The organism is Cohnella cellulosilytica (assembly GCF_042431195.1).
Lineage (GTDB): Bacteria > Bacillota > Bacilli > Paenibacillales > Paenibacillaceae > Cohnella > Cohnella cellulosilytica.
Genome location: NZ_JBHMDN010000022.1, coordinates 1 through 57,671, shown reverse-complemented (window position 1 = coordinate 57,671; position 57,671 = coordinate 1). Strand labels below are relative to the sequence as shown.

Sequence of the window (57,671 nt, the reverse complement as noted above, 5' to 3'; positions counted from 1 at the left end):
AGCAGGCGGTCGACCTTGCCCTTGATCGCGGCATCGGTCAGAACGCGGGTCGTCTCCTGGAAGGACGCCGCCGACAGGAACGAATCCGTCTCGAGAGACGCTTTCGTAATCCCGAGCAGCACCGGACGGGCAACCGCAGGCTCCTTGTCGGACAGGATCGCTTCGCGGTTAGCCGCTTCGTACTCGTGCAGGTCGACGAACGCGCCCGGAAGCAGCGTCGTGTCGCCCGGATCCACGATGCGGATCTTGCGAAGCATCTGCTTGATCATGACCTCGATGTGCTTGTCGTTGATCTCAACGCCCTGGTTCCGATAGACGCGCTGCACCTCTTGCAGAATATAATTCTGCACCCCGCGGATGCCCTTGATGCGCAGCATCTCTTTCGGGTCGATGGAGCCGTCGGTCAGTTCGTCGCCGGCTTCGACCTGCTGGCCCTGGACGACGCGAATGCGCGAGCCGTAGCTGACCGGATAGATCTTCGATTCCGCTCCGCCCTGCAGTTCGATCTCGCGGCGATCCTTCGTCTCGCGGATCTCTTTGATGACGCCGTCGAGCTCGGAGATGATCGCTTGACCTTTCGGATTGCGCGCCTCGAACAGCTCCTGGATACGCGGCAAGCCTTGGGTGATATCGTCTCCGGCAACGCCGCCGGTGTGGAACGTACGCATCGTGAGCTGCGTTCCCGGCTCGCCGATCGATTGCGCGGCGATGATGCCGACGGATTCGCCGATCTCGACTTGCTTGCCTGTCGCCAGGTTCCGTCCGTAGCAGAGCTTGCAGACGCCGTGACGGGCACGGCAGCTCAGTACCGAACGAATCTGGATGCTCTTGATGCCCGCGCGAATGATCTCTTCCGCTTTCGGCGTATCGATCAGATCGTTGCGATGCGCGATAACTTCTTTCGTCTCCGGATGGCGGATCGTCTCGAACACGTAGCGGCCTTCGATCCGGTCGAACAGATCCTCGATGACCTCTTTGCCGTCCTCGATCCGGGAGACGGTAATGCCTTTATCCGTGCCGCAATCGTCCTCGCGAACGATGACGTCCTGCGCGACGTCGACGAGACGACGGGTCAGATAACCCGAGTCGGCGGTACGAAGCGCCGTATCGGCCAGACCTTTCCGCGCGCCGTGCGTGGAGATGAAGTACTCCAAGACCGTCAGACCTTCGCGGAAGTTCGATTTGATCGGCAACTCGATGATCCGTCCGGACGGGTTGGCCATCAGGCCGCGCATGCCGCCCAATTGGGTGATCTGCGACTTGTTGCCCCGCGCCTTGGAATCGACCATCAGCATAATGCTGTTGTAGCGATCCATGGACTTCATCAGAATGTCCGTAATCTCGTCCTTCGTCTTGCTCCAGATTTCGATGACGCGGTCGCGGCGCTCTTCGTTCGTGATCAGACCGCGGCGATACTGCGTGGTCACGACCTTGACGCGCTCTTCCGATTTCCGCAAAATTTCCTGCTTCTCCTCGGGCACGATAACGTCGGATACACCGATCGTAATCCCCGCGCGAGTCGAGTAAGTGAAGCCGAGCTGCTTGATCTTATCCAGGATTACCGACGTCTGCGTCGTATGGTAAATACGGAAGCATTCGCCGATGATGTTGCCCAGATACTCTTTGCCTACGGCTCCCGGGATCGCCGGATCCTCGATAAACTTCGAGATGTCGGCGCCCTTTTCGTAAATGAAATATTTGTCCGGCGTTCCCTTCACGAGGTTTTCTTTCGTCGCCTCGTTGATGTACGGGAACGTGTCCGGGAAAATTTCGTTGAAAATGATTTTGCCGATCGTCGTCACGATCAGAGCTTCCTGCTGCTCCGGAGTGAAGGTTTTCTTCTTCAGCTCCTTAACCGGGATAACGACGCGCGCGTGCAGCGAGACGCCTTCCGTACCGCGCTGGTAAGCGGAGACCGCTTCGTTCACGTTGGCGAACTTGAAGCCGGAGCCGTACGATTTGTTGTTGTCCATCGTCAGATAGAAGCAACCGAGCACCATATCCTGCGACGGAGTTACGACCGGCTTGCCGTCTTTCGGGTTCAGAATGTTGCCGGCAGCCAGCATCAGCAGGCGGGCTTCCGCTTGCGCTTCGGCCGACAGCGGCACGTGAACCGCCATTTGGTCGCCGTCGAAGTCGGCATTGTACGCCGTACAGACGAGCGGGTGAAGCTTGATCGCGCGGCCTTCGACCAGAATCGGTTCGAAAGCTTGAATGCCGAGTCTGTGCAGCGTCGGCGCGCGGTTCAGCAGCACCGGATGCTCCTTGATGACTTCCTCCAGCACATCCCACACTTCGGGGCTGACGCGTTCGACTTTGCGCTTCGCGCTCTTGATGTTGTGGGCCAGGCCTTTCAGCACAAGCTCCTTCATCACGAACGGCTTGAACAGCTCGAGCGCCATCTCCTTCGGAAGACCGCACTGGTACATTCTCAGACTTGGGCCTACGACGATAACGGAACGTCCGGAATAGTCGACCCGTTTGCCGAGCAGGTTCTGACGGAAGCGTCCTTGTTTCCCTTTCAGCATATGGCTGAGGGACTTCAAAGGACGGTTGCCCGGACCGGTAACCGGACGGCCGCGGCGGCCGTTGTCGATCAGGGCGTCGACGGCTTCCTGGAGCATCCGCTTCTCGTTCTGCACGATAATGTCCGGAGCTCCGAGGTCGAGCAGTCTTTTCAACCGGTTGTTCCGGTTGATGACGCGGCGATACAGGTCGTTCAAGTCGCTTGTCGCGAAACGTCCGCCGTCCAGCTGCACCATCGGGCGCAGCTCCGGAGGAATGACCGGAAGCACGTCGAGAATCATCCAGTCCGGCAGGTTGCCGGAGTTGCGGAACGATTCGATGACTTCCAGACGCTTGATCGCGCGGTTGCGGCGCTGGCCTTGGGCCGTGCGCAGCTCTTCCTTGAGCGTCTCCAGCTCGCGGTCGAGATCGATGTCCTGCAGCAGCTTCTTGACCGCTTCCGCTCCCATGCCTGCATGGAACGCGTAGCCGTACTTGTCGCGGTAGCTGCGGTATTCTTTCTCGGAGAGCAGCTGCTTCTTCTCAAGCGGCGTATCTCCCGGGTCCGTTACGACATAGGAAGCGAAGTAGATGATCTCCTCGAGCGAACGGGGAGACATATCCAGCGCCAGGCCCATGCGGCTCGGGATGCCTTTGAAATACCAGATGTGCGATACCGGAGCGGCCAGCTCGATGTGGCCCATCCGCTCGCGGCGCACCTTCGCCCGCGTTACTTCGACGCCGCAGCGATCGCAGACGACGCCTTTATAGCGAACTCTCTTGTACTTGCCGCAATGACATTCCCAGTCCTTGGTCGGTCCGAAAATCTTCTCGCAGAACAAGCCTTCTTTTTCCGGTTTCAGCGTCCGGTAGTTTATCGTCTCCGGTTTCTTGACTTCGCCTCTGGACCACGATCTGATCTTGTCGGGCGAAGCCAAACCGATCTTCATAAACTCAAAGTTATTGACGTCTAACAAGGAGCAAGCCCTCCTTCATCGTTGCTAAGATTTCGGATCCTAAAGTTATTCGACGCCGACCTCGGAACCTTCGAGATTCAGATTCAGCTTATCTCCCGCGGAATCGTCATCGTCGTCGATTTCCTTCATCTCGATCTCCTGCTCGTCTCCGGACAGAATCTTCACGTCCATGCCCAAGCTCTGGAGCTCTTTGATCAATACTTTGAACGATTCGGGAACGCCCGGCTCCGGCACGTTCTCGCCCTTGACGATCGATTCGTACGTCTTCACGCGGCCGACGACGTCATCGGACTTGACGGTCAGAATCTCTTGGAGCGTATAGGCCGCGCCGTACGCTTCGAGCGCCCATACTTCCATCTCCCCGAAGCGCTGGCCGCCGAACTGGGCTTTACCGCCGAGAGGCTGCTGCGTAACGAGCGAGTACGGACCTGTGGAACGGGCGTGGATCTTGTCGTCGACCATGTGCGCCAGCTTGATCATATACATGACGCCGACGGTAACTTCGCGTTCGAACAATTCTCCCGAACGTCCGTCGCGCAGACGCCATTTGCCGTTGCGGGCCATGCCGGCTTCTTCCATCGTGTCGAAGACGTCGTGCTCGGACGCTCCGTCGAATACCGGGGTGGCGGCGTGAATGCCGAGCAGCTTGCACGCCATGCCGAGGTGAACCTCAAGCACCTGCCCGATGTTCATCCGGGAAGGAACCCCCAGCGGGTTCAGAACGACCTGTACGGGCGTTCCGTCCGGCAGGAACGGCATATCCTCTTCCGGCAGAATGCGGGCGATAACCCCCTTGTTGCCGTGACGTCCGGCCATCTTGTCGCCCTCGGAAATCTTCCGCTTCTGGGCGATGTAGGCGCGGACGAGCTGGTTGACGCCCGGCGGCAGCTCATCGCCGTTCTCGCGGGTGAACACCTTCACGTCGACGACGATGCCGTCCGTACCGTGCGGCACGCGCAGCGACGTATCGCGCACTTCGCGCGCCTTCTCGCCGAAGATCGCGTGCAGCAGGCGCTCTTCCGCCGTCAGCTCCGTTACGCCCTTCGGCGTCACTTTGCCGACGAGAATGTCGCCCGCGCTGATCTCCGCGCCGACGCGGATAATGCCGCGCTCGTCAAGATTGCGAAGCGCGTCTTCGCCGACGTTCGGGATGTCGCGCGTAATCTCTTCCGGCCCGAGCTTCGTATCGCGCGCTTCGGACTCGTACTCCTCGATGTGGATCGAAGTGTAGACGTCCTCGCGAACGAGCTTCTCGGACAGCAGGATCGCATCCTCGTAGTTGTAGCCTTCCCACGTCATGAAGGCAACGACGACGTTGCGGCCGAGCGCGAGCTCGCCGGTGTCCGTGGAAGGACCGTCCGCCATGATGTCGCCTTTCTTGATCACGTCGCCGCGGCGAACGAGAGGGCGTTGGTTAATGCACGTCCCTTGGTTGGAGCGCATGAATTTCTGAAGCTTGTATTTGACGATGTCGCCTTTGACTTCCTTGCCGTCGATCATCTCGACCCGACGCAGCTGGATTTCATTGGCAGACACGCGTTCGATATATCCGTCGTATTTGGACACAATACATACCCCGGAGTCCTTCGCCGACTTGTGCTCCATGCCCGTGCCGACAAACGGCGCTTCCGGAACGAGCAGCGGAACGGCTTGACGCTGCATGTTCGAACCCATCAGCGCGCGGTTCGAGTCGTCGTTCTCGAGGAACGGGATCATCGCCGTCGCGACCGATACGACCTGCTTCGGAGAAACGTCCATGTAGTCGACCCGATCGCTCGGCATCGTCAGGATGTTATCCGTCTGCTTGTTGTAACGGACGATGATGTTTTCTTCTTCGAACGAGCCGTCGTCGTTCAGCCTGGCATTCGCTTGCGCGATGATATAGTTGTCCTCTTCGTCCGCCGTCATGTAGACGATCTCGTCCGTGACGCGGTTCGTGTTCGGATCGACTTTGCGGTACGGCGCTTCGATAAAACCGTACTCGTTGATTCTCGCGAACGAGGACAACGAGTTGATCAGACCGATGTTCGGTCCTTCCGGCGTCTCGATCGGGCACATGCGGCCGTAGTGGGAATTGTGAACGTCCCGGACTTCGAAGCCCGCGCGTTCCCGCGTGAGACCGCCCGGTCCGAGCGCGGACAGACGGCGCTTGTGCGTCAGCTCGGCCAACGGGTTCGTCTGATCCATAAACTGCGACAGCTGGGAGGATCCGAAGAACTCCTTGATCGCCGCAATGACCGGGCGAATGTTGATCAGCGCTTGCGGCGTGATCGCGTTCTGGTCCTGGATCGACATCCGTTCGCGAACGACCCGTTCCATCCGGGACAGACCGATGCGGAACTGATTTTGCAGCAATTCGCCGACGGAACGCAGACGACGATTGCCCAGATGGTCGATGTCGTCGGTGTTGCCGATGCCTTGCAGCAGGTTCATGAAATAGTTGATCGACGAGATAATATCCGCCGGAGTGATGTTCTTCACCACTTTGTCGATAATGCCGTTGGAAATGACCTTCACGACTCTACCGTCTTCGAGCGGGGAGAACACGTTGACCGTCTGCAGCGGAATGTCTTCCGCTTCCTGGACGCCGCCGGCTACGCGATAGTTCTTGAAGCCGACGTTCTTCTCCAGCATCGGAAGAATCTGATCAAGCAGTCTGCGATCGATCATCTGGCCGGCTTCGGCGATAATTTCGCCCGTCGAAGGATCGACCAGCGTCTCCGCGAGACGTTGGTTGAACAAGCGGTTCTTGATGTGCAGCTTCTTGTTGACCTTGTAGCGGCCGACGTTGGCCAGATCGTAGCGCTTCGGATCGAAGAAGCGGGCGATCAGCAGGCTGCGCGCGTTCTCGAGCGTAGGCGGCTCGCCCGGACGAAGGCGTTCGTAAATCTCGATGAGCGCTTTCTCGGTCGAATCCGTATTGTCCTTCTCGAGCGTGTTGCGAATAAATTCGTCCTGTCCGAGCAGATCGAGTATCTCCGCGTCGGTTCCGAAACCGAGCGCGCGAAGAAGCACCGTGACGGGAATTTTCCGCGTCCGATCGATCCGCACGTATATAATATCCTTAGCATCCGTCTCAAGCTCAAGCCAGGCTCCGCGATTCGGAATGATGGTGGCGGTATAATTCTTCTTGCCGTTCTTATCTACTTTCGTACTGAAATAGACACTCGGGGAGCGCACCAATTGACTGACGATAACGCGTTCCGCACCGTTGATAATGAACGTGCCCGTCTCCGTCATGAGCGGAAAATCGCCCATGAACACTTCCTGCTCCTTCACTTCGCCGGTTTCCTTGTTAAGCAACCGGACTTTTACGCGAAGCGGAGCCGCGAAGGTGACGTCGCGTTCCTTGGATTCGTCTACCGAATATTTCGGCTCGCCAAGGCTGTAGTCGATAAACTCCAGCACCAGGTTGCCCGTAAAATCGGAGATCGGCGAAATGTCCTGAAAAATCTCCCGCAAACCCTCGTCCAAAAATTTCTGGTACGATTGCTGCTGGATTTCGATCAGGTTCGGAACGTCCAACACTTCATGAATGCGGGCGTAGCTGCGCCGCGTACGGCGGCCATACTGAACAAGATGTCCTGCCAACTTAACCTCACCCCTTAAGTCTGCTTCAACACATAAATAAAGAAAAGCCACTTATGCGCCGAATGGCGGCACAATGGCAACTCATCCTGCCTTTACCCCAAAACAAACCCATTATACGCCAATCGCGGCGAATTTATTCCCGGGTAAAGAGCCGGAGATCGAGGGCTCCTGTGTTGAAGACAATTAGCCCATCCTAATACTGACATTTTTTAATAATACCACAGCGAAAATGTCAAGTCAAATTTTTTATTCGTTTTTTGACCGTTTGGCCCTGTAAACCCGAAATCCCTTATCCTTGGCGATTTCCGCGACTTCGTCCTCGCCAAAAATTTCTTCCAGCTTTGCCCTCGCCGAAGGGGCTCCCTGCTTGTTCTGGATGACGACCCAGAGCTCTCCTCCGGGGTTCAGCCTTCCGAACGCTTCCGAGAATACCCGATGCACGACCGCTTTGCCCGCGCGAATCGGCGGATTGGACAGAATCGCGTCGAAGCTTTCGCCCTCGACCGCTTCGTACAAATCGCTCTGCGCGAAGGAAACGTTGCCGATTCCGTTCGCTTTCGCGTTTAAACGGGCCAGCTCGACCGCTCTCTCGTTAATGTCGATCAGCTTGACATGTCCTTGCGGCGCAAGGCGGGCAGCGACAAGACCGATCGGTCCGTATCCGCAGCCGATGTCGAGAATCCGCGCATCCGCGGGAAATTCCATATGCTCGATAAGAGCCCGGCTGCCGTAGTCCACCCCGTCCCGCGAAAACACGCCCGCGTCCGAATTCAGCTTCAGACGAACGCCGCGAAGCGTCGTTTCGAAGGCGCGCCGGTCGCTCTGCGATCGAGGTTTCGCCGAATAGTAATGATCGTTCATCCCATGCACCTCCGCGCATCGGTCAGGATGCTTTCTCCAAGCGGTTTTGGAACCGCGCAATTGAAGCGGTTTGGAACACGTATTTTAAGCATGATCAACTTTGCGCATGAACAAACCCCTCGAAGAAAATCTTCAAGGGGTTCGCAAAGTCCCGTTTCTTATTTAACTTCGACTTTAGCGCCTGCTTCTTCAAGCTTGGCTTTGACAGCGTCGGCTTCTTCTTTGGAAGCTTTTTCTTTAACCGGCTTCGGAGCGTTGTCTACGAGATCCTTCGCTTCTTTCAAGCCGAGGCCCGTAATTTCGCGAACCGCTTTGATAACGTTGATTTTGGAAGCGCCGGCTTCCGTCAGAACAACGTCGAATTCCGTTTGCTCTGCAGCCGCTTCCGCAGCGCCGCCGCCTGCAACTACAGCTACAGGAGCCGCAGCCGTTACGCCGAATTCTTCTTCGATTGCTTTAACCAGATCGTTCAGTTCAAGAACGGTCATCGTTTTGATGGCTTCCAAGATTTGCTCTTTGCTCATTTGAGTATCCTCCAAGTATTGAGATCGCTGGGATCTTCTTATTTTGATATTCGTCTGGAATGACTTGCCTTACGCGCTCGCTTCGTTCTTCTCCGACACCGCTTTGACGGCGAGGGCGAAGTTGCGAACCGGAGCTTGAAGAACGCTAAGCAGCATGGACAGCAAGCCTTCGCGGGAAGGAAGATCCGCCAGCGCCTTCACTTGAGCCGCGTCGTAGAATACGCCGTCCACGATGCCGCCTTTGATTTTGAGCGCGTCGTTCTTCTTCGCAAAATCGCTGAGAATCTTGGCCGGAGCAACGGCGTCGGCGCCGAACGCAACGGCGGTCGGACCGGTCAGCACAGCCTCCAGATCGTTCAGCTCGGCGCTTGCGGCGGCGCGGCTAACCAAAGAGTTCTTCAGAACTTGGAATTCGACGCCGGCTTCGCGCAGCTGCTTGCGAAGCAGAGTGACTTGAGCTACGTTCAAGCCGCGGTAGTCGGCAACGACCGTGCTGCTGCTCTCGCGGAGCTTGGCCGCGATCGCATCGACTTCCTGCTGCTTCGCCGCGATGATTTTCGCATTTGCCATTGTGTGCACCTCCTGTGATTGTTTGGATAGTTCCGTATTTCGTCTCGCTTGATCCCGGGGCATAAGAAATGCCTCCGCAGACGTTGCGGAGGCATGGTACGATCTCGCTTCTACGCGCGGACGCATCACGCGTCCGGCATACAAGAAAAGCTCTATTCACACACCTCGGCAGGAAATTAAGCATGGCGACGGTCGGATCGCCGGCAATTGCCGTTCAATCGCGTTCGCGCCCTGCACCTACGGTCTACGGTATCCATATTCGTTTGTCAACTTCATCAGATTACCATTAAGGCAGCCCGATGTCAAAAACCGTTTGTTGCCAGCTTTCCGGAAGGATTAGCGATATGCCGCCGCTTCAACGCGAGCGCCCGGTCCCATCGTCGAGGAAATCGAGATGTTCTTCAGGTAAATTCCTTTGGAAGACGCCGGCTTGGCGCGGTTCAACGCGTCGATCAGAGCTTTCAGGTTTTCGTTCAGCTTCTCGGAGTCGAACGATACCTTGCCGATCGGAGCGTGAATTTGCCCGGCCTTGTCCAGACGATATTCGATTTTACCGGCTTTGATCTCCTGGATGGCTCTCGTAACGTCGTTCGTTACAGTGCCGGCCTTAGGGTTCGGCATCAAGCCTTTGCCCCCGAGAATACGGCCGAGTTTACCGACTTCGCCCATCATGTCCGGCGTTGCGACGCAGACGTCGAACTCGAACCATCCTTGCTGGATTTTGTTGATGAGCTCGGCATCTCCTACGTAATCCGCTCCGGCAGCTTCCGCTTCCTTCAGCTTGTCGCCTTTCGCGAATACGAGAACGCGCTGCGTTTTGCCGGTGCCGTGAGGCAGTACGACTACGCCGCGGACCGCTTGGTCTTGCTTTCTCGGATCGACGCCGAGACGGACGGCGGCTTCGACGGTTTCGTCGAATTTGGCCGTTGCCGCTTTCTTGACAAGCTCGATCGCTTCGAGCGACTCGTAAGTCGCGTCGCGGTCGATCAGCTTGGCGGCTTCTCTGAATTTCTTGCCGTGTTTAGCCAAGTTGTTCTCCTCCTTGTGTGGTAGTAACGGTGTGTTTCAATCCGCGCGACTCGGCGCAGATTGTCCCTCCCACTCGCGCGTCCGTGCGGACACGCGGAATCGCCGCGGGGGCGATATTAGTCTTCGATCGCGACGCCCATGCTGCGGGCCGTACCTTCGACCATACGCATTGCAGCTTCTACGGAAGCCGCGTTCAAGTCTTGCATCTTCTGCTCGGCGATCTCGCGAACTTTCGCGCGCTTGACCGTAGCGACTTTCTTCTTGTTCGGCTCGCCGGAACCTTTTTGGATTCCCGCCGCTACGCGAAGCAGTACCGCTGCCGGAGGAGTTTTCGTCTCGAACGTGAAGGAACGATCCTCGAATACGGAAATGACGACCGGAATAACCAGGCCGGCTTGATCCGCCGTGCGAGCGTTGAACTCTTTACAGAATTGCATGATGTTAACGCCGGCTTGACCGAGCGCAGGACCGATCGGCGGCGCAGGGTTAGCTTTACCCGCGTTAACTTGCAACTTTACCAGCTTGATCACTTTCTTTGCCATGTTGCACACCTCCCTGACCCATAATGCGGTTTAACGGAACTCTCGTTCCTCCCGCTCTTTCCAAGAAACCCGAACTGCAAAGATACTTATATCTTCTCCACTTGAGTGAAATCCAACTCAACCGGGGTTTCCCTGCCGAACATGTTGACGTGCACCTTCAGCTTGCTCTTGTCGGCGAGAATTTCTTCCACGGACCCGACAAAATTGGCGAAAGGCCCGACTTTGACGCGGACGTTCTCTTTCAGCTCGAAATCGACGGCCGGCTTCGGCTCGTCCATGCCCATGTGACGCAGAATTCCTTCCACCTCGTCAGGCAGGAGCGCCGTCGGCTTCGATCCCGATCCGGTGGAGCCGACAAAGCCGGTAACGCCCGGCGTATTGCGGACCACGTACCAAGAATCGTCCGTCTGGATCATCTCCACGAGGACGTAGCCCGGATACACTTTGCGCATAACCGTCTTTTTCTTGCCGTCCTTGTTGACGATCTCCTCTTCCATCGGCACGAGGACGCGGAAGATTTTGTCTTGCATACCCATAGATTCCACGCGCTTCTCCAGGTTCGCCTTAACCTTGTTCTCGTACCCGGAGTACGTGTGCACTACGTACCATCTTTTCTCCATGGAAAAGCCACCTTTGGTTCCTGCGTCAGATGATCAGATCGACGAGGGATGAAATACCGATGTCCAGCACCCAGAAGTAGAGCGTTACCAGCACCACGGTCACAATAACGATGAGCGTGTAGCTTACGAGCTCTTTCCGGTTGGGCCAACGGACCTTCTTTAGTTCGTTCCAGCTGTCGGCAAAAAACGAAAAAAAGGACCCAAAGTTTTGCTTCATTTTAGCCAGGAAAGTCACATTCCTACCTCCTAGAGTTACCGCGTCTCGCGATGAGGAGTATGTTCATTGCAAAATTTGCAGAACTTCTTCAACTCGATGCGATCGGCGTGAGTCCGTTTATTCTTGCTCGACGTGTAGTTCCGTTGCTTGCAGCTTGTGCAAGCCAGCGTGATGATCACCCGCATCCCTTCCACCTCCCGGGATCATGACTTCATAAAAATACAACCATTCGGCGGAAACTCCAGCTTGGCGAACCAAGGCTGAGTTTGGAACCGCGATCCGATGGCAGGCCATCAAGACAACAATTCCTGGTGTTTCGCCGATGATTCAGAGCCAGCGCATAAGAAACCACGTTAAGGTTACTAAAATAATTTATCACAGGGGGGTATCGATGTCAACGAAAACCGTCTGGGCGTATCCGACACCGGTTTAGTACCATTCTTCCTGTTTTCGTTCTATTTAATCGCCGGCTCCCGAAAAAAGATATTTGTAGAAATTGTGAGAACCGGATTTTTGTATACGCGCTTATAGTATAGGAACGTCCCCGGACTAGCCGAGCCGCTTGTTGATGACGACCAGCTTCGTTTCCGTCATCTCCTCGACCGCGTATTTGACGCCCTCCCGGCCGATCCCGCTTTCCTTGACGCCGCCGTACGGCATATGGTCGACGCGGAAGGTCGGGATGTCGTTGATCATGACGCCGCCTACCTTCAGCCGTTCCGCAGCCCGAAGCGCCGTGAACAGATTGGACGTGTACACGCCCGCCTGCAAGCCGTAGTCCGAATCGTTCACCGCGTCGATCGCCTCGTCCATCGACTTCACGCTGTCGATGACGACAATCGGCGCGAACGCCTCGCGGCACGACACCTTCATCTCCCGCCCCGCCTCCGTAATGACGGTCGGCTCCAGCACGCCGCCGCTGACGCCGCCGCCGGCCGCAAGCTTCGCCCCGCCGTCGACCGCTTCCCGAATCCAGCTCAGCGCCCGCTCCGTCTCCCGCGCGGAGATCATCGCCGACAGATCGGTCTGCGGATCGAGCGGGTCTCCCCGCTTAAGCTTCCGGGCGGCCTCGGCGAACTTGCGAACGAAGCTCCCGTAAAGCTCCTCATGAACGTAAATCCGCTGAAGAGAGATGCATATCTGCCCCTGGTTGGAAAATGCTCCGGTCGCGCAGCGCGGCACGATCGCGTCCAGGTCGACATCCTTGTCGACGATCAGCGCCGAGTTGGAGCCAAGCTCGAGCGTGACGCGCTTGAGCCCCGCGCCGGCGCGAATGCTCTTGCCCACCTCGGGACTGCCGGTGAACGTGATCATCGCGACCCGCTCGTCCGCGACGAGCGCGGCTCCGGCGATCTCGCCGGGGCCCGGCACGACGTTCAGCGCGCCGGGAGGCAGTCCGGCTTCGGCAAACAGCTCCGCGATGTACAGCGCCGACAGCGGCGTCTGCTCCGCCGGCTTCAGCACGACCGTATTGCCGGCGGCGATCGCCGGGCCGACCTTGTGCGCGACCAGGTTAAACGGGAAGTTGAACGGCGTGATCGCCCCGATGACGCCGAGCGGCTCGCGCACCGTATAGGCCAATCTGTCTTCTCCGCCCGGAGCGGCGTCGAGCGGAATCGTCTCCCCGCCGATTCGTTTCGCCTCCTCCGCGGCGAATTTGTAGGTCTGCACCGTGCGCCCGATCTCCGCTCTCGCCGCCTTGATCGGCTTGGCCGCCTCCAGCGCGACCAGCCGCGCCGCCTCTTCGGAACGGCCGTCAAGCAGCGCGGCGACCCGCTCGAGTACGGCCGCGCGCTCATGCGCCGGCAGCGCGGCCATCGCTGCCTTCGCCTCGGTTGCGGCGCCAACGGCTTTGCCCGTCTCCTCCTTGTCGGCCGCGGGAACCTTGGCGATTACCTCTCCCGTATACGGCGAGCGCAATTCCTCGTATCGCCGGGCCTCCTCCCGACGCCCGCCTATCAACAGCTTTTTCTCCTCCACGTCCTCCCGCTCCTTTCTCCCTCCGCCTGTCGGCTCCGAAAGCCGTAAAAAAAGCAGCTTCATATGGGCTGCTTGTTCTATACCGCATTATGGATGAATCGAATCAGTGCTGACTGCTTATGTCGCGAACTTCCAGGTACCGTTCGAGCTTGCGCTTGACGCGCTGCAGAGCGTTGTCGATCGACTTCACGTGTCTGTCCAGATCGACCGCGATTTCCTGGTAAGAGCGGCCGTCCAGGTAAAGCATGAGCACCTTGCGTTCCAGATCGCTCAGAATTTCGGTCATCTTGTCTTCAAGCCCGTAAAATTCCTCTTGGTTGATGATCATTTCCTCCGGGTCGCACACCCGGGAGCCGCAGATGACGTCGAGCAGCGTTCGGTCCGAATCCTCGTCGTAGATGGGCTTATCCAAGGAAACGTAGGAATTGAGGGGGATATGCTTCTGACGGGTGGCCGTCTTGATCGCGGTAATGATCTGCCGGGTAATGCACAGCTCCGCGAAAGCCTTGAAGGAAGCCAGCTTGTCGCCCTTGAAGTCGCGAATCGCCTTGTAGAGGCCGATCATGCCTTCCTGAACGATATCCTCCCGCTCCGCTCCGATCAGGAAGTAGGACCGCGCCTTGGCGCGCACAAAATTGCGATATTTATGAATGAGGTACTCTAACGCTCCGCTATCTCCCAAGCGAACGAATTCAACGATGTCCTCGTCGGCCCTGAAGTCGTACTCAAGCGTTGCCAGTCTCTCCAAGTCGACGCTCACGAACATCCCTCCGGTCTGCATTGGCGTACTGGAACCTCTTACTCTACCAAACTATTATCAATATACTTGATCTGACGCATAGCGTCAATGGATTTGCCGTTATTCGCCTTCGAGCCGCAGTGGTAAAACTGTAAATTAAAGCCACAATTCGACACAATCTCTCCCCATTCGTCACGAATCTTTAAGCCCTCTTCTCATCCGCTCCAGCCGCGCCTGCACCTCTTCCGGCAAAATGCTTTCCACCGGATTTTTTTTCAGCTGCTTGTCGCTCGCGATCGTCGTCCGGATATCGACGCTGCTCTGCCGGACCGCGTGCCGCAGCTCGCGCGCCGACACCCGCAGCGCTCCGCGCCCGAAGACGACGTGCTGTTCGACAAGATCGGAGGTGGCGACGTACACGTTGCGCTTGACCGACAGCCACTCTCCGACGAGCCTCTCGATGCATTCGTCGGCCGTCTCCCGCTCGCGCGTGTAGACGACGCTGAATTTTTTTCGCGGACGGTATTCCTTGCCGGTGCCGGGAACGCGGAACGCGTCGAAAACGACGATCAGGACAAGCCCCGCGAAGCCTTGATACTCGGACAGCATCTCCAGCAGACGGTCGCGGGCGTCCTCCAGCCGCTCTTCCTTGAGCGGAACCAGCTCCGGCCACGAGCCGATCATATTATAGCCGTCGACGAGCAGAACGTCCTCTCTCTGGAACGTCCTGCCTTCACGCATGACCGGAAGGGGCCGCCGGCGACGGGGAGCTTCCGCTGTTCGCTTGTCCGCGCTGGCGGACGACTTCGTACAGAATGACGCCCGCGGCTACGGACGCGTTCAACGAATTGATCCGGCCGGCCATCGGCAGCGACAAAATAAAGTCGCACCGCTCCTTCACGAGCCGGGACAGGCCCTGCCCCTCGTTGCCGATTACGATGGCGAGCGGCCCGGTCAGGTTCGTGTCGTAGAAGCCCTCCCGCGCCCCGACGTCCGCTCCGGCGATCCACAGCCCCGCCTCCTTGAGCTTCTCCATCGTCTGCACGAGATTCGCCACGCGGGCGACCGGGACGTATTCGACGGCGCCGGCCGACGTCTTGGCGACGACCGCGGTCAGGCCGGCGCTGCGCCGTTTCGGCACGATGACGCCGTGCACGCCGGTACAGTCGGCCGTCCGCAAAATCGAACCCAAATTGTGCGGGTCCTCGACCTCGTCCAGCAGCACGATGAGCGGCGCCTCGCCCCGCTCCGCGGCGCGGGCCAGCAGCTCGTCCACATCGGCATAGGCGACGGCCGCCGCTTGCGCGACGACGCCCTGGTGCGGCATGTCCGGCACGAGCCGGTCCAGCTTGCTCTTGTCCACCTGCTGCACGACGATGCCCCGCGCTTTCGCTTCCTCCGCAATCGGCTGCAAGAGCGAACGCTGCGCCTGCGCGGAGATGAATATTTTGTTGATCGAGCGTCCCGCCCTGAGCGCCTCCAGCACGGGATGCTTGCCGGCGACGTACTCCTCTTCGCTATTTAACGCAGCTTCCTCGAAGTCGCGGTCGTCATGCGGCCGCGGTCTGCGCGGCTGCGCGGCTTCCGCTCCGGCCTGCTGCGGTCTGCGCGGCTGCGCGGCATCCTCTCTCGCTTGCTGCGATCTGCGCGGCGTCGCGGCTTCCGCTCCGGCCTGGTGCGGTCTGCGCGGCTGCGCGCCTTCCTCTTTCGCCGGCTTGCGGTCGCCGCGCCAGGACGGCTGGCCTCCCGGACTGCGTCCGCCCTTGCCTCCGGAGGCCGGCTTCCCCCCCTGGGAGGAACGGCCTCCGGGCGATCTCGAATCGTGGTTGCCCATTCGTTCATCTTCCTTTATCGTTTAATGCGCCCGGGCGGTCTCGGCGAAAGCCAAATCCATCAATTGCTCCAGACGCTCTCCGTTTCCTTGGTAATACAGATAGCCGACGAGACACTCCAATGCGGTCGCCTGGCGGTAGTCCGCGGGATCGGCGTTGCGCGGCGGCTGGCCGGACTTCGTATTGCGGCCCCGGCGCACGATATCGGCCTCCTCCTCCGTCAGCAGGGACGACCAGCGCTGCAGCAGCTTCGCTTGGGCGGCGGCGGAGACGTACTTCGTCGCCGCGCGGTGAAGCTCGTGAGGCTTGCGGCTGCCGACGGCAATCAGCCGCTGGCGGATGTACACCTCGAACACGGCGTCTCCTACGTACGCGAGCACGATCGGGGACAGCAAGCCGACCGGAACGTCCGAGGGAACGACCGGCGCGATTACGGGCGGCAGGACGGACGGCTGCGGGCGCTCCGTCATTTGCGGCGCCAACGGATGCCCTGCGGCGTATCCTCGAGCAGGATGCCCCGGTCCGCCAGCAGATCGCGGATTTCGTCGGCCCGGGCGAAGTTGCGGTTCGCGCGGGCGGCCGTCCGCTCGGCGATCAGCGCGTCTATTTCCTCGTCCAGCAGCTCGGCCTCCGCTTCTTCGGGCAGCAAACCGAAGATCGCGTTGAATTGACCGATCAGCTCTCCGATGAACAGCAGATCGCTCTCGCCGACGATTTCGCGCTGCAAATACGCGTTCGCTTCGGAGACGACGCCAAACCAGGCGGTAATCGCGTCCGGCGTGCTGAAGTCGTCCTGCATCCGGGAGTGGAATTCGGCGCGCAGTCCTTCCAGACGGGCTCTCAGCTCTTCGTCGGCCGCCAGGGACAGCTCTCCCTTGGCCACCGTGGACAGCCGATGCTTCACGTTGTCGCGGCAGTTCGTCAACCGTTCCACGCTGTTGGCCGCCTGACGAATCGTCTCCTCGCTGAAGTTCAGCGGGCTGCGATAGTGGGTCGCCAGCATCAGATAGCGGATCGCGTATTTGCTCGCGCCCTGCAGCAGCTGGCGGACGGTTACGCCGTTGCCCAGCGACTTGGACATCTTCTCGTTGTTGATGTTCACGAAGCCGTTGTGCATCCAGTAACGCGCCAGCGGCTCGCCGGTCAGGGATTCCGACTGCGCGATCTCGCATTCGTGATGCGGGAACTGCAGGTCGTGGCCGCCTCCGTGAATGTCCAGCGTATCGCCGGCGAACTTGCGCACCATCGCCGAGCATTCGATATGCCAGCCCGGACGTCCTTCGCCCCACGGGCTGGACCAGTGGATTTCGCCCGGCTTGGCGGCTTTCCACAGCACGAAATCCTGCGGATTTTCCTTGCGCTCGTCCACGTCGATGCGGATGCCGTACTGCAACTCGTCGAGATTTTTATGGGACAGCTTCCCGTAATCGGGGAACGTCGACGTGCGGAAATAGACGTCTCCCGCGTTCTCGTACGCCTTGCCCCGCTCGACCAGCTCCCGGATGAAATCGACGATCTCCTCGATCGTCTCCGTTACCCGCGGCGCCACGGTCGGCGCATGGGCGCCCAGCGCTTCGCGGTCTTCCTTGAACGCGGCGATGAACTTCTCGGCCACTTCGGGCACCGTAACGTTCATTTCGGCCGCCTTGCGGATCATTTTATCGTCCACGTCCGTATAGTTCACGATGTAGTTGACCTCGAAGCCGATCGCTTCCAGATAGCGTCTCACCACGTCGAAGAAGATAACCGGCCTCGCGTTGCCGATATGAATGTAATCGTATACGGTCGGGCCGCATACGTACATATTCACTTTCCCCGGCTCGCGCGGGACGAAAGGCTGCAGGTCTCTGGTCATGCTGTCGTATATTTTCAAGTTCACGATGGATTAGCTCCTTTTCTGATCGGCTCCCGATAAGCCTACAAGATCGTACGAACGTTCGGCTCCGTCGCGCCCGTCTCCGGGCTCCGCTTCCTCCGGTTCCTCCCGCGACCCGGCAGGTCCGCCCTCCGAACCCCCTCCGCCCTGCGGGCGTTCGCCTTTGAGGCGCGCCACCTCGGACTTCAGGTCGTTAATTTCCTTCTGCATCAAACGAAACATCTCTATGAGCGGGTCAGGCAGATTCGTATGATCCAGCCGATCGCCGATTTTCTTGCCGTTGCGCTTGACGACGCGGCCCGGAATGCCTACGACGGTGCTGTTGGGCGGCACCTCGCGGAGCACGACGGAATTGGCTCCGATATTCGTATTATCTCCGACCGTGAACGATCCGAGCACCTTCGCTCCGGAAGCGATGACGACGCGATTGCCGATCGTCGGGTGGCGTTTGCCCTTCTCCTTCCCCGTCCCTCCGAGCGTCACGCCCTGGTAGATGACAACCTCTTCCCCGATCTCGCAGGTTTCGCCGATGACGACGCCCATGCCGTGGTCGATGAACAGCTTTCGCCCCAGCGTCGCTCCGGGATGGATCTCGATCCCCGTGAAAAACCGGCTGATCTGGGAGATGATGCGGGCAATCGTATACAGCCGCCGGCGATAGAAAAAACGCGCGACGCGGTGCGCCCATATCGCGTGCAGTCCCGCATACGTAAAGACGACTTCAAACCAGCTCCGGGCCGCGGGGTCGTTCTCGAATACCGCCTCGATGTCCGATTTGACCATTCGCCATATCCCCATGTCCCAATCCCCCCTGCCTCTCTCTATATCAAGCACATACGCCTTCGGCATTTCCTGGAAGCCAACGGCGGCTTTCCCGGAAACGCTGCAGCCAATGACGAGCATGAAACTTGTCGATCCGTATCGCAAATAAAAAAAGCCCCTGCAGCGACTATCGCTGCAGAGACGTCGTGACGCGGTCCCACTCTGCTTAAGCAAGCGCCGGTTGTCGGCCTGCTCGCTCCTCTACGGATCGGTAACGGGAATCCCCCCGGCACCGCTTAACGAAGCCACGGCAAACGCGCCTATCGTCGCGTTCCTGCCGGTTGTCCGCTCGGCGGCGCAGCTCCCAGGCGCATTTCGGTCTTGCTCGAACGAGGCGGCTCTCAGCCAAGGCCGCCCTCTCTGGGCATTCAGCAGCAAAACTTACTTTCCTGTTCGTCGCACATTTTTCGATATAGCACAAGTATATCCCAACCCCGCACCCGTGACAAGACGCGGACCGCTAACCGGGCTGGCGCCGTCTCCGACTTAACAGTCCCTCAGAACCTTACTCCGCCGCATTCCCCCATTTCCGCCGATTTAACGGTCCCTCGGAACGCTATCCCGCGCATTCCCGCATTTCCGTCGATTTAGCGGTCCCTCAGAACCTTACTCCGCCACATTCCCGCATTTCCGTCGACTTAACGGTCCCTCAGAACGCTATCCGGCGCATTCCCGCATTTCCGTCGACTTAACAGTCCCGCAGAACCTTACTCCGCCGCATTCATGCGTTTCCGCCGATTTAACGGTCCCTCGGAACGCTATCCCGCGCATTTCCGCATTTCCGTCGATTTAGCGGTCCCTCAGAACCTTACTCCGCCGCATTCCCGCATTTCCGCCGATTTAACGGTCCCGCGGAACGCTATCTAACCGAACCTCCACCGGCACGCTCAGCAATGTCAGGCAGACTGCCGGAGTTCCGCCAAAGCTCCGTTGACCGCCGGCCCCAGCCGAACCTGCCGTTTCCTTAAAGCCGCTCCGCCAGACGCTTAAGCACCTTGTCCCGGCCAAGCAGCCAGATCGTGCCGTTCAAATCCGGCCCGTGCATCTGCCCGGTCAGGGCGACGCGAATCGGCATGAACAGCCCTTTGCCTTTTACCCCGGTGGCGGTCTGTACGGCCTTGATCAAAGCCTTCATATTGTCGATTGTAAAGCCCGCTTCGCCCGCGTCCTCGATTTGTCCCCGGAACGCTTGCAGCACGGTCGGCACGGTCTCTTCCGCAAGTATCGCGCTCGCCTCGTCGTCGAAAACCAGTTGCTCCTGGAAAAACAAATCCGACAGCGGAACGATTTCCGCCCCGAACCTCAGATGATCGCGGAACAACGCGACCAGCGCGGAAGCCCACTCCAGCTCCCGCCCGTCGGGCGTCTCCGGCAGCCGGCCGGCCGACTTCAAATGCGGGAGGCACAGCTCCAGCACCCGCTCCGGCTCCGCCTGCTTCAGGTAGTGCTGGTTCAGCCAGTTCAGCTTGGCCGTATCGAATACCGCCGGGCTCTTCGACAGACGGTTGGCATTGAAAATTTCGATCAGCCGCTCTCTGCCGAAAATCTCCTCTTCTCCTTCGGGAGACCAGCCGAGCAGCGTAATGAAGTTAAACAGCGCCTCCGGCAAATAGCCGAGCTCTTCGTACTGCTGGATAAATTGGATGATGGATTCGTCGCGCTTGGACAGCTTTTTGCGCTGTTCGTTAACGATCAGCGTCATATGCCCGAATTCCGGAGGCGTCCAGCCGAACGCTTCGTAGACCATCAGCTGGCGGGGCGTGTTCGTAATATGGTCTTCCCCGCGCAGCACGTGCGTAATCGCCATCAAATGATCGTCCACGGCGACCGCGTAGTTGTAAGTCGGAATTCCGTCCTTCTTGACGATAACAAAATCGCCGAAGTCATCCGACTTAAACGAGATTTCCCCTTTGACGAGGTCCTGGAACGTATAAGTTCGATCGGCCGGCACCGTAAAACGAATGCTCGCCACGCGTCCCTCGGCGGCCAACTTCTCCCTGTCCCCTTCGCTCAGATGACGGCATTTCCCCGAGTATTTCGGCGTCTCGCCGCGCGCCGATTGCTCCTCGCGTTCCCGCTCCAGCTCCTCCTCGGTGCAATAGCACGGGTAGGCAAGCTTGCGGTCGAGCAGTTGCTGCGTGTGAACGCCGTAAATATCGAGACGTTCGGTTTGACGGTACGGCCCGTACTCTCCGGGCCGATCGGTGCTCTCGTCCCAATCGACGCCCAGCCACTTCAAATATTTCAGCTGGCTCTCTTCGCCGCCCGCAACGTTGCGCTTAACGTCCGTATCCTCGATTCGGATAACGAACTCTCCCCCGTGATGGCGGGCGAACAAGTAGTTGAAAATGGCGGTTCTCGCATTGCCGATATGCAGATGCCCCGTCGGGCTTGGCGCATAACGCACCCGAACTTTATTGGACATGATCCGTTCCTCCTCGTAACAATCGTATTTATCGTACCTTTCTTGCGCTGCCCCCTGCACTCCAGGCACGGACGCAGCTGCTCCGACACCTTGAGGCACTTTTTTGGCCTTGGTATGCACACCGTCATCGCCCCGAGGCACTTTTTTGGCCTTGGCATGCTCACCGCCATCGCCTCGAGGCACTTTTTTGGCCTTGGCATGCTCACCGTCATCGCCCCGAGGCACTTTTTTGGCCTTGGCATGCTCACCGTCATCGCCTCGAGGCACTTTTTTGGCCTTGGCATGCTCACCCTCGTCGCCTCGAGGCACTTTTTTGGCCTTGGGGCCCCCTCCGGCCTACGCCTTCACCAGCAGCACAACCGCCTGCGAGGCGATGCCTTCGCCGCGGCCCGGGAACCCGAGCCGCTCGGTCGTCGTCGCCTTGACGTTAACCTGCGATTCGTCGCACTCGAGAGCGCCGGCGATCACGGAGACCATCGCCGGTATGTATGGCGCCATCTTCGGCGCTTGAGCGATGATCGTCGCGTCGGCGTTGCCCAGCCTATAGCCCCGCTCCTTCGCCAGACGCCAGACGTGCTCCAGCAGCTTTAAGCTGTCGGCATCCTTGAACGCCGGGTCCGTATCGGGAAAATGCCTGCCGATGTCCCCCAGCCCGAGCGCTCCCAATATCGCGTCGCTGATCGTATGTAAAAGGACGTCCGCGTCGGAATGGCCGAGCAGGCCTTTCTCGTACGGAATAGTGACGCCGCCGATAATGCACGGGCGGCCTTCTACCAGTTGATGAACGTCGAACCCTTGTCCCACTCTAAACATGTTGAAGCTCCTTCCCCTGACGTCTGCTTTCTATCCTCGTTCTCCGCTGCACTCGTCTCTTGCCGCCACTCTCCTCGCATCGACGAGACACAGCGCCGTACCGCCTTGCTATCTAGAGCGCCAGTCTCCCCGAACCCGTCGTTCGGCTCCCGGCTGCCTACTCCTGCCGCCGTATCCGCTCCAGAAGAAGCTCGGCAATCGGCAAATCCTCCGGTGTCGTGATTTTCAGGTTCGCATAGTTCCCCTGAACGATGGCTACCTTGCGTCCCAGCCGCTCCACCAGCATCGCGTCGTCCGTCGCCGCGGCGCCGTCCTCCTTCGCCTGCCGGTGCGCCTGCATCAGCTCGAGCCGCCCGAACGCCTGCGGCGTCTGCACGCTCCACAGCGTGCTGCGCTCCGGCGTCGCCACGATAAAGCCCTGCCCGTCGGACACCTTGATCGTGTCCTTCACGGGCACGGCCAGCGCCGACGCTCCATGCTCCTCCGCCGCCGCGCAGCAGGCCGCGATCTGCTCCGGAGCGACGAGCGGCCGCGCCGCGTCGTGGACAAGCGCGCCGTCCGTCCGCAGAACGGCCAGTCCGGCGTACACGCTGTCCTGGCGCTCCGCGCCGCCGACGATGACGTCGGCCACCTTGCCGTAGCCTCCCGCCGCCGCGATCGCCGAAGCCCGTTCCGTCTCGCCCTCTCCGACGACCAGAACGACGGAGGAGACGGAAGCGCAGCGCTCGAACGCGTCCAGCGCGTAGTCCAGCACCGTTTTTCCGGCCAGCTCCAAATAGACTTTGTTCTCCGCGGCGCCCATGCGGGTTCCCCGACCCGCCGCGACCACCACGGCTCCCCAGCTCCAAGACATTCGCCTAAACTCCCCGCGCACGATCCCAGAATAACAAACGAAAGACGGGACACTAGAGCGTGTCCCGCCCGTAATTCTATTATCATACCGCGTCAGAGCGCTTTTTCCAATAGCTTCGGCTTCGCGAAGATCATTCGGCCCGCCGAAGTCTGGAGCACGCTCGTCACGAGCACCTCCATCGTCGTTCCGATAAAGTCTCTTCCGCCTTCCACGACGATCATCGTTCCGTCGTCCAGATAAGCGACCCCTTGCCCGTGTTCCTTGCCGTCCTTGATGACCTGCACGATGATTTCCTCTCCGGGCAACACGACCGGCTTGACCGCATTGGCCAAATCGTTGATGTTCAGGACGGAGACGCCCTGCAGCTCGCACACTTTGTTCAAATTAAAATCGTTGGTGACCACCTTGCCCTGCATCGCCTTGGCCAGCTTCACGAGCTTGCTGTCGACTTCACCGGGCTCCTCGTTCGCATCCTCGTAAATCAATACCTTGACGTCCAGCTCCTTCTGAATCTTGTTCAGAATGTCCAGGCCTCTGCGCCCTCTGTTCCGCTTGAGCAGATCGGAGGAATCGGCGATATGCTGCAGCTCCTCCAGCACGAACTCCGGAATGACAAGCGTGCCTTCAATAAATCCGGTTTTGCAGATGTCCGCGATCCGACCGTCAATAATGACGCTCGTATCCAGAATCTTGTGCTCCTCGTAACGAGGCCCCGTCTTCTCCGCAGGCTCGACCCTTCTGCGCTCGAGCAGCAGCACGCCGAGCTCGTCCTTTTTCCGCAGGCCCACGATCAGCCCCGCGTATCCGAGCGCCAGTGCGGCGCCCGCCGCCAGCACCCGACCCACATACGGAATATCCGTGATATAGGGATACAGGAAGGATGAGAGCGCAAGCCCTAAAATCAAACCGATCATGCCGGTCAGCAATTCCGACATCGGATAACCGGACAGCCGGTCGATCGTGCGGTGCAGCGCGCGCGACAGCGGCGCCGACAGCGAAGTCGCCAGCAGGAAGCCCGCTCCCGCTCCGACGATCAGGCTCAGCATCCCGCCCGACCCCGTCGAAGTCCCCAGCAGAGTCCCCATCAGGGGCGACTCCGACGCGAGCTGCGAAGCCGACATCTGCTGACCCAGCAGCGCTCCGATCAACAACCCGAACGTCTGAATCACTCTTCTCATAATCATAGAAATCACTCCCTCTCTTGTCTCCATCGAAAAAATTCTCGTTACTAGTATGTTCCAATTTTCCGCTCGCTAATCTTCCCTCCGTTCGCATCTTAAAGTTTCTTTAGAAATCGTAACTTTCTTTGAATTCTCTTCCGCCTTGCACTATAATGGAGGAGAAAAAGTAAATAAAAGGTAACCGAGGTGGAACGGATGGGCGCGCCTACGCTTCAGGAATTTCAAAGTCAGGTGTCGGAATTGTTGCTCCGCCATCGCAGTCTGCTCGATGTCGTCACGAAGTTCAGTCAATCCAATGCCTCCGTGAACCGGGCCGTATCCAAGTCGATCACGGAATGCGGATGCATCGCTCTTAACGCCAGAAACCAAGGCTTTTCCGCCGAGATGCCTCTCGATCAGGCCAACCGCCAATCGAAATCGCATATGGAAGGCGAACTGTGCGAGCAATGCCGTGAAATCATTCGCAACGAAATGGGCAAAAATTTATTCTACATGTCGGCCATGTGCAATCTGCTGGACATCAGCCTCGAGGACGTTGTCGCGCGCGAAGCGGACAAATGCTCGACGCTCGGCTGGTTTAATCTCACCTGAGACCGGCGGCGACCGGCCCGACAACGCCTAACAGCCTCCCGTCGCCGGGAGGCTGTTTCTATGCAAAAGGCGCGCCGAGTCTTCCCTCGCGGGAAAACCCGGCGCGCCGGCCTAATCTTCGTTATGCGCTATGCTTCGAGCTTTCCTCGTCCTCGGGAGTTCCTCTGCGTCCGCCTCTTCTTCTGGAAGGGAGCAAGCTTTCAACGTTTTTTTTTAGTCCCCACAGCGCGTAGAGCAGCAGCAAGGCCAGAATGACCTTCGGGATCGCCCGCTGGAACATGAAGGCGAGAACCGCGGCCCCGAGCACGACTACGGGAATTGCCCAGATCGCTTTCTTCGGCAGTCCCAGCTTTTTGAAGTTGGGATATTTCATATTGCTGACCATCAGGAAGGACAACGCCAGCGTGCTGAGCAGCAGCAAGGAGTAGTGCAGCTCGGAATGGAACAGGGCAAGCGTGGCCAGCACCCCGCCGGCGGCCGGAATGGGAAGCCCGATGAAATAACCGGGAATGCCGTCTATGACGTTGAATCTAGCAAGCCTGAGCGCGCCGCAAATGGGGAAAATCGCCGTCACGATCCAGGCCATCGCCGGGCTGACGCCCTGGAACGCCGCCTGGTACATGATGAAAGCCGGAGCCACCCCGAAGGAAATGACGTCCGACAGCGAGTCCAGCTCCTTGCCGAATTCGCTCTGCGCGTTAAGCGCGCGCGCCACGCGGCCGTCCAACCCGTCCAGAAGCATCGCGATAATGACCAGCAGCGCAGCTGTATTTGAACTGTTCGTATCGTTATTGAAGGCTAAGATGATGGCGATTACGCCCAAACCCAGGTTACCTATGGTAAATAAATTCGGTATTGACTTCGTAATCATGTTTGCCACCTCGACTTTACTATACCCTTATGGTCCTTAAGTTAAGCGTTGCCGGCTTCTCTCTCGATCGGATAAGGCTAACGAACCTTATACTTTCTGAATCGTCTAGAAAAGGGACGATCTGGAAACCCGGACCGCTAAGGCCCTCCCAATTGTAGTCCCCTTATATCTGTCTGTCAATAAACACCTGGTCCTGGATCCGTTTTAACCCTTCCTTGATCGCCCGCGCCCGAACCTCCCCGATGCCGTCGACTTCGTCCAGCTCCTCGATCGAGGCGGTGACGATATGCGGCAGGGCGCCGAACCGGTCCACCAAATTGTGAATGATGACGGCGGGCAGCCGCGATATTTTGCTCAGGATGCGATAGCCTCGCGGCAGCAGCCCCTCCTCCACAACGGAGTTCAGCGACGGATAGCCCAGAATGCGGATCAAGGCCGCCGGGTCCAGCAGCTCTTCCGACGACAGCTTGCGAATCGCCGTCTGAATTTCCTTGACCTTGCTCTCGCCCTCTTCCTTGGCGTAATCGCGCAGCAGCAGCCAGGTCTCCTCCTCGGCGGAGCCGACGAGCTCTTCCTTCTGCATGCTGATCAGCCGGCCTTCGTTGCCCAGCTCCAGCACGTACCGGTTAATCTCGTTGTTGATTCGCAGCACCATCTCCGCGCGCTGAATGACGTGGGCGACCTCGTGCATCGTGACCATTTCCTCGAATTCCAGCGCGGACAAATTCGTCAGCGCCTGGGTGAACACGACCCGATATCGTTCCAGCGTCTGAATCGCCTGGTTCGCCTTCGTCAGAATGACGCCCATCTCCTTAAGCGCGTAGCGCAGCTGTCCCTGGTACAGCGTAATGACGTTGCGCCGCTGGGAAATGGAGACGACCAGCTTGCCCGTCTGCTTGGCTACCCGCTCCGCCGTCCGATGGCGAATGCCGGTTTCCGAGGAGGAGATGGAGGAGTCCGGAATCAACTGGGTGTTGGCGTACAGAATGCGCTTGACGTCTTCGTTCAGAATAATCGCGCCGTCCATTTTCGCCAGCTCGTACAGGTAGTTGGGACTGAAGTCGCAATTGATCGAGAAGCCACCGTCCACGACGGCCATCACTTCCGGGCTGTAGCCGACGACGATCAACGCGCCCGTCTTCGCCCGCAGCACATTCTCGAGCCCGTCGCGAAAAGCGGTCCCCGGGGCGACCATCTGAAGGAGCTGGTTCATCGTTCTCTCCTGCTGATGGCGTTCCTTCTCCTTGACGTCTTTCTCTTTATATTCCTTCACGATGCATCGCCCCCTATTCCAATGCCGCCTTCAGCGCATCCGCGACCGTCCTGACGCCGATGAGCTGGATATCGCGGGGCGGCTGCCAGCCCTTCATGCTCATTTCCGGCAGGATCACGCGCTTGAAGCCCAGCTTGTGCGCTTCCTTGACTCTCTGTTCCGCCCGCGAGACCGCCCGCACTTCCCCGGTCAGCCCGACCTCTCCGAAGATCGCGTCGAACGGCTTCGTCGGCGCGTCCTTGAAGCTCGACGCCAGGCTGACCGCCGCGGCCAAATCCGTCGCCGGTTCGTCCAGCTTGACGCCTCCCGCCACGTTCAGATAAGCGTCCTGATTTTGCAGGAACATTCCCATCCGCTTCTCCAGCACGGCAATGACGAGCGACATCCGGTGATGATCGAACCCGGAAGCCATCCGCCGCGGGGACGGAAAATGGGTCGGAGACACGAGCGCCTGCAGCTCCACCAGCACAGGACGGGTTCCCTCCATGCTCGCCACGACCGTGGAGCCGGCCACCCCGAGCGGCCTCTCGGAGAGGAAAAGCTCCGACGGGTTGGCCACTTCCTTCAAGCCGTCCTCCGTCATGTCAAAAATGCCGATCTCGTTCGTGGAGCCGAAGCGATTTTTCACCGCCCGCAAAATCCGATAAGTATGATGACGCTCGCCTTCGAAATACAGCACGCAATCGACCATATGCTCCAGCAGGCGCGGACCGGCGATCGCGCCTTCCTTGGTCACGTGGCCGACGAGCACCGTGGCCACTCCGTTCACCTTGGAAATTCTCATGAAATGGGCGGTGCATTCCCGTACCTGCGCCACACTCCCGGGAGCGGACGCGACCTCCGGCCGGTATACCGTCTGAATGGAATCGATCACGAGAAAATCGGGCTGAACCTCGGAGATCGCCTCCTCGATCGTTTCCAGGTTCGTCTCGCAGAGAACGTACAATCTATCGTTCAACGCGCCCAGCCGATCGGCGCGAAGCTTCGTCTGGCGGACGGATTCCTCTCCCGACACGTACAGCACCTTAAGGCCCTGCGCGGACAGCGAATGCGAAGTTTGCAGCAGCAGCGTCGACTTGCCGATCCCGGGATCGCCCCCGACCAGCAGCAGCGACCCCGGAACAAGCCCGCCTCCAAGCACCCGGTTGAGCTCGGACATGCCCGTCTCGACGCGGGGCTCCTGCCCGCTCTCTATATGTATGATCGCACGCGCCTTTTCTTTCGTCCGGATCAGCTCGCTCCGTCCGACCGGCGCCTTGATCTCCTTCTCCGTCTCCTCCACCATCGTGTTCCACTCATGGCAGCCGGGACATTTGCCCATCCATTTCGGGGATTCGGTCCCGCACTGGGTGCATACGAATTTGATTTTGACCTTCGCCATGGCAGTTGGTGGCTCCTTTAGCTGTTGGTAGTCCTTATTCAAGAATTTTACCACTTTCGTTCGCGCAGAGGAACCGAACGGCATATAAAAATAGCCCAAAGATAAGCGGCCTCGCCCGGACGCAGGCCTTTCCCGCATCCTTTGCGAGCCTAAGCAAAAACGCCTTCGGCGCCCTCATGACGCGCAAACGCGTATCTCCATCCATTGCAAAATCCCTCGCAAAGCAATCCTAAGCTTCGCAGCTTATTCCGATTGCTTTGCGAGGGACCAAACCCCCATACTGATAGGAAAACGGCCAGCCGGGACAGCTCCGCTTGCGGAACCGCCCCCTGCCGGACGCGTCTTTTTTATTCGGTTTCCTTCCGCCCGCGAAGCGCGCCCGGCAGCGCCATCAGCGCCGGAACGAGCATCGGCAGCAGCACGAAGACCAGCACGATCAGGCCGACGATTACGGCCGTGGCCATCTCGATGAGCAGCACCAGTCCCGAAGGCATCAGCGTGGCGAACGTTCCGCCGAGAATGATCATCGCGGAGATGATGACTCCTCCTACGCTTCGCGTCGCGCGTTTAATCGCTTCTTGATGATCGATATCGCCGTACTCCTTATACCGCATCATCAGGAAGATGCCGTAATCGACGCCAACGGCGACGATGACGATGAAGGAGAAGAACGGTACGAACGAAGACAGCCCTTCCGTTCCGAGAATGTATTCGGCGACCAGCTTCGATGCGCCCATGGCGACATAATACGAAGCGATCAGCGATACGACGATGTACAGCGCCGGCAGCAGCGAACGAATGACCATCAGCAGCACCAGGAACACGCTGACGATGACGATGATCGCCGCGCTGTTAAAGGAGGCGAGCTGGGATTCGTTCATATCGTGCGTAATCGAGGTCGGTCCGGCCGCTCCCCGCGCCGCATCGGCCAGCACGGTTCCGTCCAGGCGGCTGTCCGTGACGTCGTTGATCCGATCGATGACTTTCAGCGCCTCCGGGGAATACGGGTCCTCGTTCAGCACGACGATCAGCTTGGTTACCGTGCGATCCTTGGACATGAACGCATCCTTCGCCTGGCCGAACTGCTCGCTGTCCAGCGCCTCCCGCGGAATGAAGAACGTCTTCGTCGTCCCCATCTGAACGAGGAAGTCGCCGGTCTGCTTCAAGCCGTCCGAAATGTCCGACAGCCCTTGTCCGCTCTGCTGCAGCCCGTCCTTCAACTGGTCGAAGCCTCCGTTCAGCGCCCCGAGCCCTTCGTTCAACTGCAGCTGTCCGGCCTCGATGTCGGCCAGCGCTCCGCTCAGGCGCTCCATCGAAGCCGCGAGCGTCTTGCCGCCGGATTGGCCTTGCGCCAGGCCGGCCGACAATTCCTTGGCCCCCTTCTCCAGCTCCGCCAATCCTCCGACGATCTGCTGCTGCCCTGCGGCCAACTGGCGCAAACCGGACGTCGAAGAGGCAAAGCCGGCTTGCAATTCGGACGAATTGCGCTCCAGCTCGGAGAAGCCGTCGGCAATGCTTGCCAGCGCGGTGGAAAGCTGCTGTCCCGCGTTCTTCAGCGCCGCATAATCTTCATCCTCCGCCAGCTCCGCGTGCGTCTGGCCCAGCTTGGCGATAAGACCGTTCATCGCGCTCATCCCGTTCTGCAGCTCGGGAATTCCGTCCCCCAGCTTCGCATAGCCGCCGCCGAGCGCGTCGTAGCCTTGGCGGAGCCGGTCCAGCGCGTCGGCCAGCACGCCGGTCTGCTTGGCGATATCCTCCATGCCCCCGCGCAGCTTGGCGATTCCGTCTTCGAGCGCGCGGCCTCCGCTCGCTCCGTCGCCGATGCCGGAGACGATCCGGTTCACGGCGTCGGTCACCTGGTCCAATCCGCCCCGCACCTGGCCGGTTCCTTCCGCCAGCTGCGCCACTTGCGAGAAGTCCGGCGCGTTCAGCTCCGAGCGCATCCGATCCAGGCCGTCCCGCACGGCGTCGACGCCGTCCCGGGACGCGGAGATCCCCTTGGTCACTTCCGCGGTCTGACCCTTAATATAGAAGTCGTCGATCGGCTTGGCCTCCGGCTGAGTTACGCCGGACACTTGATTCACGCCCGGAATTTCCCGGATCGCGTTCGTCAGGTCGTCGAGCACGGCCAGCGCCTCGTTGTTGTCCAGCGCCTCCTTGCCCTCGATGACGAGGGTGGTCGGCAGAGCCTGGCCCCTGCTGAATCGCTCGGCCACGATGCCGAATCCTTTGGTCGAAGGGTGGTCGTCGCCGAGCTCCGCCAGCTGGTCGAAGCTGAGCTTCTGTCCGCTCGTCAGGAAGACGGGAATGAGCAGCACGGCGATGACAGCGACCGTCACGATCGGGCGCTTGACGGCCGTCCGGGTCAGCCCTGCCATCAGGCCGCTTTCCTTATGGCCCGCCGAGCCGCGGGACGGCCAGAACAGCTTGGCGCCGAAAGTCTTCATGACGAACGGCGTCAGCGTCAGAATCACGAGCACCAGAATGACCGTTCCGATGGCGACCACGTTCGCCGATTGATAGATCCCGAAGTCCGAGAACGTCAAGCCCGCGAAAGCGATGAACACGGTCAGAATGCTGTAAATAATCGTTTTGCCCGCGGTCCGGTAGGAAGCGACGATGGCCTCGTCCGTCGATTTGCCGAGCGCCAGCTCCTCCTTGAACCGGTTAAACAGCAGGATGTTGTAATCCGTTCCTATCCCGAACAGAATCAGCACGAGCAGCATCTGCGTCACGCTGGTAATCGGAAATTCCAGCTTGTCGATCAACTGCGCGGCGATGCCCATCGACACCAGGTACGAAATGCCTACCGTCAGCAGCGACACGATAGGAATGAGCGCCGAACGGAACATCAGCAGCAGCACGACCAGAATAAAGATAACCGTCAGCGCGGCGCTCTTCTCGACGCCGGCGATCGTCGCCTTCAAGTAATCGTTCTCGATAAAGTCCTCGCCGGTCAAATAAAACTGGACCGGCACGTCCTTGAGCACAGCCGCGAACTGTTCGCCGATCTCGTCGACGCTTCGGCCGTTAATCTGGAGCACGAACGGCGCCATCACCGTCGTCCGGTCCTTGGAAATCAATTGGTCGCCGACCTCGGGGGAAGAGAACGGATCGATCAGTTCGGCGGCGCCAAGCGCTTCCTGTCCAGCCTTGATCTCCCCGATCCCGGCTTGAATCCCCTTCATGTCGTCCTCGGACAAGCCTTCCTCCTTGAAGAAGACGACGATATCGCTTCGTCCCTCCGCGTTGCTCATCTTCTTGAGCAGGTCGTGGGCGATCACCGCGCGGCTGTCCGCCGACAGCGGATTTTGTCCCCGCTCGTGCAAAATGGCGTTCACATCGGGTTGAATGACCGTCAGCACAACGGTCGCGACGATCCATACGGCCAGCAGCGGCCAACGCCAGCGAATAATTCGTTGCATTCGATTCCTCTCCTTCTCTCTCTCAGCTTCGGTGCGCTTCCATCTGTTTCTCCAAGCCGCAGCCGAACACGTCAATCACCCGTTCGACCAGCGTTCCGAGCATGTCGGAGTCGTGGTAGTTGGCCACGATCCAGGCTACGCTCTCGATCATCGTCGCCGCCAGCATGCCGATCTCGATTCTCTCCCGTTCGTCCAAGGGCCCCGCCGGACCTTTGGCCGCCGTGAACGACTTCGTCAGCAAGCTCTCGACGAACCCGGTCAGCTCGCTGCGGATGCTCTCGTACTTCGAGCCTTCGCTGCGGCACAGCAGCAGCAGCAGACTGGGGCCCGACGCCATAAGCAGCCCGACCAGCGTATTCTGGACGCGTTCGAAAAAGCTGGTTCTCTTCTCGACGTCCCAGCCGTCCGTCGCAATAGCTTCCGCCGTCTGCAGGTACTCCTGCGCATATCGGTTGTATTCGCTGTACAGGGGACCTACGATGGCGTCGAACAGATCCTCCTTATTGCGAAAATACCGATAAATATTGCCCGAGGTCATACCGGCCGCGGTCGCGATCCGCCGCATCGACGCTTCCAGGTACCCGCTCTGCCGGAACTCCTCGTAGGCGGCCAGCATAATGGCGCTGCGTACTTCCTCCTTCAAAACTTGCATTAGTGATCACCTGATCATTATTATGATGAAAATAATTATACCTTTTCGGCCAGGCACCGGGCAATAGCGAAAATGTGAACATTGTCCGTCGTTTCCCGAGCCGGCCCCTGTGTCGGCGGCACGGCAAAAATGTGGCAATGACCTCAATGCTTTATCCAGTCCTTTCCATTGGCCAAGCATATGATGTGTTATTCCCTTGCAGAAAGGAGGTTCATCCTTATGACAACCTTATTCAACTACAACGCGACCGTAGTCACTCCGATTGCCGGAGGGACCAATATCGCGGTCCCGCTGACCCCGGCCAAAACGGACATCGCCTCCGTCATCGTCAGCGTCCCTAACGTCGTGCCTAGATACGTGGAAATTAACGCGACAATCGGCATTGAGGGCAGCCCGGGAGCCGGTTCCGTTCTGTATCGCATCCGCCGCGGAGGCACCGAGATTTATTATTCCCGGATCGGCGTCGAAACTTCATTTACCACGTACGAATTGAACGCCCTGCTGGCCATCGACGGAAATTCTCCCCCCGGCCCGCAGATTTATACGGTTTCAATCGAGAGCGTAACTCCGGGCTTAACCGCAGCCGTCATCGGTCCCGTGGAAATCAGTGCTTCTTCCTTCGGTTAATGCGGAACAGACTTCCCTTGCCGGCAGAACGCCGCAGCGGGCGCACCACGCCAAAGACGGCCTCTCTCCTTCGGAGACGAGACCGTCTTTGTTCATTTCCTCCGTCCTTGCCCGATCAGCCGATCGGCGCGGAAGCCGCGAACGTAATCGCGCGATATTCGTTCCCGAGCGTCGCGTCGACCGTTCGGCGCGGCCGAACCGCGCAATAGAAGTGGTAGAGCACTCCGTCGCGCATCAGCACCGAAGGCTTGTGCGCATGCGTCGCATCCAGTTCCTCCTCCGTTCCGTGCCGGAGCAGCGGCTCCCTCGCGCACATCCATTCCAGCAGATTGTCGGAGGTTGCCGCTCCTTCCTGGGCGTGCGAACCGTCAAAGCCGAAGTAAAACATCCGCCAGCGGCCTTCGTCCCGGACGACGAACGGATCGGACGCGAAGACCGATTGCCAGCTTCCCGGCACGACGCGCACGACGGGATTGCCCTCGTATCGGCTCCAGTTCCGCAGGTCCGGCGACGTTGCAACCCCGGTTTGCTCGCGCCAGGCCGACGCCTCGTTCTTCGCATTGTAAAACAAATAATAGAGGCCTTCATGTTCCAGCAGACAAGCTTTGTAGAGCCCTCCCCGTTCCCAGTCCTCCCCGTCTCTCCAGGAGAACACGGGCCGTTCCAGACGGTTCCAGGTCATCAGGGTTTCGTCGGTCGTCCAGGCCAGCCCTATCTCCGCCGGCCCCGCTTCGTACCCTTCTTCGGGATAAGCATGATAGACCATCCAATACTTGCCGTCCGCCTTCTTGAGCGTTGGCAGGCCGGAAAGCGCATCCGTCTCCTTGAGCAGCCACGTTCCCGCCGCGCCGACATCATCCCAGCCCCGTCCCTCGCCTCTGCCCAGAATGACGCCATGGCTTCTCCAGTTCAGCAGATCGTCGCTTTCGGCCAGCGCCGTCTGATAGCCGCGGCCGTCATAGCCGATATACATCATCCTGTACCGACCGTTGTGATAGAAGACGAACGGACAATCTACGCCATGGCTGTCGAACCGACCTTCTTCTCCGGAAGGCGCAATAACCGGCAATCCCCGCTTATACTCCGTGCGATACTTCGTTATCCAATTCTGGAGGTTGTCCGTCTCCGGCATATCGCCCCTCCTCTCCTCGCCGCGGTAAATTATTGAATCAGGCCCGCCTGCTTGAACTGCTCCGTCGCCTGGTCGAGCAGCTGCTGTCCGCCGGATGCCAGCCATTGCTGAACGAAGCCGTCGTAATCGCTCGTGCCGCCCAGGATGTACTTGATGTCGAACTCGTTCTGCATCGTTTCCAGATCGGACTTGAGCTGCGCATCGAGAGACAGCACCGACATATCGTTCGGGTTAGCCGGCATTTTCATCGCTTCCAGGTCCAGACGCATCTGCTTGATGTCGGAGTCTCCCGGCTGCTCGTTCATGCTCTCCACTACGCCGTCCTGTCCGGTAGCGACCCAGGTGCCCCAGTCGTAAGCCCCTTTGTTGTCTTGACGGTACAGCTCGTCCTTCAGACTGACGAACTTGCCGCCGTCCTCCAGCTCGACGACCTCCTGTCCGTTAACGCCCACTCCCCAGCGGAGAGCCCAATACCCGTCGTTCGGATACGTGGAGGATTCGATAATTTTCAGAATGCGTTGCAGCTTCGCCGGGTCCTCGGCCGCCTTCTTGGAAATCGTGACGATCGTTCCGGCGACCGCTCCGGGCGGCAGGTTGCCGCCTTCCGGTCCGCCCTTCGGCATCTGCAGGTTCTCGAACCAGTCGATTGTGGCGCCGGTGTTGCCCGTGCCGCCTTCCAGCTCGTTGATCAGAACGCCCGGATAGAAGGTGATGCCTACCTTGCCGGAAAACAGCTTGGGCTTGCGCTGCTCCCAGCCCTGCGTGTACCAGTCGGGATCGACCAGCTTTTCGTCCACGATCGTTTTGACGAAATCGAGCATTTTCTTATGCGTCCCGTTCACGATCGAGTGGTCCGCTTTGTCCCCGTTCACGAAAAACTCCCGTTTGCCGTACATGAACTCCAGATTGGCCAGCTCTCCCAGGTTAACCCCCGCGCCCGCCGAGCTGATGCCCCAAGTATCGTTTTCCCCGTTGCGGTCCGGGTCGTCATGCGTGAATTTGCGCAGCACCTCCAGCAGTTCTTCCGGCGTGGTCGGCTTTTGCAGGTTCAAGTTGTCCAGCCAGTCCTGCCGAACTTTGAAGGCGAACGTGTTCGGAGCCGGCAGCATCGGCAGACCGATCATGCTCCCGCCTTCGTTCACGAATGCCTTCGATTGCGGACTGAAGGACGACGCCAGCGTCGGCACCTTATCCAGATAAGGCGTCCAATCGTCCAGCAGCACGCCTTGCTGGTACAGCTTCTTCACCAGATTGACGTTCCAGACGGCGATGATATCCGGCGGATCGTTCGAAGCGAATTGCACCATCAGCTTGCTTTCCAAATCCGATTCGGGGTAGGCGGACAGCTTGAAGTCGACGTTGTACGTCTCGTTCATCCACTTTCTCCATGGATCGTTGTCGTCCGTGGGCGTATTCACCCAGCCGTTCTCGATCATCGAGATTGTCAGCTTCTCCCCGCTGTCCTGGGAAGCTTCGCCGCCGGGAGCCGGAGAGCCGCTGCCCGAAGCAATCGGGCTTGAGCTTGGGCCGGCCTTCCCTTCCTCGTTGCCTCCGCAAGCCGTCAGCAGAGTCGTTCCCGCCAGCAGCAGAGCCAAAACAACGCTTGCCGTTTTTCTTGCCATTTTCATACCCCCATCTTCGTATTTCTGATTTTATCCTTTCACCGCGCCCAGATACATCCCTTTGGTGAAATGTTTCTGCAGGAACGGATAAACCAGCAGGATCGGTACGGTCCCGATGACGGCGACCGCCATTTTCAGCGACTCGGTAGATACCCGCTGCGCGGGATTAAGCACCGATGTCGGGTTAAAATTGGAGCCGATGTTCGCGTTGGCGAACATGTTGCGCATGACCAACTGCAGCGGCATCCAGTCTGGATTGTTGATATACAGGAAAGCGTCGAACCAGCTGTTCCAATGCGCCACGGCGACGAACAGCCCGATAGCGGCGAGCGCCGGCTTGCTCATCGGCAGGATGACCTTGGACATCAGCGTCCAGTCTCCGGCCCCGTCGATTTCGGCCGATTCCTCGACCTCCTTGGGGATGCCCTCGAAAAATTGCTTGAGCACCAGCAGGCTCCAGCTATCGATCAGCGCGGGCACGATCAGCGCCCAGAACGTATCCAGCAAATGAAGGTCCTTCATCACCAGGTAGGCCGGAATCATTCCGCTGTTGAACAACACCGTTACGAGCACGAGAAACAGGAACACCTTTCGTCCGACCAAGTGCTTGCGCGAAACGACGTAAGCCGCGACTGCGGTCATTGTCAACGTGAACGCAGTGCCCACAATCGTCCGCATGACGCTGACCTTCAAGGCATCGGTAAAGACGGAGCCGCTGAACAGTCTTTCGTAGGCAAGCAGCGTCGGCCGATACGGGAAGAAAATAAAGCCGTTGCGCTGAATCCACTCCTGCTCGTTGACGAGCGACATGGAAATGACGTATAAAATCGGATACAGCGAAGCTGCGGACAACACGCCGATAACGGCATAAGACAACATTTGATACCCTCGTTCGCCCCGGTTTCGCATAGGCTTCTCCCCTTCCTACCAGATGCCGGTGCCGGCATATTTGCGCGCCGCCTTGTTCGCCAGCAGCACAAGCGCCAGGCCGAACAGCGACTGGAACAGCGACATGGCGGTCGCCAAGCTAATCTGCAGCTGCGCGATCCCTTGCCGGTACACCCAGGTATCGATGATGTCGCCGACGGAATAGGTCGCCGGATTGTAGAACAGCAGAACCTGCTCGCCGCCCGCATACAGGATCGAGCCGATCTGAATCGTGAACAGAAAGACGATAATCGAGCTCAGACCGGGCAGCGTAATGTGCCAGATCCGTTTGAGCGGTCCGGCCCCGTCGATTTTGGCGGCCTCGAACAGCGCCGGATCGAGAGCGGTCAGCCCCGCCAAGTAAATGATCGTCCCCCACCCCAGCTCCTTCCACACGCCCGTCCCGACCAGAATCGGACGAAACCAATTCTCCGAGGTCAGGAACGCGAACGTCCGGCCCGTTATCGCTTCCAGCACCTGATTGACGAATCCCGTATTCGCGAACATCGCGTAAGCGATGGCGTACATGATCACCCAGGAGAAAAAATGCGGGATGTACAGCACGGTCTGGCTGATCTTGCGAAATTTGGACGACGCAAGATCGAATAGCAGAATGGCCAATATAATAGGTGGAAAAAATCCGAATGCCAGTCTCAGCAGACTGATCTCCACCGTATTGCGGAGCACCCTGTAAAAATCGTTGTGGGCGAGAATGTGCTTGAAGTTGTCCAGCCCCGTCCACGGACTTCCCCATATTCCGCCCATCAGACTGTACTGCTTAAACGCCAGCACCGCCTGAAGGACCATCGGATAATAGCGGAAGCCGACGAAATAAACGACCGCGGGTATAAACAGCAAGTACAGCAGGCGGTGTTTCCAAATCCGTGTCCAAAGCATGCGATCGTCTCCTTTCCCGAAACGGCTTAGATTAAGCTTAGAAAAAAGAGAGACCGTTTGAAATAGGACATTCCTTGCGCTTGGGGGGTGATTCCGATCATTCGTCCGCCGGCAAATTGCGCGCAACCGCGCTTCATGGTTAACTGATTATGAACGTTCCGGCGCGCCTGAACGGCAGGGGAGGAGCCAACTTGAACCGAAGCAACCCGACGTGGGCCATCGACAATTGGCCCATCGCCACCAAGCTGATCGTCGTCTACTCGCTGCTGATTTCGATCGCCATCTCCGCGGTCGGCTATCTCTCCTATTCGTATTACAGCCGCTCGCTCGAGTCGCAGACCCGGGACTATATTCCGCAGCTGCTCGGCCAGACGAGCCGGCATCTGGACACCTATCAGAACGAGCTGCTGTACGTGACCAAGGCGGCGCTGAGCAAGCCGAACAACGCCACTCTTCTCGACGCACTCGAGCAGGCCGACTCGGAGGAGCAATGGCCGTCGCTGCGCACCGTTATCCGTCTCCACGAAGCGATCCGCCAATTAAACGCGGAGCAGAGGGCGTACGTGCGGGGGATTACGCTGTATACGAAAAACTCGGGGGCTTTTTACTATCGTCAAGGCGCCGGCGGCGTATGGCTCCCCCATCGCAATTACAAGAAGGAAATCTGGTTCGCCGATCTGGACGAGAGGAGCCCCGCGCCCCTGATTTACGGCACGGAGCAGCTTCGGGACGATCTGGACGCCCCGTACGTGTTCAAAATCATTCAGCCGCTGCGCCGTCCGGGCGGCCAGGAGCCGCAGGGCTTCCTGGAAGTGGAGGGCTCTCTGGAAATTATCAATACAATGCTTCTGGACGTGAACTTCGGACCGGACAGCCGCATTTTCGTGCTGGACCAGAACGACCGGATTATGTATGCGAAGGGCACCCGCCGCGCCGGCGAGGACTGGAACGCCGATTTCGGTCTGGACGACCGGGAGCTGTCCAGGCCGCGGCGGTCCAGCTTTACGACCTTGGACAATTCGCGCCACCTCGTGACGCATACCCGGTCCGGCCAGACCGGTTGGAAGGTCGTCGCGGTTATCCCCGCCGAGTATCTGACCCAGGGGATCGCCAAGGTCAAATGGTGGACGCTGGCCGGCGTCGTGGCCGGAGCCAGCGTCGCGGTGGTGGCCGCGATCTGGCTCGCCTACAGCATGACGCGCAGGCTGAGGCTGCTCGTTCTCGGCTTGCGGGATCTTGAACGCAACGATTTCCAGATGCCGTTCCCCCGGGTCACCTCCGACGAGGTCGGGCACGTCTGGGGAGCTATCAGCAAGATGGCCGGGCGCATCCATGTGCTCATTAACGAGGTATACCAGTCCAAAATTTTGCGGCAGGAGGCGGAAATCCGCTCGTTGCAAAGTCAGATCAATCCGCATTTTCTGAACAATTCTCTGGAAACGCTGCGCTATCTCATCAAGAGCGGCCGAACCCGATCCGCCGAAGAGGGAATTATCGCGCTGGCCGATCTGTTTCGCTATCACGCCGTCCGGAACCAGGAGATGGTCTCGCTGGAGGTAGAGATGGCTTTTATGAAAAACTACCTGCAGATGCAGAAGCTTCGTTTCGGGGAGCAGTTGCAGATCCTGTACGACATCGACGAGCGGGCGCTGCCAATCGAGCTGCCGGGCCTTCTGTTCCAGCCGCTCGTGGAAAACGCCATCCGCTACGGCGGAGACGAGACGGGGCTGATCTCGCTGACAATCCGGATCAAAAAAACGGAAGAGCATCTGTCGATCTCGGTCATCGACGAAGGCAAAGGCATTCCTCCGGACAGGCTAAACGCCATCTGGAGCGCACTGGAGCTGGACTCCGACCAGCAAGGCAGCATCGGCCTGCTGAACGTCCACCGCCGTTTGCGGCTGATTTATAAAGACCAAGGCGAGATGTTCATTCGCAGCGAGGAAGGCAACGGAACAATCGTCACCCTGAAGCTTCCGCTTGCTTAGAGCGGACCATTACGAAACGACCGGAGGGATGCTGAAATGAACGTGCTGATTGTCGACGACGAGGAAACGATACTTCGCGGCCTTGCCGCCCAATTGGAGGAGCTTCCGGTCCCCGGCATCGACCGGGTTCACTGCGCGTTGAACGCTTCGGAGGCTTTGAATCTTCTGTCTTCGACCCCGGTGGATCTCGTCATCACGGATATCCATATGCCGGGCATAGACGGCCTCTCCCTGACGGGCACGATCCGACATCGCCATCCCGATATCCCGGTCGTCATCCTGACGGGCTACAACGATCGCGCTTACTTACAGCAGGCGATACGGCTGAAGGCCGAGGACTACTTATTCAAGCCGGTGAAGCCGGCCGATCTTCTGCAATTGTTCGAACGGCTCGGAGAACGCCAGACCAGAGACCGCAAGACCAGCCGCTTCGTCGATATCGAGCGGTTCGAGTCGCTTCCGTTCCCGTTCAAGGCGGTGATGGCCTGTGATCTGGACGAGGGCAGCGCAGATCGGCGCAGCCAGCTTGGCGACGACGAAATGATCCTATGGATGTATCGTCAAGTGATCCACGAAGCCGCGGAAGCGCTGGAGGATATCTATTTCATATCCCCCGGCTCGTCGCTTGACCCCTGCAATCTGCTGATCGCATCGGGCGCGGCCACGGCCGAAGAAGCGATCGGCAAGCTGGAGAAGCTCGCCTCGTCGATCGGCGAATTCTGGTCGCGCAGCATCCGGCTCGGCATCAGCTTCGGCCTTTCCTCCGGCCGCGAACGAAGCGTTCCGTTCTCCGAGCCGCGCAAGGAAGCCTGTGTCGCGCTGCTTTACCGTCTGGGAATGGGCGGCGGCCTCCATCGGTTCGCGCCGCCTGACGGGCCGATCGCCAAGTCGTCGAGATCGGAGCTGCAGACGGCGATCGAGCTGGCGGACTCCGGCGCCATACTGACGGAGCTGAAACGCGAGCTCGCGCGCGTCCTCGACGGCGCGCCGGACTCCCGAATGCTCGCGGCGGAGGAGCTTCTGCAATTTCTGTACGCCCATCTGGCCCAATGCTATCCCGCCGATAGCCTGCCGCTGTTCCAGCGGGCAGCTACGCTGACTGAAAAGCTTGTCTGGGCAAGGACGGAAGAGCAATTCGCGCAGCTGTTCATGCTTGAAATGAACGAGTGGCTCGGCTCCGTCATCCCGGAGCATTCCGAATACGGAATTGTGGCCTTGGCCAAATCGGTCATCCAGGCACGGTTCTCGGAGCCGCTCAACATCGGAGAGGTAGCCGCCGCGGTCTACGTCAGCCCGAGCCATCTCAGCCGACTCTTCCGCGCGCAGACGAATACGACCTTTCTGGAATATTTGACAAACGTGCGCGTCGAGGAAGCCAAGAAGCGGCTGACGGACCCCCGGGCCAAGGTGTACGACATCGCCGTGCAGGTCGGGTACAGCGATTGGAAGCATTTCAGCCGCGTGTTCAAAGAAGCGACCGGCTTCCATCCGAGCGATTACCGCACGAGGACGATGGGCGCCCATTCGACCGGAAACGAAACTTGAGCGGGCGGGCCGGCCATCCCCTTGCCCGAAAAAAACCGTTCCGCAGGCCGTTAAGCCTTACGGAACGGTTTTCTTTTTCATGCGTTTGATTCGCGCAAGCCGGCAAATCGTCTTAAGCCTTGGACAGCTCGATCTCGCCCTTCTGCTTGACGACCAGGCCGCCGTCTTCCTCGTCGATGACGAGAGCGTGGCCTTTGGAGATTTTGCCGAGCAGCAGATCCTCCGACAGCCGATCCTCGATATGCTTCTGGATCGCCCTGCGCAGCGGACGCGCGCCGTACTGCGGATCGTAGCCTTCCTTCGCCAGGAACGCCTTGGCCGATTCGGTCAGCTCGAAGCTGACGTCGTGCTCGACGAGGCGCTTGCGAAGATCGTCGGCCATCAGCGTTACGATCTGCGCGATGTGCTCCTCGTTCAGCGGGTGGAACACGATCGACTCGTCGATCCGGTTCAGGAACTCCGGACGGAACGACTTCTTCAGCTCCGAGAGCACCTTCTCCTTCATGTTCTGATAGTCGCGTCCCGCATCCTGCGCGGCCGTGAAGCCGAGCGTGGAGTTTTTCTTGATCTGCTCCGCGCCGACGTTGGACGTCATGATGATCAGCGTGTTGCGGAAGTCGACCGAACGGCCCTTGGAGTCGGTCAGACGGCCGTCCTCAAGCACTTGCAGCAGGATGTTGAACACTTCCGGGTGAGCCTTCTCGATCTCGTCGAGCAGCACAACCGAGTACGGCTTGCGGCGCACCTTCTCGGTGAGCTGGCCGCCCTCGTCGTAGCCGACGTATCCCGGAGGCGCTCCGACCAGACGGGAAGTGGAGTGCTTCTCCATATACTCCGACATGTCGATGCGGATGACCGCGTTCTCGTCGCCGAACATCGCTTCCGCGATCGCGCGGGCCAGCTCCGTCTTGCCGACGCCCGTAGGTCCGAGGAAGATGAAGGAGCCCATCGGGCGCTTCGGATCCTTGAGACCGGCGCGGGCGCGGCGAATGGCGCGGGATACCGACTTGACGGCTTCCTCCTGGCCGATGACGCGATCGTGCAGGATGCTTTCCATCTTCAGCAGGCGCTCCGTCTCTTCCTCCGCGAGCTTGCTGACCGGAATGCCGGTCCAGCTGGCCACCACTTGCGCGATATCCTCGGGCGTGACCTCGGAATCGGTGCGGCCTTGCTTTTCCTTCCACTGGTTCTTCGTGAAGTCGAGCTCCTCGCGGATTTTCTGCTCGGTGTCGCGCAGAGCGGCCGCTTTCTCGAATTCCTGGCTCTGAACGGCGGCGTCCTTCTCCTTGCGGATATCTTCGAGACGCGTTTCGAGCTGCTTCAGGTTAGGCGGTACCGTGTAGGAATTGAGCCGAACCTTCGACCCCGCCTCGTCGATCAGGTCGATCGCTTTGTCCGGCAGGAACCGGTCCGGAATGTAGCGGTCGGACAGCTTCACCGCCGCGTCGATCGCCTCGTCGGTAATTTTCACCCGGTGATGCGCCTCGTAGCGATCGCGCAGGCCGAGCAAAATTTGCACCGCTTCCTCCGGCGTCGGCTGATCCACCGTAATCGGCTGGAACCGCCGCTCCAGAGCCGCGTCCTTCTCGATATATTTGCGATATTCGTCCAGCGTCGTCGCGCCGATGCACTGCAGCTCGCCGCGCGCCAGCGCCGGCTTCAAAATGTTCGAGGCGTCGATCGCGCCTTCCGCGCCGCCCGCGCCGATGAGCGTGTGCAGCTCGTCGATGAACAGGATGACGTTGCCGGCTTGACGGATTTCGTCCATGATTTTCTTCAGACGGTCCTCGAACTCGCCGCGATACTTCGTGCCGGCGACGACCGAGCCCATGTCCAGCGTCATGACGCGCTTATCGCGCAGCGTCTCGGGAATCTCGTTGTTGACGATGCGTTGGGCCAGCCCTTCGGCGATCGCCGTCTTCCCGACGCCAGGCTCTCCGATGAGTACCGGATTGTTCTTCGTCCGGCGGGAGAGCACCTGGATCACGCGCTCGATCTCCTTCTGCCGACCGATGACCGGATCGATGTGTCCTTCCCGCGCGCTGGCGGTCAGGTCGCGGGCCAGGCCGTCCAGCGTCGGCGTGCTGACGTTGGCGGACGGACCGTGGTTCTGCGACGCGCTCTCGTTGCTGCCCAGCAGCTGCAGCACCTGCTGGCGCGCCTTGTTCAGGCTGATGCCCAGGTTGTTCAGCACCCGGGCCGCGACGCCTTCGCCCTCGCGAATGAGGCCGAGCAAAATATGCTCCGTGCCGACGTAAGTGTGGCCCAGCTTGCGAGCCTCGTCCATCGACAATTCGATCACCTTCTTGGCGCGGGGAGTATAAGCGATGTTGGTCGGCTGCTCCTGTCCGCGGCCGATCAGCGATTCGACCTCGTCCTGGATTTTCTCGAGTCCCAGTCCGAGAGCGATCAGCGCCTTGGCGGCGATGCTCTCCCCTTCCCGGATCAAGCCGAGAAGAATATGCTCCGTACCGATATTATTGTGTCCCAGCCGCACCGCTTCTTCCTGGGCCAGGGCCAATACCTTCTGCGCACGTTCCGTAAATCTGCCAAACATCATAAGAAACACCTCCAATAAATTTAGAATAAAACATTTATGAAAGAGTTGCCAGTCGGGAACGGATGAATTCCGCCCGCGATTTGTCCCGATCCTCCGGGCTCATCGCTTCCCCGTACGTCAACTGGAGAAAACCGGGCTGCGTGGAGACGAGCAATTCGTTCAGCGCCTGCGGATCGACCTCCGGCAGCAAGCCCAGATGGGAGCCGAGCCGAATGTCGGACAGCCGCTGCGCCGCTTCCTTCGAATCCATGATCAGCGCCTGCGTCAGGATGCCGTACGATCGGCGAACGCGGTCCTCGACGCGCAGTCTCGATTCGCCCAGCAGCTTCGCCCGCGCCGACTTCTCGTGCTCGATGATCTGGCGCGCCACCTGGAACAGGTTGTCGATGATCTCCTGCTCCGACTGCCCGAGCGTCACCTGGTTGGACACCTGGAACAGGTTGCCCGTCGCTTCGCTGCCTTCTCCGTAGATGCCTCTGACGGCCAGCCCGACCTGGGTTACCGCCGACAAAATCCGGTTGATCTGCCCCGTCATGACCAGCGCGGGAAGGTGCATCATGACCGAGACGCGAATTCCCGTGCCGACGTTCGTCGGACAGCTCGTTAAGTATCCGTACTTCTCGTCGAAGGCGTAATCGACCTGCTCTTCGAAAATATCGTCGATCTTGCTGGCCGAATCCCAGGCCTCGTTCACCTGAAACCCCGAGCATAAACATTGAATGCGAAGATGGTCCTCTTCGTTAATCATTACACTAATCTCTTCGTTCGGACTCAGAATCAGCGCTCCCGCCCGGGATTCGTTCGCCAGATTCGGGCTGATCAGATGCTTCTCGACCAGCACGAGCTTCTCCAGCTCGGTCAGCTCCGACAGCCGGACCTGCTCGATCTTGCCGAGCCCGTTCAGACGGCCGTTCTCCGCCACGGCGAGCAGCTGGTCCGCGACCGCCTGCGCCTGCTCCGAACTCGCCATAAGCGGGAAAGGCCGGTTGCGCAAGTTGCGGGCGATTCGTACGCGGCTGCTGATCACGACCTCCGACTCGGGGCCGCTGCCCTTCATCCACTGACTAAGCGCCTGCTTCGTGAATTTTCTTTTCGCCATCGTTCATCCCTGCCTTTCAGCCGCTCATTTCGCTCTCGAGCTCGCGAATCCGGTCCCGCAGCTGAGCCGCGGTCTCGAAGTCCTCGCGCTCGATCCTGCCCTGCATTTCCTTCTTCAGCTGCTCGATTTCGCGCTTCGTCTTCAAGTGGCCGCCGGCCCGCTTCGGCACCTTGCCGACATGGACCGTATTGCCGTGCACCCGCTTCAGCAGCGGGTCCAGCCGCTCGGCGAAATGCTTGTAGCAGTCGCTGCAGCCGAACCGGCCGACTTTGGCGAACTGCGCATAGGTCATCCCGCAGGTGTCGCATTTCACTACCGGCGGCTTGGCCGTCTGGCTGCGGGATTCGAAATCCATCAGTCCGGAGAGCAGATTATGGATGGAAAATCCGCCCGCGGTTCCCGGAAGCAGCTCCCCCTTCTCCCTGGCGCACGTCTCGCAAATGTGCAGCTCGGTTTTCTCTCCGTTGACGAATTTCGTAAAATGAAGCGTAGCCGGCCGTTTGCCGCATTCCTGGCATTGCATAGCTCTCAGCCTCCTCTCGTCATTTCGCAAGCAAGGCGATCAGCATCGCCTTGAGCAGCTTCGCCCGGATCTCGTCGCGGATCGGAAGCTTCAGCGCCAGCGTGTCGCGCGAGACGGCCGCTTTCAGCAAATAAGCTTCCCGTTCGGTCAGAAAACGGGCTTCCTCCAGCTGGTAGATCAACCCTTCCGCCGTCGTCTGGTCGATTCTGTCCCCGACCGTCTGGCGAATATGGCGCTGAACCGCCTCCAGCGAAGGAAGATCGACGCGTTGGATGCGAATGTACCCGCCTCCTCCACGTTTGCTTTCCACGTAGTAGCCCTTCTCCAGCGTAAAGCGCGTGCTGATCACATAGTTGATCTGCGACGGCACGCAGGAGAATTTGTCGGCGAGCTCGCTTCGCTGAATTTCGATCGCGCGCCCCTGGTTGCTCTCCAGGCTTTGCTTCAGATAGTGTTCGATAAGATCGGATATATTACGCACGTCAGGCCTCCTTTCGGCACGGTTCTGACTTTGACTTTCTTTGACTATATCTCTATTATACGCCGTTTCCTTTAAAATGCAACATGCCGAAGCCCCCTCGAGAAGGAAAATCGACCAACTAAAAAAAGAATTCCGATCGGGGGGAGGAGTCGGAGATCTGACCCTCGTTATTCCCCCGAATCGGATCAGCTCGAAGCGAAATTTCCTTGACGCAGCCGGCCGAGGATCGTTCGACCGACCGTCTCCGGGGAGAAGAACGTCCGAATGGTTCTCTGACCGTTGGCCGCGATCCGCCGCCGCCACTCTTCGTCGTATACCGCCTTCCACATCAGGTGCACGGCATGTTCCAGATCGGGCTCCGCCCATAGCTGATGCGCTTTGTACGGACCGTAATGGCTGCCGACCCGGATCAGCGAGCAGCGGACCGCGCCGGAATTCGTCTCGTCCATGAAGTCGACGTTGCCGGACCAATGCGTGCCGATGACCGGCTTGCCCAGATACATCGCTTCGGCCAGAGGCAGTCCGAAGCCTTCGGAGCGATGCAGCGCCACATAACAATCCGCGCACGCAAGCAGAGCGTTGGCTTCGGAACGGCTGAGCACCCGGTCGATGATCCGCACGTTCGGCAGCCCCTCCGCCTCCTGCCGCAGATTGTCGGATTCCGCCTGCTGCGGATTGTTCATTTTGATGACCAATCCGGCCTGCATGCCGTATCGCTCGACGGCCAGGCGGTAAGCCTTCAGCACGGCGGACGGATTTTTGCGGGAGGAATAGCTGTACGTATCGTACATGCACAGGAACAGAAACCTGCGCCGCGGCAAGCCGAACGCCGTCCGGTCCGTCCCTTCGGGCACCTCCACGCGGATGCCGTGCGGGACGACGGAGACGGGAACGGGCGATTTCTTCGCCACGCTGTCCCGGACGAAAGCCGAAGGCACCCACACCTCGTCCAGATGACGAAAGCCTTCGGCGTATTCGTCCGGGAATTCCGGAAGCTCCCAGTGCCAATATCCGATGTTGTGCCTACCCCCGAACCAATCGTCTCCGAGCTCCGCATAGGCGACCGGCATCTGATCGGCATTGATGTGGAACAGGTTGACCGGATAGAGCGGCTCTTCGATCTCGGCCGACCTCCAGGACAGATCCCGGTCGCGCGAAAAGTTGCCGCCCGAGAAGTTCAGAATGCCGAACGGAATCCCCGCCTCGCTCAGCGCTCCGGCCGCCAGCCGGCACGACTCTCCGATTCCCATCTCGTACCTCGCATAGCCGATCAGGTTAACGCCGGACATATCGCCATCCCCCTGTCCCTCCTAAGCGTAGATCATCGAATCGATGACCGGATGCCAGACGACCGGATCGACGCCGTACTCGATCGGGACGAATTGTCTGGCCCAGGCCATCAGGCTGTGGCGGCTTGCCCCCTGGGGTTCCGGAAACAGCCGCTGCAGGTCGACCCGGGTCTCGTAGATTTCCCTCAGCAGGTTCGGCAGCGGGGCGCTGGAGGTTGCCGCGGTAAACAACCAGCGATAGAAACCGTTCGGAGTCAGCGTCTGGAACGGATTGCCGAAATGCGCGGGCGCTCCGAGCTTCCGGTACAGCTTGCGAACGACGGGCGGCACGACGACGCCGTTGTCGAAGTAATTGTAAGCGTAGCGCCAGCCCGCGGACGCGGCGTAACCGTTCGCGATCAGGCGGGAGACGTATCCCTGGAACAGCCCGTACAGGTCCGGGAAGTCCGTCCATTGGTGACGCGTCTGATGCTTGGAGATGCGGACGAGATCGGCGGACAAACCGCTGAAGTGGTAGAAAACGACCGGCTTCCCGCCGATTTCGTACATGCCGTTGCGGTGGACGATCGGGCGTTCGTGCAAGTTCCAATAGGCGGCATTGTAGGCGGGGTCCTTCCAAATCCGAACGCCTTCGAACAGGGCGGGAACGAAGTCGATCCATTTCTGGTCGACATGATAACCCCGGGCCGGGTCCATCACGCACTCTCTCGTTAATCTGGCCTTCCACCAGTCCAGCATGCGCAGCGCCTCATCCTTGCGGGACAAAGCGATAAAGCCCAGATTGTAAACCCCGGCTTGCAGCAGCTCCGCCTCTCCCGGCTTCTGCAGATCGGGCGGGAGAGGGGTGAGAATATGCGGGGTCAGCACGATCGAATACCGCGGCAGCCGGCGGTACAGATCGTCCATCCGCTGCGTGACGAGAGTGTCCGGGTCCAGATAGACGATCGATTCCAGTCCGCGCCGAACAAGCAAATATTCCAGAAAAAACGGTTTGACCGCCGTATTGAACTCCGTAATATCGTACTGAAATCTCATGTCGGGGGATGACGGCAAGCCGATCTCCGGCAAGCGCACCCATTCGAACGACGGTTCGCTGGCTTGGATCTGCCCTTCGTCTTCGTCCGCCAGCAGGACGTACACCTTGCCCGTCGGATGGTGCTCGAGGAACGACTGCGCGAGCGTACGGGCCATCGCAATATAGTTTTTGGAGATTATCGTGCATAGATTATCCATTCGGCCGGCTCTCCCTTCAAGGCTGCGAACGCCAATATTGAAGGAGATCCTCCATCGTCCGCTGGAACGGAATCTCCGGCTTCCATCCCGTCGCTTCCTGAAACTTGCGGTAATCGCCGAGCAGAATCTGCACGTCAGAAGGACGCAGCCGGCTCGGATCGGTCTGTACCTCGATGCTGACGTTGCTGAAGCTGAGCAGCGTGTTCAGCATCTCTGCGATCGTGCAGCAGGTTCCCGAGGCGATATTATAGTTTTCTCCCGGCTGCCCCTTCTCCAAAGCCAGCCAGTAGCCGCGAACGACGTCGCGGACGTCGGTGAAATCCCGCTTCGCCTCCAGATTGCCGACGTGGATAACCGGCGCTTTCCGACCCTTCTCGATATCGACAATCTGCTTGGCGAAGTTGGACGTGACGAAGTTCTCTCCCCGGCGCGGTCCGGTATGGTTAAAGGTGATGGTCCGCACGACGTGGAGGCCGTAGCTTCGATGATACTGGTAGCCCAAGTAATCCTGGGCAACCTTGCTGATCGCGTACGGACTTAACGGGCGCAGCGGATTCGTCTCGCGGATCGGCGTCTCCTCCGGCTCCACCTGGCCGTATTCTTCGCTCGAGCAGGCGATCTGGATTTTCGCCGGCAATTCGAACCGGCGGACGGCTTCGAACAGATTGACCTGTCCGGCGACGTTGTTGTGGATCGTATCGATCGGCGAATTCCACGACGTCGGCACGAAGCTCTGCGCCGCGAGATGGAAAATGAGGTCCGGCCTCTCCCGGCCGATCAGCGTCTCGACCGAGAACGGATCGCGCAGCTCGCATTCCGCGAGACGGATCTCTTGGCGCAAGTGCGAGATATGATCCATGCGGCTTCGGTTGCGAATCGTTCCGACGACTTCCACGCCCTGCCGCAGCAGGAACTCCGCCATATGACTTCCCACGAAACCCGAAATGCCGGTCACGAGCGCTTTCATCAACCGACGCCTCCTCCCTGTTTTTCCACGTGCTGAACGATCGATTTCAGCTTCTGCTCCATCGACTTGTGGCAGATTAACACGCCCTCCGCCGTAGAGACGATAATGAGCTCCTCGGCTCCGATGACGATCGTCTTACGGCCTTCGGAAAAAATAATATTGCGGCTCGATTCGAACGCATGAACGGCCCCGTGCAAAATATTGCCGTTTGAATCGGCGTCCTCCTCGCGGATTCTCTCCAGCGACGCCCAGCTCCCCATGTCCTCCCACTCGTAGCGGAAAGGCAGCGTGAACAAATTGTCCGCCTTCTCCAGAACGGCGTAATCGACCGATATTTTCGGCAGGCTCGCATACACCCGTTCAAGATTCCGTCCGGCCTCCGTCAGCGCGCCCCACAGGGCCGGCTGGTGCTTCTCCATCGCTTCGGCGATCGTGGACGGCCGCCAGACGATAATGCCGCTGTTCCAGAACACGTCGGGCTTCGCGACCAATTGGAGCGCCGTCTCCCGATCCGGCTTCTCGATAAACGAGACGACCCGGCGCGCCCCCTCCGGCCTCTTGTCCCCGGAGGTCAGAATGTAGCCGTAGTTCGTCTCGGGACGCACTGGAACGATGCCCAGCGTCACGATCGCGCTGGAAGCTTCGGCGATCGTCTCCGCCTTGCAGAACGCTTCGTACAGCGCCAGAATATTCGGGATATGCTGATCGGACGGCATCATGACGAGCGTCTCGTCGTCGTCCAGCCGAAGGAAGTGCAGCGCCGACAGCGCCGCGCAGGGCCCCGTATCCCGCTGCACGGGCTCCAGAATCAGCCTGGCGTCGTCCAGCTCCGGCAATTGCTCCAGAACGAGCGCCCGATACAACTCCGCGGTGACGACGTAGATTTGCTGCGGAGGCACGATTCGGGCCAGGCGGCGATAAGTGAGCTGGAGCATCGTCTCCTCCGAGGTTAACGCGAGAAACTGCTTGGGCCGATCCTCCACGCTTCTCGGCCACAGGCGGCTGCCCTTCCCGCCTGCCATTATGACGATTTTCATGTGTCAGATCCCCTTCGCTGGTATCAACGGATTCCGATCTCGGCGGATCGACCGCTGCAAATGCACGGTTTATTGTATGGACGGCCCGCCCGGATGGCATGGACGATTAACTACCGCGCGCAAAATGGTCCTTCCGCCCTGTTCCGCCGATACGTTCGGGGAGGCTTCAATTCATGCCGAGCAGCTGCCTGATTTTGCCCCCGATCACGGAGGGGGAATACTCGAAATGCACGTCGAACGCCGCTTTTCTGCTGATTCTCTCCCGCTTGGAACGATCCTCGAACAGCTCCCGCATCGCCCCGCCTACCCGGTCCGGCCGAATATCGGCCCACATATGGCTGAAGTAATATTCCGGACGCTCCGTCTGCAGCTTGGCGTCGACCGGCACCAGTTCCTTCTCCGGCTCGATCAGCACGCTGTTGACTCCGTTCATGAACTCCGTGTATCCTCCCCAGTTCAGGCCAATCGCCGGTTTGCCGAGCGCCATCATTTCCATCGCGGGCATTCCCCATCCGGCCCGGTCCACGGACACGTAGGCGTCGCAGCTCGAATACAGATCGATAAGCTCCTGCTCCCCGAACGGCTCCACGATGACGAAGATTTGCGAGAACAGCCGGTCCGCGGGTACGTAGGAACGAATGACCGCCATGACGTCCTCCGGCTTGTAGCCGCTGTGGACGTACACCTTCAGCACGAGCGACACGTCCTCCGTCCGGTCGAACTCCCGGCAGAACGAATAGATCAGCAGATCGACGCCTTTGCGAAAATCAAAACCGAACACGTACAAAAACGAGAAATTTCTCAGCGGCGGAGTAAACACGATACGGTTATAGGGTCTGCCCGGATAAAAGCGCGTTACGTCGATCGGATAGGGAACGACGCGCAGCTTGCCCGGATCGACGCCGCTTCGCGAGAACGTCTCGAAATTGAACTTGGAGGGCACCCAAACCTCGTCCAGTTGATTGCACAGGTGCGGCCAATCCCCGGGAACGCGATCGGTCTCGAACAAGGTGACGCCGATCGTTCTCGCGACCTTTACCGCGGGACGATGCATTTGAAAATGGGGCGGCACTCCGTGCTGGATGCAGACGGGACGGTCGCCGATCTCGTCCGTGGACAAGCTCTCCAGCCATTTCACCGTCTCTTCTCCGATTTCCGTCTTGTGCCGGCTGGCCATCGTCGGCGCGATGTAGACGGGGATTTCCGCCGCCTCCAGCGCCCGCAAATAGTTGCGCGATACGTTCCCGTAGCCGCCCATATCGTAAACCGGGCCGACCCAGTAGACTCCCGTACAGGTCAACGAGCATCGCCTCTCCTTCTTCGCCACTCCCGTTTTTCGTCAGTATATGAACGCACAGGCGGCGTTGCTTCGCATCCTGGCCATTAACGCGTCCCGCACCGACATTTGTCCATGCACATTAACGTTCGCCGCATATACTTCATTACTGGTGTGAATTATCTATCCCGTTAAAGGAAGGAGCTCGCCCTATGGGAATTGCCGGCCTGGAGCTGTTCAACTACTTCTTGTGCGACCTCGAGCCTCTTCCCTACAACCGGCTGCCTTACGGCAACTGCTCGGAGCGCACGATAGAGATCCCGATCGCCATTCGCTTTCTTCGCCGGATGGAGGCGGGGCTTCGCGAGCCGTACCTGGAGATCGGCAACGTCTTCGCCAACTACTTGCCGCTGCTCGATCCGCACCCCGAGCTGACAAACCGGATCGTCCTCGACAAATTCGAGGAGGCTCCCGGCGTCCTGAACGAGGACCTGATGGATTACCGGGAGAAGCACGCCCTGATTCTTTGCCTGTCCACCGTGGAGCATATCGGCCAGCATGCGTACGGAGAGCAAAAATCGGGCGACCGCGAAGCCCCGCTGCTCGCCCTTCGCCATCTGTATAATTTGCTGAAGCCGGGCGGCTCCGCACTCGTTACCGTGCCCTTCGGCAAATTGATGGACATGGGGTGGCTCATCCAGTTCAGCGACGAGTACCTCCGGCTGTTGACCGACAGTTACGGCGTTCCTGCCGAAGCGCTGGACGTTTCCTACTTTCGCAAGCTCGATATGGATATGCATCTGAACAATCCGAAGCAGTGCTGGATTCAATGCGGCAAGGAGGAGCTGGCGGATAAACGCTTCGACAGCCCGTTCATGTTCGCCAACGGCATCGCCGTCATCCGCATGCGGAAAACCGGTCCCGACGTTATGACCGAACCGCGCCCCCACGAGCCGCTGACCTTCGAGCCCGCGCCGACCGTATCCAGCGTCTACTTCGCCCCTTTTGTCCGGCCCGCGGGGTTCGACAAGGACGGCTACTTTCCCGCCGCTCGGCCCGGCTACGTTTTCTACGGTCCGTCGTTGACGCTGGCTCCCAAAAGCTACGTCCTTGAGGCTTCGTTCGAGATCGAAGGCCCCGGGGAGTTTACTTTGGAGGTGACCTCGAATCGGGGGCGCCGCCGGTTGTGGAGCCGTAAAATCGTCCGCAGCGAACGGCTGTCGGCTCCGATCGAAATCAAGCGGGAAGAGCACCAGTCGGAAATTCGCCTGTATCAGCATAATGCCGCGAACTGCCGCGTGCGGGTGCCTTGTCTCGTCCTGAACGAGGCGTAAACGAATCTAGGAGGAATCGAATTGTTCGATCTGACCCGACCTCACGTCTACGTAGGTGATCACACGATATTGACCAATTTGAATGCCGGTCCCGCCATGTTCCTCGATTTGCGCGATCCCGTCTGCATGGCGATCTATCTTACCGGGGAATGGGAAGGCTGGCTGACGGGAACGTTTCTGTCCGTCGTCAGACCGGGCATGATCGTGCTGGACATCGGCTCCCACAGCGGCTACTTTACGCTGCTGGCCGCCCAGCAGGTCGGTCCGACGGGCTACGTTCACGCGTTCGAGCCGAATCCGTTCCATCATAAAAACCTGATCAAGAGCGCGTCCGTCAACGGATACGCCCACGTGCTGCTTCACCGCGTGATGGTCTCGGATAAGAACGGCGAGGAAGTGATCGAGACGAAAGGAGACGGCGGCTCAAGCATCGTCTATCCGGCTCTGGCTCCGCTTATTCCGCCGACGAAAACGAAGGTGCGCAAAGCCATCCTGAAAGAACTGATCGTCCCTCATACGAAGGTGGACGTCATCAAGATCGACATCGACGGCGGAGAGCCGTATATTATGGACAGTCTGTTCGAGGTGATTGACGCGAGCGGCCGAATGGTGATCTTCATGGAGTACCTGCCTCTGCTGTGGGGAGGCCACGATCCTCGTCCGATCATGCAGAGATTTTACGACCGGCGTTTCGCGATCTTTAACGTGGCGATGGACAGATCGGGCATGAAGCCCGTTACGATAGACGAGCTGGCCGCTCACAAAGGCCATCTTCACTGGGATCTGATCATGGTGCGCCATTAATTGCGGTTGGAGGCAGAGGGATAGCGGACTTTAGACCCGCTCGCTGAATCGCCACCAAAAAAACGAGGCGCGTTCGCTTCCGGAGAATAAGCGGGAATTGGTTTCTCGCTTGCATCCGAAGGGACGCGCCTCGTTTTTTCACAGCTTCTCGATAATTAAACCGATCGAAGTCGATACGTACTGGCCGAGCTGAAGCCGGAGGTGTACCGGATTGTTGTACGGCGGAAGATCGACGTAGGATTCGAACGGACCTGCCCCCGCCGTATAATCCACCGTAATCCGGTAGCCTTCGCTTCTGAGTTCCGCGACCATCGCCTCGATATCTTGATTGCGGAAAATGACGAGCACCGGCGCTTCCAGCGTATCGACGTTGGAGGTCAGATTATACTCGGTCGTATGGACGGCAATTCCTCCGGGGCGAAGGCATTTCATCTGGTTGACGATAAACCGTTTGCCGTGCTCGATCGAACCGAGATGCTCGAAGCTGCAGGAGGACCAGGTAAAATCGAATTGCCCGGTATAGCCGGGATTAATATTGTTCATATCCGCGCTCTCGTGAGTGACCAGCTGTTGGAACTGATGAGGATCGCATAGTCCCCGCTCGTTCAAATCGGCCAGGCCGACGGCGTGCTGGTTCGTATCGACCCAGCCCTGCGCCTTGGCGCGCTCCACGTCCAGATCCGTCGCCACGATCTCGACTCCCTGCGAGGCGAACGCGGCGGCAAGCGGCTCCTTGCCCACGCCGAAGCCCAGCCCGCGCCGGAACGGCATCAGCTTGCCCCGCTGGCGAAGCGCCTCATAGATGTAACACCACTCCCATAGCTTGCGGTGATATCTCATCGCCTCGTTCAGCTTGACGCAAGCTTGGATAAACCACGGCTGCGTAAAATCCGTTTCCCGGCACAATTGCGATTGAAGCATCGCGCGCCCTCCTTCGTTACGTGTTTCGGATTTGCGGAACGCCTCCCGGACTTTCTTGAATCCGCCATAGCACCGTCGGATTTTCGCCGAAGGAGCTGCTCCGCTCGACCGCCTCCTGCAGCGCCTCCGAGAAGCCGGACAGCGAATGGCTCTCTCCCATATATTCGAGCCCGCGGGCGGACAGCGACTCCCTCTCCTCCTTGTTGCGATACAGCCTGGACATCGCCTGCAGCAGGGCAGACTCCTCCTCGTCATCCGGCTGGATTTTCACCGCCGAATCGTCGGGAACGAGACGGCAGAGATCGCCGTCGTACAGAATCGTCGGGATGCCTGAAGCGATCAGCTCGAGAGCGGCGTCGGGAGAAGGGTCCGCCTGCGGATCGCTTAGTGCGATTGCAGCGTGCGCTTTGGCCAGCTCCCGCCGGATTTGCGCGCGCTGAGGCTCTACCTTGAGACGAACGTACGTCTCCAGCCCCAGCCCGGCTACCCATTCTCCTAGCTCTTCGAAGGACGGGTTCTTGCCCCCGGACAGAATCGTATAGACGATAGAGGAGCAGCCTTCGTCGATCAGCTTGCGCAGGCAGCGGAGAATAAGCCGGTAAGGAGGACGGCTGCGATCGGCGGACACGGTGGCGAAGCGGAACGGCGCTCGGCCTCCCGGATTTCCGGCTGCGGACGCCATCGCGGGGGCGGGTACTTCGATCACGTTGCGATATTGCCGGTGCAGCAGCCGATCTTTCGTCCGGCTGCCATAGACGATGATCGATTTCGCATGCTCGAGGTAACAGCGATCCACGGGAACGGCGGAACGAAGCGCCGTTCCTCCGAGCACGGCGTCCATCCATAGCGGAGCGGCGGCCGGTCCGAATTCTTTGTCCAGTGCCCGATAATAAGCGTGAAGATCGTTGCGCTCGACCGTACGCCTCCAAATCAGCTCGTGCAGATGATTCCCGTTCAGGACGACGATGCCCGGAATGGTCTCCATGGCGGCCAGATAAGGTACGACGAACGAATGCCGTTCCTCGTTGCCGATCTCGTAGATGACATAATCGTATTTCGTCTTGCGGCTGTCGAACTCGGTGTGGAGATACACCGCGATCGGGCTCTCCTCCGTCCGCTCTTCCTCGGCCGAATCGTCCAGCAGCTCTTCCACGAACACGTCGATCTCGCCGCGGTTCGTCAAATAGGGGACCGTGTGAAAAAGAGCGCCGTAAGCCCCGGGATAAAAGGAATGCCGCGGAGCGAAAACGGCGATTCTGCGCCGGTAAACCTTCTCGTACCCCTCCGTCACTTTAAGCGCGACCGATTCCCAGTTGTAGCGACGCGCCTGCTCCAGTCCTTTGACCGCCAGCTCCCGCGCCAACTGGGGGTTGCCCAGCATATGGACGATGCCGTTGGCGATGCTCTCGCGGCTGGCCGGATCGACCTGATACACGGCCTCTCCTCCGATCTCCGCCAGCGAAGAGTTGTTGGAGGTCAGCACGGGCGTCCCGCAGGCCATCGCCTCCACGATCGGCAGCCCGAATCCTTCATAGAGCGAGGGGAAAGCGAACAAAGCGGCGCCTCCGTACAGCTCCACCAGATCTTCGTCCGGCACGTAACCCGTCACGACAAGCGAACCCCCGTCTCCGAGCAGACGTGCCTGTTCGAGCATCGCCCTTTTCTCGTCCTCCGAGGAATTGTAGACGATGACCAGCTGATAGCCGTTGGCCAGCAACCGATTCGCGCTCACGAAAGCCTCGATGAGTCTTGCCAGGTTCTTGCGAGGATCGTCTCCGCCCGTGCAGAGCACATAAGGTTTCACGATGCCGTAACGGAGCGGCGCCGCGGGTACCGCTCCCGTCGGCAGCGGCTTGAACTTCGGATCGTAGCCGCCCATGACGACGCTGATCTTGGCGGGGTCCATTCCGGTCAACCTGACGGCATCGGTCTTCGTCGTCTCCGAGATGGCGTAGATGATGTCGCACGACCGGATCATCTCGATGACCTTCATATAGATCGGCCTGACAAAATCGTTCATGTACTGATGCTCCAGCACGAGGGGGATGACGTCGTACAGCGTGGCGGCCACTCGGGTGTAGCCGAACCAGGCTTTGTTCAACATCGTATCGCTGTAGGCCTGGAACAGATTCGCCGGCAGATGGAACAAGTTGAACGGGCTCGTCATATGATACAGGTCGATCCGATTGCGGTACAGAAATTGCTGGAGTTGGTCCTTCAGGTAGTCCGCGCCCTTGCTCACGTCGGGATAGAAATAATAGAAAGAATCGCTCGTCTCCTGCTTCAAGATCGCTTCGATCATGTTTTGCGAATAGCGGCCGATCCCTCTCTTCATCGCCTCCGTCTTGGCGAAAAACATGTCGAACGCAATGTTCATCGGAATGGGTTCACCACCGTTCGCAGAGGTCTTCAACGTATACATGGTTATCGTATGTTTCCTCGGCCAGAGGGGATGGGCAAGCGCGGGGCCTCCGGCAAAAAAGGGCGGGCTTGCGACAAAACGATGCCAGCAACTGAGACGATCAGCAGTGGGAGTAGCGGTACAGTGCGAGGCAGTGGAAGTAATCAATGCACGCTACGGAGACGATCAGCATTGGAAGTAACGGTACAACGTGAGGTAGTGGAAGTAACCGGTGCACACAACGGAGACATTCAGTTGCGAAGTAACGGTACAACGCGAGGCAGTGGAAGTAACCGATGCACGCAACGGAGACGATCAGCAGTGGAAGTAACGGTACAACGCGAGGCAGCGCGGCGACCTTCAGTCGCTCCTTCTTCATTCAACCGCCATTGGAAAGCAAAAAGCACCCGGTTAAGGGCGCTTCTCTTGCAGGTCCAGCCTGGCACGGTCGGCAATGTTCTAAGAAATCGAGTAACGTCCTCCCAAAACCGCTCAAACGACCGCCTATGTTCTAAAGAATCGAGTATCGTCGCCACATTTCCGCTCAAATGGCCGCCTATGTTCTAAGAAATCGAGTAACGTCCTCCCAAAACCGCTCATGCGATCGCCAATGTTCTAAGGAATCGATTATCGTCGCTACATTTCCGCCCAAATGGCCGCCTATGTTCTAAACAACCGAGCATCGACTCCCCAATGCGGCACAGAGATCAGCAGTCACAGCAAAAAAGACACCCTCGAAAAGGTGTCTTCCAGATCCAGCCTGGCAACGTCCTACTCTCCCAGGACCCTGCGGTCCAAGTACCATCGGCGCTGGAGGGCTTAACGGTCGTGTTCGGGATGGGTACGCGTGGAACCCCT

At 59.2% G+C, this 57,671-nt stretch carries 47 protein-coding genes, 1 rRNA gene, 1 pseudogene and 1 other annotated feature (1 of these 50 running past the window's edge); of the genes and pseudogenes, 6 read left to right on the top strand and 43 right to left on the bottom strand.

The window, feature by feature from the left end:
• The 22 genes and pseudogenes from rpoC to ACFFT4_RS17610 all read right to left on the bottom strand — a co-directional run.
• Positions 1-3,482 carry the 5' portion of a DNA-directed RNA polymerase subunit beta' gene (gene rpoC / locus ACFFT4_RS17715; protein WP_378049874.1) on the bottom strand. Its footprint begins 142 nt before the window's first position, so 3,482 of the gene's 3,624 nt are visible here — the first part of the coding sequence; the start codon lies at positions 3,480-3,482; the stop codon falls past the left edge of the window.
• A 45-nt stretch (positions 3,483-3,527) separates the two neighbouring features.
• Positions 3,528-7,073, bottom strand: a complete 3,546-nt coding sequence (rpoB, locus tag ACFFT4_RS17710) for a DNA-directed RNA polymerase subunit beta (protein WP_378049872.1) — start codon at positions 7,071-7,073, stop codon at positions 3,528-3,530.
• Positions 7,074-7,319: 246 nt separating this feature from the next.
• A complete protein-coding gene (locus ACFFT4_RS17705; RefSeq protein ID WP_378049871.1) occupies positions 7,320-7,934 on the bottom strand; it encodes a class I SAM-dependent methyltransferase in 615 nt (204 codons plus the stop codon).
• A gap of 158 nt (positions 7,935-8,092) precedes the next feature.
• Positions 8,093-8,458 (bottom strand): 50S ribosomal protein L7/L12, encoded by a 366-nt coding sequence (gene rplL / locus ACFFT4_RS17700; protein WP_378049869.1) that lies wholly within the window; start codon positions 8,456-8,458, stop codon positions 8,093-8,095.
• Positions 8,459-8,527: 69 nt separating this feature from the next.
• The gene (rplJ, locus tag ACFFT4_RS17695; RefSeq protein WP_378049867.1) at positions 8,528-9,028 is read right to left on the bottom strand and encodes a 50S ribosomal protein L10; all 501 of its coding nucleotides are present in this window, start codon (positions 9,026-9,028) and stop codon (positions 8,528-8,530) included.
• A gap of 54 nt (positions 9,029-9,082) precedes the next feature.
• Positions 9,083-9,296 (bottom strand) — a sequence feature (ribosomal protein L10 leader region).
• Positions 9,297-9,364: 68 nt separating this feature from the next.
• The gene (gene rplA, locus ACFFT4_RS17690; RefSeq protein WP_378049865.1) at positions 9,365-10,057 is read right to left on the bottom strand and encodes a 50S ribosomal protein L1; all 693 of its coding nucleotides are present in this window, start codon (positions 10,055-10,057) and stop codon (positions 9,365-9,367) included.
• A 116-nt stretch (positions 10,058-10,173) separates the two neighbouring features.
• On the bottom strand, positions 10,174-10,599 hold the full coding sequence (rplK, locus tag ACFFT4_RS17685; RefSeq protein ID WP_378049863.1) for a 50S ribosomal protein L11: 426 nt from the start codon (positions 10,597-10,599) through the stop codon (positions 10,174-10,176).
• An 86-nt stretch (positions 10,600-10,685) separates the two neighbouring features.
• Positions 10,686-11,219, bottom strand: coding sequence for a transcription termination/antitermination protein NusG (gene nusG / locus ACFFT4_RS17680; protein ID WP_116065542.1), 534 nt, complete (start codon positions 11,217-11,219; stop codon positions 10,686-10,688).
• A gap of 25 nt (positions 11,220-11,244) precedes the next feature.
• Complete coding sequence (secE, locus tag ACFFT4_RS17675; protein ID WP_378049861.1) at positions 11,245-11,454, bottom strand: preprotein translocase subunit SecE; 210 nt, start codon at positions 11,452-11,454, stop codon at positions 11,245-11,247.
• A gap of 17 nt (positions 11,455-11,471) precedes the next feature.
• On the bottom strand, positions 11,472-11,621 hold the full coding sequence (gene rpmG / locus ACFFT4_RS17670) for a 50S ribosomal protein L33 (protein ID WP_094050645.1): 150 nt from the start codon (positions 11,619-11,621) through the stop codon (positions 11,472-11,474).
• Positions 11,622-11,985: 364 nt separating this feature from the next.
• Positions 11,986-13,416: an aldehyde dehydrogenase family protein gene (locus ACFFT4_RS17665; RefSeq protein ID WP_378049858.1), complete on the bottom strand. Its 1,431-nt coding sequence runs from the start codon at positions 13,414-13,416 to the stop codon at positions 11,986-11,988.
• Positions 13,417-13,519: 103 nt separating this feature from the next.
• A complete protein-coding gene (gene sigH, locus ACFFT4_RS17660) occupies positions 13,520-14,176 on the bottom strand; it encodes an RNA polymerase sporulation sigma factor SigH (protein WP_378049856.1) in 657 nt (218 codons plus the stop codon).
• Between the two features lie 171 nt (positions 14,177-14,347).
• Positions 14,348-14,896 (bottom strand): NYN domain-containing protein, encoded by a 549-nt coding sequence (locus ACFFT4_RS17655; protein WP_378049854.1) that lies wholly within the window; start codon positions 14,894-14,896, stop codon positions 14,348-14,350.
• Positions 14,889-15,671: pseudogene (rlmB, locus tag ACFFT4_RS17650) on the bottom strand (23S rRNA (guanosine(2251)-2'-O)-methyltransferase RlmB); the annotation flags it as partial. The gene ACFFT4_RS17655 and the pseudogene rlmB, both read right to left, overlap by 8 nt.
• Before the next feature lie 339 nt (positions 15,672-16,010).
• On the bottom strand, positions 16,011-16,469 hold the full coding sequence (locus ACFFT4_RS17645) for a Mini-ribonuclease 3 (protein WP_378049852.1): 459 nt from the start codon (positions 16,467-16,469) through the stop codon (positions 16,011-16,013).
• The gene (cysS, locus tag ACFFT4_RS17640; protein ID WP_378049850.1) at positions 16,454-17,866 is read right to left on the bottom strand and encodes a cysteine--tRNA ligase; all 1,413 of its coding nucleotides are present in this window, start codon (positions 17,864-17,866) and stop codon (positions 16,454-16,456) included. The genes ACFFT4_RS17645 and cysS overlap by 16 nt, the downstream gene beginning before the upstream one ends.
• 6 nt (positions 17,867-17,872) lie before the next feature.
• Positions 17,873-18,661 (bottom strand): serine O-acetyltransferase, encoded by a 789-nt coding sequence (gene cysE, locus ACFFT4_RS17635; RefSeq protein WP_378049848.1) that lies wholly within the window; start codon positions 18,659-18,661, stop codon positions 17,873-17,875.
• 225 nt (positions 18,662-18,886) lie between these two features.
• The gene (locus tag ACFFT4_RS17630; protein ID WP_378049846.1) at positions 18,887-19,063 is read right to left on the bottom strand and encodes a hypothetical protein; all 177 of its coding nucleotides are present in this window, start codon (positions 19,061-19,063) and stop codon (positions 18,887-18,889) included.
• Between the two features lie 586 nt (positions 19,064-19,649).
• Positions 19,650-21,110, bottom strand: a complete 1,461-nt coding sequence (gene gltX / locus ACFFT4_RS17625; protein ID WP_378049844.1) for a glutamate--tRNA ligase — start codon at positions 21,108-21,110, stop codon at positions 19,650-19,652.
• Positions 21,111-21,446: 336 nt separating this feature from the next.
• Positions 21,447-21,923 carry a 2-C-methyl-D-erythritol 2,4-cyclodiphosphate synthase gene (gene ispF, locus ACFFT4_RS17620; protein WP_378049842.1) on the bottom strand — a complete coding sequence of 159 codons (477 nt, stop codon included), beginning with the start codon at positions 21,921-21,923 and terminating at the stop codon, positions 21,447-21,449.
• Positions 21,924-22,080: 157 nt separating this feature from the next.
• Positions 22,081-22,776 carry a 2-C-methyl-D-erythritol 4-phosphate cytidylyltransferase gene (ispD, locus tag ACFFT4_RS17615; protein ID WP_378049840.1) on the bottom strand — a complete coding sequence of 232 codons (696 nt, stop codon included), beginning with the start codon at positions 22,774-22,776 and terminating at the stop codon, positions 22,081-22,083.
• A 92-nt stretch (positions 22,777-22,868) separates the two neighbouring features.
• A complete protein-coding gene (locus tag ACFFT4_RS17610; protein ID WP_378049980.1) occupies positions 22,869-23,957 on the bottom strand; it encodes a PIN/TRAM domain-containing protein in 1,089 nt (362 codons plus the stop codon).
• 195 nt (positions 23,958-24,152) lie between these two features.
• Here ACFFT4_RS17610 and ACFFT4_RS17605 point away from each other — a divergent pair, with 195 nt between their 5' ends.
• Positions 24,153-24,548, top strand: a complete 396-nt coding sequence (locus ACFFT4_RS17605; protein WP_378049838.1) for a nucleoside triphosphate pyrophosphohydrolase family protein — start codon at positions 24,153-24,155, stop codon at positions 24,546-24,548.
• 121 nt (positions 24,549-24,669) lie between these two features.
• Here ACFFT4_RS17605 and pssA read toward each other — a convergent pair whose 3' ends face one another.
• The 5 genes from pssA to ACFFT4_RS17580 all read right to left on the bottom strand — a co-directional run bounded on the left by pssA (position 24,670) and on the right by ACFFT4_RS17580 (position 32,150).
• On the bottom strand, positions 24,670-25,419 hold the full coding sequence (gene pssA / locus ACFFT4_RS17600; protein WP_378049836.1) for a CDP-diacylglycerol--serine O-phosphatidyltransferase: 750 nt from the start codon (positions 25,417-25,419) through the stop codon (positions 24,670-24,672).
• A 163-nt stretch (positions 25,420-25,582) separates the two neighbouring features.
• Positions 25,583-26,632 (bottom strand): DNA integrity scanning diadenylate cyclase DisA, encoded by a 1,050-nt coding sequence (disA, locus tag ACFFT4_RS17595; protein ID WP_378049979.1) that lies wholly within the window; start codon positions 26,630-26,632, stop codon positions 25,583-25,585.
• 73 nt (positions 26,633-26,705) lie between these two features.
• Positions 26,706-28,073 (bottom strand): DNA repair protein RadA, encoded by a 1,368-nt coding sequence (radA, locus tag ACFFT4_RS17590; RefSeq protein ID WP_378049834.1) that lies wholly within the window; start codon positions 28,071-28,073, stop codon positions 26,706-26,708.
• 347 nt (positions 28,074-28,420) lie between these two features.
• The gene (locus ACFFT4_RS17585) at positions 28,421-31,498 is read right to left on the bottom strand and encodes an MMPL family transporter (protein WP_378049832.1); all 3,078 of its coding nucleotides are present in this window, start codon (positions 31,496-31,498) and stop codon (positions 28,421-28,423) included.
• Between the two features lie 22 nt (positions 31,499-31,520).
• A complete protein-coding gene (locus tag ACFFT4_RS17580) occupies positions 31,521-32,150 on the bottom strand; it encodes a TetR/AcrR family transcriptional regulator (protein WP_378049830.1) in 630 nt (209 codons plus the stop codon).
• Positions 32,151-32,369: 219 nt separating this feature from the next.
• Between ACFFT4_RS17580 and ACFFT4_RS17575 the strand changes: the two genes are divergently transcribed.
• On the top strand, positions 32,370-32,777 hold the full coding sequence (locus ACFFT4_RS17575; RefSeq protein WP_378049828.1) for a hypothetical protein: 408 nt from the start codon (positions 32,370-32,372) through the stop codon (positions 32,775-32,777).
• 115 nt (positions 32,778-32,892) lie between these two features.
• On the opposite strand, the gene ACFFT4_RS17570 is transcribed toward ACFFT4_RS17575, so the two are convergent.
• Genes ACFFT4_RS17570 through ACFFT4_RS17555 form a run of 4 tightly spaced genes read right to left on the bottom strand, consistent with a single transcriptional unit; the run spans position 32,893 to position 37,355 of the window.
• Positions 32,893-33,909 carry a hypothetical protein gene (locus tag ACFFT4_RS17570; RefSeq protein WP_378049826.1) on the bottom strand — a complete coding sequence of 339 codons (1,017 nt, stop codon included), beginning with the start codon at positions 33,907-33,909 and terminating at the stop codon, positions 32,893-32,895.
• Positions 33,910-33,938: 29 nt separating this feature from the next.
• A complete protein-coding gene (locus tag ACFFT4_RS17565) occupies positions 33,939-35,531 on the bottom strand; it encodes an extracellular solute-binding protein (RefSeq protein WP_378049824.1) in 1,593 nt (530 codons plus the stop codon).
• A gap of 30 nt (positions 35,532-35,561) precedes the next feature.
• On the bottom strand, positions 35,562-36,410 hold the full coding sequence (locus ACFFT4_RS17560) for a carbohydrate ABC transporter permease (protein ID WP_378049822.1): 849 nt from the start codon (positions 36,408-36,410) through the stop codon (positions 35,562-35,564).
• Between the two features lie 45 nt (positions 36,411-36,455).
• Positions 36,456-37,355, bottom strand: a complete 900-nt coding sequence (locus ACFFT4_RS17555; RefSeq protein ID WP_378049820.1) for an ABC transporter permease — start codon at positions 37,353-37,355, stop codon at positions 36,456-36,458.
• A 191-nt stretch (positions 37,356-37,546) separates the two neighbouring features.
• Between ACFFT4_RS17555 and ACFFT4_RS17550 the strand changes: the two genes are divergently transcribed.
• Both ACFFT4_RS17550 and ACFFT4_RS17545 read left to right on the top strand, forming a co-directional pair.
• Positions 37,547-39,343, top strand: coding sequence for a cache domain-containing sensor histidine kinase (locus ACFFT4_RS17550; RefSeq protein ID WP_378049818.1), 1,797 nt, complete (start codon positions 37,547-37,549; stop codon positions 39,341-39,343).
• A gap of 36 nt (positions 39,344-39,379) precedes the next feature.
• Positions 39,380-40,888, top strand: coding sequence for a response regulator (locus ACFFT4_RS17545; protein ID WP_378049816.1), 1,509 nt, complete (start codon positions 39,380-39,382; stop codon positions 40,886-40,888).
• A gap of 112 nt (positions 40,889-41,000) precedes the next feature.
• Here the strand turns inward: ACFFT4_RS17545 and ACFFT4_RS17540 are convergent, their stop codons facing one another.
• From ACFFT4_RS17540 to ACFFT4_RS17500, 9 genes are all read right to left on the bottom strand, one after another.
• Entirely contained in the window at positions 41,001-43,448 is a 2,448-nt protein-coding gene (locus tag ACFFT4_RS17540; protein WP_378049814.1) for an ATP-dependent Clp protease ATP-binding subunit, read from the bottom strand.
• Positions 43,449-43,482: 34 nt separating this feature from the next.
• On the bottom strand, positions 43,483-44,547 hold the full coding sequence (gene mcsB, locus ACFFT4_RS17535; RefSeq protein WP_378049812.1) for a protein arginine kinase: 1,065 nt from the start codon (positions 44,545-44,547) through the stop codon (positions 43,483-43,485).
• A 16-nt stretch (positions 44,548-44,563) separates the two neighbouring features.
• Positions 44,564-45,070, bottom strand: coding sequence for a protein-arginine kinase activator protein McsA (mcsA, locus tag ACFFT4_RS17530; RefSeq protein WP_378049811.1), 507 nt, complete (start codon positions 45,068-45,070; stop codon positions 44,564-44,566).
• 19 nt (positions 45,071-45,089) lie between these two features.
• The gene (locus ACFFT4_RS17525) at positions 45,090-45,551 is read right to left on the bottom strand and encodes a CtsR family transcriptional regulator (protein ID WP_378049809.1); all 462 of its coding nucleotides are present in this window, start codon (positions 45,549-45,551) and stop codon (positions 45,090-45,092) included.
• Between the two features lie 185 nt (positions 45,552-45,736).
• Positions 45,737-46,840 (bottom strand): glycosyltransferase family 4 protein, encoded by a 1,104-nt coding sequence (locus ACFFT4_RS17520; RefSeq protein ID WP_378049807.1) that lies wholly within the window; start codon positions 46,838-46,840, stop codon positions 45,737-45,739.
• A gap of 21 nt (positions 46,841-46,861) precedes the next feature.
• Positions 46,862-48,073 carry a hypothetical protein gene (locus ACFFT4_RS17515; protein WP_378049805.1) on the bottom strand — a complete coding sequence of 404 codons (1,212 nt, stop codon included), beginning with the start codon at positions 48,071-48,073 and terminating at the stop codon, positions 46,862-46,864.
• Positions 48,074-48,089: 16 nt separating this feature from the next.
• Positions 48,090-49,040: a GDP-mannose 4,6-dehydratase gene (locus ACFFT4_RS17510; RefSeq protein ID WP_378049804.1), complete on the bottom strand. Its 951-nt coding sequence runs from the start codon at positions 49,038-49,040 to the stop codon at positions 48,090-48,092.
• Complete coding sequence (locus ACFFT4_RS17505; RefSeq protein WP_378049802.1) at positions 49,040-50,077, bottom strand: mannose-1-phosphate guanylyltransferase; 1,038 nt, start codon at positions 50,075-50,077, stop codon at positions 49,040-49,042. Before ACFFT4_RS17505 ends, ACFFT4_RS17510 begins: the two co-directional genes overlap by 1 nt.
• Positions 50,078-50,243: 166 nt before the next feature.
• Entirely contained in the window at positions 50,244-51,377 is a 1,134-nt protein-coding gene (locus ACFFT4_RS17500; RefSeq protein WP_378049800.1) for a glycosyltransferase, read from the bottom strand.
• Between the two features lie 188 nt (positions 51,378-51,565).
• Here ACFFT4_RS17500 and ACFFT4_RS17495 point away from each other — a divergent pair, with 188 nt between their 5' ends.
• Both ACFFT4_RS17495 and ACFFT4_RS17490 read left to right on the top strand, forming a co-directional pair.
• Positions 51,566-52,687: a class I SAM-dependent methyltransferase gene (locus tag ACFFT4_RS17495; protein ID WP_378049798.1), complete on the top strand. Its 1,122-nt coding sequence runs from the start codon at positions 51,566-51,568 to the stop codon at positions 52,685-52,687.
• Positions 52,688-52,708: 21 nt separating this feature from the next.
• Positions 52,709-53,491, top strand: coding sequence for an FkbM family methyltransferase (locus ACFFT4_RS17490; protein WP_378049796.1), 783 nt, complete (start codon positions 52,709-52,711; stop codon positions 53,489-53,491).
• 138 nt (positions 53,492-53,629) lie between these two features.
• Here ACFFT4_RS17490 and ACFFT4_RS17485 read toward each other — a convergent pair whose 3' ends face one another.
• From ACFFT4_RS17485 to rrf, 3 genes are all read right to left on the bottom strand, one after another.
• A complete protein-coding gene (locus ACFFT4_RS17485; protein WP_378049794.1) occupies positions 53,630-54,412 on the bottom strand; it encodes a class I SAM-dependent methyltransferase in 783 nt (260 codons plus the stop codon).
• A gap of 16 nt (positions 54,413-54,428) precedes the next feature.
• Positions 54,429-56,789: a glycosyltransferase gene (locus ACFFT4_RS17480; RefSeq protein ID WP_378049792.1), complete on the bottom strand. Its 2,361-nt coding sequence runs from the start codon at positions 56,787-56,789 to the stop codon at positions 54,429-54,431.
• 782 nt (positions 56,790-57,571) lie between these two features.
• Positions 57,572-57,671, bottom strand: a 5S ribosomal RNA gene (gene rrf / locus ACFFT4_RS17475); the annotation flags it as partial.

Bases quoted from the DNA above. Each gene is read 5' to 3' on its own strand.
- ACFFT4_RS17705 (WP_378049871.1), bottom strand. From the start codon at position 7,934: ATGAACGATCATTACTATTCGGCGAAACCTCGATCGCAGAGCGACCGG.
- rplL (WP_378049869.1), bottom strand. From the start codon at position 8,458: ATGAGCAAAGAGCAAATCTTGGAAGCCATCAAAACGATGACCGTTCTT.
- rplJ (WP_378049867.1), bottom strand. From the start codon at position 9,028: ATGGCAAATGCGAAAATCATCGCGGCGAAGCAGCAGGAAGTCGATGCG.
- rplK (WP_378049863.1), bottom strand. From the start codon at position 10,599: ATGGCAAAGAAAGTGATCAAGCTGGTAAAGTTGCAAGTTAACGCGGGT.
- nusG (WP_116065542.1), bottom strand. From the start codon at position 11,219: ATGGAGAAAAGATGGTACGTAGTGCACACGTACTCCGGGTACGAGAAC.
- rpmG (WP_094050645.1), bottom strand. From the start codon at position 11,621: ATGCGGGTGATCATCACGCTGGCTTGCACAAGCTGCAAGCAACGGAAC.
- ACFFT4_RS17655 (WP_378049854.1), bottom strand. From the start codon at position 14,896: ATGCGTGAAGGCAGGACGTTCCAGAGAGAGGACGTTCTGCTCGTCGAC.
- cysE (WP_378049848.1), bottom strand. From the start codon at position 18,661: ATGGGGATATGGCGAATGGTCAAATCGGACATCGAGGCGGTATTCGAG.
- gltX (WP_378049844.1), bottom strand. From the start codon at position 21,110: ATGTCCAATAAAGTTCGGGTGCGTTATGCGCCAAGCCCGACGGGGCAT.
- ispF (WP_378049842.1), bottom strand. From the start codon at position 21,923: ATGTTTAGAGTGGGACAAGGGTTCGACGTTCATCAACTGGTAGAAGGC.
- ispD (WP_378049840.1), bottom strand. From the start codon at position 22,776: ATGTCTTGGAGCTGGGGAGCCGTGGTGGTCGCGGCGGGTCGGGGAACC.
- ACFFT4_RS17605 (WP_378049838.1), top strand. From the start codon at position 24,153: ATGGGCGCGCCTACGCTTCAGGAATTTCAAAGTCAGGTGTCGGAATTG.
- pssA (WP_378049836.1), bottom strand. From the start codon at position 25,419: ATGATTACGAAGTCAATACCGAATTTATTTACCATAGGTAACCTGGGT.
- disA (WP_378049979.1), bottom strand. From the start codon at position 26,632: ATGAACCAGCTCCTTCAGATGGTCGCCCCGGGGACCGCTTTTCGCGAC.
- radA (WP_378049834.1), bottom strand. From the start codon at position 28,073: ATGGCGAAGGTCAAAATCAAATTCGTATGCACCCAGTGCGGGACCGAA.
- ACFFT4_RS17585 (WP_378049832.1), bottom strand. From the start codon at position 31,498: ATGCAACGAATTATTCGCTGGCGTTGGCCGCTGCTGGCCGTATGGATC.
- ACFFT4_RS17580 (WP_378049830.1), bottom strand. From the start codon at position 32,150: ATGCAAGTTTTGAAGGAGGAAGTACGCAGCGCCATTATGCTGGCCGCC.
- ACFFT4_RS17575 (WP_378049828.1), top strand. From the start codon at position 32,370: ATGACAACCTTATTCAACTACAACGCGACCGTAGTCACTCCGATTGCC.
- ACFFT4_RS17570 (WP_378049826.1), bottom strand. From the start codon at position 33,909: ATGCCGGAGACGGACAACCTCCAGAATTGGATAACGAAGTATCGCACG.
- ACFFT4_RS17565 (WP_378049824.1), bottom strand. From the start codon at position 35,531: ATGGCAAGAAAAACGGCAAGCGTTGTTTTGGCTCTGCTGCTGGCGGGA.
- ACFFT4_RS17560 (WP_378049822.1), bottom strand. From the start codon at position 36,410: ATGTTGTCTTATGCCGTTATCGGCGTGTTGTCCGCAGCTTCGCTGTAT.
- ACFFT4_RS17555 (WP_378049820.1), bottom strand. From the start codon at position 37,355: ATGCTTTGGACACGGATTTGGAAACACCGCCTGCTGTACTTGCTGTTT.
- ACFFT4_RS17545 (WP_378049816.1), top strand. From the start codon at position 39,380: ATGAACGTGCTGATTGTCGACGACGAGGAAACGATACTTCGCGGCCTT.
- ACFFT4_RS17540 (WP_378049814.1), bottom strand. From the start codon at position 43,448: ATGATGTTTGGCAGATTTACGGAACGTGCGCAGAAGGTATTGGCCCTG.
- mcsB (WP_378049812.1), bottom strand. From the start codon at position 44,547: ATGGCGAAAAGAAAATTCACGAAGCAGGCGCTTAGTCAGTGGATGAAG.
- mcsA (WP_378049811.1), bottom strand. From the start codon at position 45,070: ATGCAATGCCAGGAATGCGGCAAACGGCCGGCTACGCTTCATTTTACG.
- ACFFT4_RS17520 (WP_378049807.1), bottom strand. From the start codon at position 46,840: ATGTCCGGCGTTAACCTGATCGGCTATGCGAGGTACGAGATGGGAATC.
- ACFFT4_RS17515 (WP_378049805.1), bottom strand. From the start codon at position 48,073: ATGGATAATCTATGCACGATAATCTCCAAAAACTATATTGCGATGGCC.
- ACFFT4_RS17510 (WP_378049804.1), bottom strand. From the start codon at position 49,040: ATGAAAGCGCTCGTGACCGGCATTTCGGGTTTCGTGGGAAGTCATATG.
- ACFFT4_RS17505 (WP_378049802.1), bottom strand. From the start codon at position 50,077: ATGAAAATCGTCATAATGGCAGGCGGGAAGGGCAGCCGCCTGTGGCCG.
- ACFFT4_RS17495 (WP_378049798.1), top strand. From the start codon at position 51,566: ATGGGAATTGCCGGCCTGGAGCTGTTCAACTACTTCTTGTGCGACCTC.
- ACFFT4_RS17485 (WP_378049794.1), bottom strand. From the start codon at position 54,412: ATGCTTCAATCGCAATTGTGCCGGGAAACGGATTTTACGCAGCCGTGG.
- ACFFT4_RS17480 (WP_378049792.1), bottom strand. From the start codon at position 56,789: ATGAACATTGCGTTCGACATGTTTTTCGCCAAGACGGAGGCGATGAAG.